The 57,671-nt window shown below is 33.7% G+C and carries 71 protein-coding genes and 1 pseudogene (1 of these 72 cut by a window edge); 10 read left to right on the top strand and 62 right to left on the bottom strand.

The features are described from left to right. The 4 genes from sdrM to JVV30_RS08680 all read right to left on the bottom strand — a co-directional run. Positions 1–512: the 5' portion of a multidrug efflux MFS transporter SdrM gene (gene sdrM / locus JVV30_RS08695; protein WP_070855249.1), read on the bottom strand. 817 nt of this gene lie to the left of the window's left edge; only the first 512 of its 1,329 coding nucleotides appear in the window; it begins with the start codon at positions 510–512; its stop codon lies beyond the left edge, outside the window. A 141-nt stretch (positions 513–653) separates the two neighbouring features. Continuing rightward, the gene (gene trhA, locus JVV30_RS08690) at positions 654–1,337 is read right to left on the bottom strand and encodes a PAQR family membrane homeostasis protein TrhA (protein ID WP_053028519.1); all 684 of its coding nucleotides are present in this window, start codon (positions 1,335–1,337) and stop codon (positions 654–656) included. 16 nt (positions 1,338–1,353) lie between these two features. Continuing rightward, complete coding sequence (locus JVV30_RS08685) at positions 1,354–2,541, bottom strand: UTP--glucose-1-phosphate uridylyltransferase (RefSeq protein ID WP_070855250.1); 1,188 nt, start codon at positions 2,539–2,541, stop codon at positions 1,354–1,356. Between the two features lie 55 nt (positions 2,542–2,596). Then, on the bottom strand, positions 2,597–3,115 hold the full coding sequence (locus JVV30_RS08680) for a metal-dependent hydrolase (protein WP_070855251.1): 519 nt from the start codon (positions 3,113–3,115) through the stop codon (positions 2,597–2,599). Positions 3,116–3,289: 174 nt separating this feature from the next. Here JVV30_RS08680 and JVV30_RS08675 point away from each other — a divergent pair, with 174 nt between their 5' ends. Both JVV30_RS08675 and JVV30_RS08670 read left to right on the top strand, forming a co-directional pair. Next, positions 3,290–3,550 carry a SunI/YnzG family protein gene (locus tag JVV30_RS08675; protein WP_053028522.1) on the top strand — a complete coding sequence of 87 codons (261 nt, stop codon included), beginning with the start codon at positions 3,290–3,292 and terminating at the stop codon, positions 3,548–3,550. Positions 3,551–3,711: 161 nt separating this feature from the next. After that, positions 3,712–4,026, top strand: coding sequence for a heme oxygenase (locus JVV30_RS08670; RefSeq protein ID WP_070855252.1), 315 nt, complete (start codon positions 3,712–3,714; stop codon positions 4,024–4,026). Between the two features lie 75 nt (positions 4,027–4,101). Here the strand turns inward: JVV30_RS08670 and JVV30_RS08665 are convergent, their stop codons facing one another. From JVV30_RS08665 to JVV30_RS08635, 7 genes are all read right to left on the bottom strand, one after another. Further along, entirely contained in the window at positions 4,102–5,475 is a 1,374-nt protein-coding gene (locus JVV30_RS08665) for a YjiH family protein (RefSeq protein WP_239469349.1), read from the bottom strand. A 213-nt stretch (positions 5,476–5,688) separates the two neighbouring features. After that, the gene (locus tag JVV30_RS08660) at positions 5,689–6,654 is read right to left on the bottom strand and encodes a FecCD family ABC transporter permease (RefSeq protein ID WP_053028524.1); all 966 of its coding nucleotides are present in this window, start codon (positions 6,652–6,654) and stop codon (positions 5,689–5,691) included. Then, on the bottom strand, positions 6,651–7,682 hold the full coding sequence (locus tag JVV30_RS08655) for a FecCD family ABC transporter permease (RefSeq protein ID WP_070855253.1): 1,032 nt from the start codon (positions 7,680–7,682) through the stop codon (positions 6,651–6,653). The genes JVV30_RS08660 and JVV30_RS08655 overlap by 4 nt, the downstream gene beginning before the upstream one ends. 12 nt (positions 7,683–7,694) lie before the next feature. Next, a complete protein-coding gene (locus tag JVV30_RS08650; RefSeq protein WP_070855254.1) occupies positions 7,695–8,693 on the bottom strand; it encodes an ABC transporter substrate-binding protein in 999 nt (332 codons plus the stop codon). 249 nt (positions 8,694–8,942) lie between these two features. After that, positions 8,943–10,004 carry an alanine/ornithine racemase family PLP-dependent enzyme gene (locus JVV30_RS08645; RefSeq protein ID WP_070855255.1) on the bottom strand — a complete coding sequence of 354 codons (1,062 nt, stop codon included), beginning with the start codon at positions 10,002–10,004 and terminating at the stop codon, positions 8,943–8,945. Positions 10,005–10,007: 3 nt separating this feature from the next. Next, positions 10,008–11,765, bottom strand: a complete 1,758-nt coding sequence (locus tag JVV30_RS08640; protein WP_070855256.1) for an IucA/IucC family protein — start codon at positions 11,763–11,765, stop codon at positions 10,008–10,010. A 3-nt stretch (positions 11,766–11,768) separates the two neighbouring features. Then, a complete protein-coding gene (locus JVV30_RS08635) occupies positions 11,769–12,938 on the bottom strand; it encodes an MFS transporter (RefSeq protein WP_204193982.1) in 1,170 nt (389 codons plus the stop codon). Positions 12,939–13,052: 114 nt separating this feature from the next. On the opposite strand from JVV30_RS08635, the gene JVV30_RS08630 reads away from it, so the two are divergent. Beyond that, on the top strand, positions 13,053–15,002 hold the full coding sequence (locus tag JVV30_RS08630) for an IucA/IucC family protein (protein ID WP_204193981.1): 1,950 nt from the start codon (positions 13,053–13,055) through the stop codon (positions 15,000–15,002). A gap of 82 nt (positions 15,003–15,084) precedes the next feature. Here the strand turns inward: JVV30_RS08630 and JVV30_RS08625 are convergent, their stop codons facing one another. The 5 genes from JVV30_RS08625 to JVV30_RS08605 form a co-directional block, all read right to left on the bottom strand. Then, complete coding sequence (locus JVV30_RS08625; RefSeq protein WP_053028531.1) at positions 15,085–15,618, bottom strand: Asp23/Gls24 family envelope stress response protein; 534 nt, start codon at positions 15,616–15,618, stop codon at positions 15,085–15,087. A 67-nt stretch (positions 15,619–15,685) separates the two neighbouring features. After that, positions 15,686–15,925 carry a DUF2273 domain-containing protein gene (locus JVV30_RS08620; protein ID WP_053028532.1) on the bottom strand — a complete coding sequence of 80 codons (240 nt, stop codon included), beginning with the start codon at positions 15,923–15,925 and terminating at the stop codon, positions 15,686–15,688. A 12-nt stretch (positions 15,926–15,937) separates the two neighbouring features. Next, the gene (gene amaP / locus JVV30_RS08615; protein WP_053028533.1) at positions 15,938–16,474 is read right to left on the bottom strand and encodes an alkaline shock response membrane anchor protein AmaP; all 537 of its coding nucleotides are present in this window, start codon (positions 16,472–16,474) and stop codon (positions 15,938–15,940) included. Positions 16,475–16,650: 176 nt separating this feature from the next. Beyond that, positions 16,651–18,201 (bottom strand): BCCT family transporter, encoded by a 1,551-nt coding sequence (locus JVV30_RS08610; RefSeq protein ID WP_070855259.1) that lies wholly within the window; start codon positions 18,199–18,201, stop codon positions 16,651–16,653. A 138-nt stretch (positions 18,202–18,339) separates the two neighbouring features. Then, positions 18,340–19,353, bottom strand: a complete 1,014-nt coding sequence (locus tag JVV30_RS08605; protein ID WP_070855260.1) for a zinc-binding alcohol dehydrogenase family protein — start codon at positions 19,351–19,353, stop codon at positions 18,340–18,342. Between the two features lie 146 nt (positions 19,354–19,499). Here JVV30_RS08605 and JVV30_RS08600 point away from each other — a divergent pair, with 146 nt between their 5' ends. After that, positions 19,500–20,501 carry an LLM class flavin-dependent oxidoreductase gene (locus tag JVV30_RS08600; protein ID WP_204193980.1) on the top strand — a complete coding sequence of 334 codons (1,002 nt, stop codon included), beginning with the start codon at positions 19,500–19,502 and terminating at the stop codon, positions 20,499–20,501. Between the two features lie 198 nt (positions 20,502–20,699). Here JVV30_RS08600 and JVV30_RS08595 read toward each other — a convergent pair whose 3' ends face one another. The 9 genes from JVV30_RS08595 to JVV30_RS08555 form a co-directional block, all read right to left on the bottom strand. Then, entirely contained in the window at positions 20,700–21,533 is an 834-nt protein-coding gene (locus JVV30_RS08595) for an alpha/beta hydrolase (protein WP_204193979.1), read from the bottom strand. A 258-nt stretch (positions 21,534–21,791) separates the two neighbouring features. Next, the gene (gene lacG / locus JVV30_RS08590) at positions 21,792–23,204 is read right to left on the bottom strand and encodes a 6-phospho-beta-galactosidase (protein WP_204193985.1); all 1,413 of its coding nucleotides are present in this window, start codon (positions 23,202–23,204) and stop codon (positions 21,792–21,794) included. A gap of 15 nt (positions 23,205–23,219) precedes the next feature. Beyond that, positions 23,220–24,971 (bottom strand): lactose-specific PTS transporter subunit EIIC, encoded by a 1,752-nt coding sequence (locus JVV30_RS08585; RefSeq protein ID WP_053028539.1) that lies wholly within the window; start codon positions 24,969–24,971, stop codon positions 23,220–23,222. 5 nt (positions 24,972–24,976) lie between these two features. Further along, positions 24,977–25,291, bottom strand: a complete 315-nt coding sequence (locus JVV30_RS08580) for a PTS lactose/cellobiose transporter subunit IIA (protein ID WP_053028540.1) — start codon at positions 25,289–25,291, stop codon at positions 24,977–24,979. A gap of 24 nt (positions 25,292–25,315) precedes the next feature. Beyond that, positions 25,316–26,293 carry a tagatose-bisphosphate aldolase gene (gene lacD / locus JVV30_RS08575; protein WP_070855263.1) on the bottom strand — a complete coding sequence of 326 codons (978 nt, stop codon included), beginning with the start codon at positions 26,291–26,293 and terminating at the stop codon, positions 25,316–25,318. Positions 26,294–26,296: 3 nt separating this feature from the next. Then, positions 26,297–27,229 (bottom strand): tagatose-6-phosphate kinase, encoded by a 933-nt coding sequence (locus JVV30_RS08570; protein WP_070855264.1) that lies wholly within the window; start codon positions 27,227–27,229, stop codon positions 26,297–26,299. A 12-nt stretch (positions 27,230–27,241) separates the two neighbouring features. Continuing rightward, positions 27,242–27,757: a galactose-6-phosphate isomerase subunit LacB gene (lacB, locus tag JVV30_RS08565; RefSeq protein WP_053028542.1), complete on the bottom strand. Its 516-nt coding sequence runs from the start codon at positions 27,755–27,757 to the stop codon at positions 27,242–27,244. 16 nt (positions 27,758–27,773) lie between these two features. Then, positions 27,774–28,202, bottom strand: coding sequence for a galactose-6-phosphate isomerase subunit LacA (gene lacA, locus JVV30_RS08560; protein ID WP_070855266.1), 429 nt, complete (start codon positions 28,200–28,202; stop codon positions 27,774–27,776). A gap of 249 nt (positions 28,203–28,451) precedes the next feature. Beyond that, a complete protein-coding gene (locus tag JVV30_RS08555; protein WP_053028544.1) occupies positions 28,452–29,207 on the bottom strand; it encodes a DeoR/GlpR family DNA-binding transcription regulator in 756 nt (251 codons plus the stop codon). A 268-nt stretch (positions 29,208–29,475) separates the two neighbouring features. Between JVV30_RS08555 and JVV30_RS08550 the strand changes: the two genes are divergently transcribed. Then, positions 29,476–30,207, top strand: a complete 732-nt coding sequence (locus JVV30_RS08550) for an NAD-dependent protein deacylase (RefSeq protein ID WP_204193978.1) — start codon at positions 29,476–29,478, stop codon at positions 30,205–30,207. Between the two features lie 407 nt (positions 30,208–30,614). Here JVV30_RS08550 and rpsI read toward each other — a convergent pair whose 3' ends face one another. The 35 genes from rpsI to rpsJ all read right to left on the bottom strand — a co-directional run bounded on the left by rpsI (position 30,615) and on the right by rpsJ (position 49,386). Next, positions 30,615–31,007, bottom strand: a complete 393-nt coding sequence (gene rpsI, locus JVV30_RS08545) for a 30S ribosomal protein S9 (RefSeq protein WP_011275150.1) — start codon at positions 31,005–31,007, stop codon at positions 30,615–30,617. 19 nt (positions 31,008–31,026) lie between these two features. After that, positions 31,027–31,464, bottom strand: coding sequence for a 50S ribosomal protein L13 (gene rplM / locus JVV30_RS08540; RefSeq protein ID WP_204193977.1), 438 nt, complete (start codon positions 31,462–31,464; stop codon positions 31,027–31,029). Positions 31,465–31,715: 251 nt separating this feature from the next. Further along, entirely contained in the window at positions 31,716–32,519 is an 804-nt protein-coding gene (gene truA, locus JVV30_RS08535) for a tRNA pseudouridine(38-40) synthase TruA (RefSeq protein WP_070855268.1), read from the bottom strand. Between the two features lie 4 nt (positions 32,520–32,523). Then, complete coding sequence (locus JVV30_RS08530; protein WP_053028547.1) at positions 32,524–33,330, bottom strand: energy-coupling factor transporter transmembrane component T family protein; 807 nt, start codon at positions 33,328–33,330, stop codon at positions 32,524–32,526. Further along, positions 33,320–34,183 (bottom strand): energy-coupling factor transporter ATPase, encoded by an 864-nt coding sequence (locus JVV30_RS08525; RefSeq protein WP_204193976.1) that lies wholly within the window; start codon positions 34,181–34,183, stop codon positions 33,320–33,322. The genes JVV30_RS08530 and JVV30_RS08525 overlap by 11 nt, the downstream gene beginning before the upstream one ends. After that, positions 34,180–34,992: an energy-coupling factor transporter ATPase gene (locus JVV30_RS08520; RefSeq protein ID WP_070855270.1), complete on the bottom strand. Its 813-nt coding sequence runs from the start codon at positions 34,990–34,992 to the stop codon at positions 34,180–34,182. Before JVV30_RS08520 ends, JVV30_RS08525 begins: the two co-directional genes overlap by 4 nt. Before the next feature lie 437 nt (positions 34,993–35,429). Continuing rightward, positions 35,430–35,801: a 50S ribosomal protein L17 gene (gene rplQ, locus JVV30_RS08515; protein WP_011275144.1), complete on the bottom strand. Its 372-nt coding sequence runs from the start codon at positions 35,799–35,801 to the stop codon at positions 35,430–35,432. Positions 35,802–35,822: 21 nt separating this feature from the next. Then, complete coding sequence (locus JVV30_RS08510) at positions 35,823–36,767, bottom strand: DNA-directed RNA polymerase subunit alpha (RefSeq protein ID WP_011275143.1); 945 nt, start codon at positions 36,765–36,767, stop codon at positions 35,823–35,825. A gap of 83 nt (positions 36,768–36,850) precedes the next feature. After that, entirely contained in the window at positions 36,851–37,240 is a 390-nt protein-coding gene (rpsK, locus tag JVV30_RS08505) for a 30S ribosomal protein S11 (RefSeq protein ID WP_000101625.1), read from the bottom strand. A 23-nt stretch (positions 37,241–37,263) separates the two neighbouring features. Next, positions 37,264–37,629: a 30S ribosomal protein S13 gene (rpsM, locus tag JVV30_RS08500; RefSeq protein WP_011275142.1), complete on the bottom strand. Its 366-nt coding sequence runs from the start codon at positions 37,627–37,629 to the stop codon at positions 37,264–37,266. A 22-nt stretch (positions 37,630–37,651) separates the two neighbouring features. Then, positions 37,652–37,765 (bottom strand): 50S ribosomal protein L36, encoded by a 114-nt coding sequence (rpmJ, locus tag JVV30_RS08495; protein ID WP_001829709.1) that lies wholly within the window; start codon positions 37,763–37,765, stop codon positions 37,652–37,654. 31 nt (positions 37,766–37,796) lie between these two features. Further along, the gene (gene infA / locus JVV30_RS08490) at positions 37,797–38,015 is read right to left on the bottom strand and encodes a translation initiation factor IF-1 (protein WP_001829792.1); all 219 of its coding nucleotides are present in this window, start codon (positions 38,013–38,015) and stop codon (positions 37,797–37,799) included. 197 nt (positions 38,016–38,212) lie between these two features. Next, positions 38,213–38,863 carry an adenylate kinase gene (locus JVV30_RS08485; protein ID WP_070855271.1) on the bottom strand — a complete coding sequence of 217 codons (651 nt, stop codon included), beginning with the start codon at positions 38,861–38,863 and terminating at the stop codon, positions 38,213–38,215. 18 nt (positions 38,864–38,881) lie between these two features. After that, positions 38,882–40,174 (bottom strand): preprotein translocase subunit SecY, encoded by a 1,293-nt coding sequence (gene secY / locus JVV30_RS08480; protein ID WP_053028551.1) that lies wholly within the window; start codon positions 40,172–40,174, stop codon positions 38,882–38,884. Further along, the gene (gene rplO / locus JVV30_RS08475) at positions 40,174–40,614 is read right to left on the bottom strand and encodes a 50S ribosomal protein L15 (protein WP_053028552.1); all 441 of its coding nucleotides are present in this window, start codon (positions 40,612–40,614) and stop codon (positions 40,174–40,176) included. Before rplO ends, secY begins: the two co-directional genes overlap by 1 nt. Positions 40,615–40,633: 19 nt before the next feature. After that, positions 40,634–40,813, bottom strand: coding sequence for a 50S ribosomal protein L30 (gene rpmD / locus JVV30_RS08470; RefSeq protein WP_011275138.1), 180 nt, complete (start codon positions 40,811–40,813; stop codon positions 40,634–40,636). A gap of 16 nt (positions 40,814–40,829) precedes the next feature. Further along, positions 40,830–41,330 (bottom strand): 30S ribosomal protein S5, encoded by a 501-nt coding sequence (gene rpsE, locus JVV30_RS08465; RefSeq protein WP_011275137.1) that lies wholly within the window; start codon positions 41,328–41,330, stop codon positions 40,830–40,832. Between the two features lie 20 nt (positions 41,331–41,350). Next, positions 41,351–41,713, bottom strand: a complete 363-nt coding sequence (gene rplR, locus JVV30_RS08460) for a 50S ribosomal protein L18 (RefSeq protein WP_070855272.1) — start codon at positions 41,711–41,713, stop codon at positions 41,351–41,353. Positions 41,714–41,744: 31 nt separating this feature from the next. Continuing rightward, positions 41,745–42,281 carry a 50S ribosomal protein L6 gene (gene rplF, locus JVV30_RS08455; protein WP_011275135.1) on the bottom strand — a complete coding sequence of 179 codons (537 nt, stop codon included), beginning with the start codon at positions 42,279–42,281 and terminating at the stop codon, positions 41,745–41,747. Positions 42,282–42,305: 24 nt separating this feature from the next. Next, positions 42,306–42,704, bottom strand: a complete 399-nt coding sequence (gene rpsH, locus JVV30_RS08450; RefSeq protein ID WP_011275134.1) for a 30S ribosomal protein S8 — start codon at positions 42,702–42,704, stop codon at positions 42,306–42,308. A 31-nt stretch (positions 42,705–42,735) separates the two neighbouring features. After that, positions 42,736–42,921, bottom strand: a complete 186-nt coding sequence (locus JVV30_RS08445) for a type Z 30S ribosomal protein S14 (protein ID WP_001140799.1) — start codon at positions 42,919–42,921, stop codon at positions 42,736–42,738. A 23-nt stretch (positions 42,922–42,944) separates the two neighbouring features. Next, entirely contained in the window at positions 42,945–43,484 is a 540-nt protein-coding gene (gene rplE / locus JVV30_RS08440; protein ID WP_011275133.1) for a 50S ribosomal protein L5, read from the bottom strand. A 25-nt stretch (positions 43,485–43,509) separates the two neighbouring features. Further along, complete coding sequence (gene rplX, locus JVV30_RS08435; RefSeq protein WP_002448459.1) at positions 43,510–43,827, bottom strand: 50S ribosomal protein L24; 318 nt, start codon at positions 43,825–43,827, stop codon at positions 43,510–43,512. A gap of 35 nt (positions 43,828–43,862) precedes the next feature. Continuing rightward, entirely contained in the window at positions 43,863–44,231 is a 369-nt protein-coding gene (gene rplN / locus JVV30_RS08430) for a 50S ribosomal protein L14 (protein ID WP_002466492.1), read from the bottom strand. Positions 44,232–44,262: 31 nt separating this feature from the next. Beyond that, a complete protein-coding gene (gene rpsQ, locus JVV30_RS08425; protein WP_011275131.1) occupies positions 44,263–44,526 on the bottom strand; it encodes a 30S ribosomal protein S17 in 264 nt (87 codons plus the stop codon). A gap of 26 nt (positions 44,527–44,552) precedes the next feature. Beyond that, positions 44,553–44,762, bottom strand: coding sequence for a 50S ribosomal protein L29 (rpmC, locus tag JVV30_RS08420; RefSeq protein WP_011275130.1), 210 nt, complete (start codon positions 44,760–44,762; stop codon positions 44,553–44,555). Further along, positions 44,752–45,186, bottom strand: coding sequence for a 50S ribosomal protein L16 (gene rplP, locus JVV30_RS08415; protein ID WP_002432945.1), 435 nt, complete (start codon positions 45,184–45,186; stop codon positions 44,752–44,754). The genes rpmC and rplP overlap by 11 nt, the downstream gene beginning before the upstream one ends. A gap of 2 nt (positions 45,187–45,188) precedes the next feature. Next, positions 45,189–45,842, bottom strand: coding sequence for a 30S ribosomal protein S3 (gene rpsC / locus JVV30_RS08410; protein WP_011275129.1), 654 nt, complete (start codon positions 45,840–45,842; stop codon positions 45,189–45,191). A gap of 23 nt (positions 45,843–45,865) precedes the next feature. Then, on the bottom strand, positions 45,866–46,219 hold the full coding sequence (gene rplV / locus JVV30_RS08405; RefSeq protein ID WP_001829734.1) for a 50S ribosomal protein L22: 354 nt from the start codon (positions 46,217–46,219) through the stop codon (positions 45,866–45,868). 27 nt (positions 46,220–46,246) lie between these two features. Next, positions 46,247–46,525: a 30S ribosomal protein S19 gene (gene rpsS, locus JVV30_RS08400; protein ID WP_001829710.1), complete on the bottom strand. Its 279-nt coding sequence runs from the start codon at positions 46,523–46,525 to the stop codon at positions 46,247–46,249. 64 nt (positions 46,526–46,589) lie between these two features. Then, on the bottom strand, positions 46,590–47,423 hold the full coding sequence (gene rplB, locus JVV30_RS08395; RefSeq protein ID WP_053028554.1) for a 50S ribosomal protein L2: 834 nt from the start codon (positions 47,421–47,423) through the stop codon (positions 46,590–46,592). A gap of 39 nt (positions 47,424–47,462) precedes the next feature. After that, positions 47,463–47,738 carry a 50S ribosomal protein L23 gene (gene rplW / locus JVV30_RS08390; protein WP_011275127.1) on the bottom strand — a complete coding sequence of 92 codons (276 nt, stop codon included), beginning with the start codon at positions 47,736–47,738 and terminating at the stop codon, positions 47,463–47,465. Then, positions 47,738–48,361, bottom strand: a complete 624-nt coding sequence (gene rplD, locus JVV30_RS08385; protein WP_011275126.1) for a 50S ribosomal protein L4 — start codon at positions 48,359–48,361, stop codon at positions 47,738–47,740. The genes rplW and rplD overlap by 1 nt, the downstream gene beginning before the upstream one ends. A gap of 26 nt (positions 48,362–48,387) precedes the next feature. Then, positions 48,388–49,050 (bottom strand): 50S ribosomal protein L3, encoded by a 663-nt coding sequence (gene rplC / locus JVV30_RS08380; protein WP_053028556.1) that lies wholly within the window; start codon positions 49,048–49,050, stop codon positions 48,388–48,390. A gap of 27 nt (positions 49,051–49,077) precedes the next feature. Beyond that, positions 49,078–49,386: a 30S ribosomal protein S10 gene (gene rpsJ, locus JVV30_RS08375; protein ID WP_015900978.1), complete on the bottom strand. Its 309-nt coding sequence runs from the start codon at positions 49,384–49,386 to the stop codon at positions 49,078–49,080. 376 nt (positions 49,387–49,762) lie between these two features. Between rpsJ and JVV30_RS08370 the strand changes: the two genes are divergently transcribed. Both JVV30_RS08370 and JVV30_RS08365 read left to right on the top strand, forming a co-directional pair. After that, positions 49,763–50,155, top strand: a complete 393-nt coding sequence (locus JVV30_RS08370) for a hypothetical protein (protein ID WP_204193975.1) — start codon at positions 49,763–49,765, stop codon at positions 50,153–50,155. A 72-nt stretch (positions 50,156–50,227) separates the two neighbouring features. Further along, positions 50,228–50,491 (top strand): annotated as a pseudogene (locus JVV30_RS08365) (transposase); the annotation flags it as partial. A 501-nt stretch (positions 50,492–50,992) separates the two neighbouring features. Here the strand turns inward: JVV30_RS08365 and JVV30_RS08360 are convergent. Next, complete coding sequence (locus JVV30_RS08360) at positions 50,993–52,327, bottom strand: NCS2 family permease (protein WP_053028558.1); 1,335 nt, start codon at positions 52,325–52,327, stop codon at positions 50,993–50,995. 113 nt (positions 52,328–52,440) lie between these two features. After that, on the bottom strand, positions 52,441–54,576 hold the full coding sequence (locus JVV30_RS08355; RefSeq protein WP_204193973.1) for a DNA topoisomerase III: 2,136 nt from the start codon (positions 54,574–54,576) through the stop codon (positions 52,441–52,443). A gap of 148 nt (positions 54,577–54,724) precedes the next feature. Between JVV30_RS08355 and JVV30_RS08350 the strand changes: the two genes are divergently transcribed. From JVV30_RS08350 to JVV30_RS08340, 3 genes are all read left to right on the top strand, one after another. Beyond that, positions 54,725–55,597: a GNAT family N-acetyltransferase gene (locus JVV30_RS08350; RefSeq protein WP_070855275.1), complete on the top strand. Its 873-nt coding sequence runs from the start codon at positions 54,725–54,727 to the stop codon at positions 55,595–55,597. A 192-nt stretch (positions 55,598–55,789) separates the two neighbouring features. Further along, on the top strand, positions 55,790–56,653 hold the full coding sequence (locus JVV30_RS08345) for a GRP family sugar transporter (RefSeq protein ID WP_053028561.1): 864 nt from the start codon (positions 55,790–55,792) through the stop codon (positions 56,651–56,653). A gap of 27 nt (positions 56,654–56,680) precedes the next feature. Continuing rightward, entirely contained in the window at positions 56,681–57,472 is a 792-nt protein-coding gene (locus JVV30_RS08340) for a glucose 1-dehydrogenase (RefSeq protein ID WP_070855276.1), read from the top strand. Positions 57,473–57,671 lie beyond the last annotated feature (199 nt).

The following is a 57,671-nucleotide window of genomic DNA, read 5'->3' as shown; positions in this document are numbered from 1 at the left end:
ACCGCTATCGGGATATTTATGAAAAATAGCCAGTGCCATGTTGCAAACTCTAAAATAGCTCCACCTAGCAATGGTCCGATAATGCTAGATATCCCCCATACACTTCCAACTATACCCATAATTTTGTATCTAAATGGTATTTCAAAAGCTAATTTAGGAACAATTTGAGTTAACGACATCATAACCCCCGCTCCTAATCCTTGGACGATTCTTGAGATGATGAGCATAACAAATGTGCTACTCATTCCTGACATTAAACTACCTATACCAAATAATAATAAACCTACCATTGCAATATAAAGAATTTTAAAACGTGTTAATAATTCACCAACAATCGGATTAGCTACTACCAACGCAATAAAATAAACTGTAAATACTAATGATATTGATGCTCCAGCATTTAAATCTGTTCTTATTGTAGGCATGGCTAATGAAATAATTGAACTTTCAATTGCAGCCATAAACATAGTTAAAACCAATGTAACAACAATACCTATAGATTTTAAGTTCATGAACAATTTTCCTCCTTTTTATCTTTTTAGATTCTTTAATAGAATAATCGTTAGAATTATTCAGACGCAATATAATAATCACTTTAAAATAAAAATAAGACTGATGACCGATAAAATCATCAACCTTATTTTTTAGTTTCTCTATATAAAATAAAGTATTGCAATAAAGTGGAACATTGAAGCGATAACGATAAATATATGCCAAATCATATGGAAATAAGGACGATTTTTTTGCGCATAAAACCAAGCCCCAATCGTATATGATAAACCGCCTAAAACTATAAATAAAATGAACATCCATGACGTACGCATAATGATAATAGGAAGAAAAATAATACCAACCCATCCCATCACAAGATATACAATTAAACTTAACTTTGGATTCACTTTTTCAGAGATGGATTTATATAATATACCCCAAATTGTGGTACCCCATAATAATATAAACACTAACCAACCTATCCATCCGCCTACAACAGTTAATAGAACGGGCGTATACGTCCCAGAAATTGCAACATAAATCATACTATGATCTATAATTCTCAATATGTATTTATGTGCAGTATTGTTCTTCATTGAATGATATATTGTAGATGAGATAAACATCATAAAAATGCTAATTACAAATATTGAAACACTGATTGAGCTCAACGTTCCATGGGCTATATAACTATGTACTGCCGCATAAGGAAGTAAAAAAAGTGTAATCAACGCAGCAACACCATGTGATACTGCATTACCTATTTCTTCACCAAAAGATAGCGGGATGATGTCTTTAAAAGATTCAACAACAGCACTTTTTGTATTCTTAGATGAGTTAGACATCTAACACCACCACCCTTTAAATTAAATTCATACGTTCTAAATCTGATGTAGCAGTTTCAACACTATCTTTACCTTCTTTATTTTTAAGTGGAGAGAATTCATCTTCTCTATTAACTTGTAACGTGTTAAAACTAGTTGCATATCTAAAAATATCAAAATAGAACAGTTCAAATTTTAAAGTTGGTTTTTCAACAACACCAAAATCTTCATCTAATTGTTTTAGATTTTTCACTGCTAAATGATATGGTAAGTCATTATTTACCACTTGTTTAATAAATCCAACTTTAAAGGCATGAATACCAATATTTGCATTATTAAACGTATTTGCTACTTCTTCATCTAATTCAGAGTATTCAAGTACTGTATCTTTACTATTTTGATTTACTAAACGTCCAACACTTTCACCATCTTTAGGTTGAATTGATTTAGATGTTACATCACAATCATGTACTACTGTAAATCCTGCAAATAGTGGATCTAAAACTTTAACTAATACATTGTCAATATTATTTAAGAAAATATATTTCACACCATCAGTTGCCATTTTATCTAAAAAGCCATTCTTATCTAATGATTTAAATACACCGCCATTACCATTTGGCGTCTCCATAATATAACCTTGTTCATTCAGAATAAGACGTCCTTCTTCACTTAACGCAACCATATTATCTTGTTTGAAGAAATGTATATTATCAGGATTATAGCCAAAATAATCGTGTTGTTCAAAATACGTTAACGTTTCTTCATGATTAATATCACTAGTCATGATATACCAATTAATTAAATGACCCGTTTCTTTTTTAAGTTTAAGTAATTGTTGTGCTTGTAGTTCAAATAAACTAATACCTTTTATTTCAAAAGAACCTTTAGGTCCTTTATAACCTAATCGAGTACCTTGACCGCCAGCCATCAAAAGTACTGCAAATTCACCGTTTCTTATTGCTTCTAATCCTTTATGTTCATATTTAGCTACTTCTTGATCCGTCAAGTCTGACTTGCGCTGATATTTCACTTCTGAAACTGTTGATACGTCTGAAATCGATTGACGATTTATATATAAATCTTTAAATAATTGCTGAATACTTTCTAAATCTAAATCATTCACTTTAGCTTCTAATTTTTCTTTTTCATTACTACTCATTAGCTTTTCATATTCACTCAAATGCTCTTGATTATATTTCTTTAATTGATTTTGATCTAACATTTTAACTCTCCTTGTGATGAATTCAATATGTATTCATACCCATAAAAATTTAGTATTACCCTAAAATGGACTGGCTTATATATTGTAATAAATCATTAATAAACGTTTGGAATAATATGTATAATGCGCCAATACTTAATGCAGTAGCCAGTGATACATCAACTAAGCCGCCTGTTTTAAAGGTGAATGGGAACTTAATAGTTAGAGGAATCGGATAAAGTAACTTTACTCCTCTTGGCGTTAACATATCTAGTATAACATGAGACGCCATACCACCGATAATGGAAACCAAATAGTATATAGGAGTTTGAATTAAATTAAGGAGAAATCCAATGATACCAATAAATAATAATGAGTGAGTGAATGTCCTGTGACCAAATAAAAGCCTAATGATTATGCTTAGCAACTTTAATTTCCTACCAATCTTACTTCCAGTATGACAAATATCTGGAAGCAAACTTGAAACCACTGCTAAACATAACACAGTAACAGTAGAGAACAAATCAGTTTGAAAGTGTTCGGTTGTTAATGCACCCACTAGCAAACCAGCAGATACGTGAGTTTTGCCTGTCATATACCTTCTCCTTTATAGAGAACATTCTAACACAAAACGCGCTAAAATACGAACATATTTTCGGTTGAAGTAAATAGTGTATCACAAAATAAAAAAGTATAGCATTAATACTTGAAAACGATTACATAATGATATATGATATAGACATAAATAACATAAAGGATGTGTTCTTTAATGGCAATGACTGTAAAGAAAGATAATAATGAAGTTAGAATTCAATGGAGAGTAGCAGATATTAAAATCCCTACTAGTGACATTAAAAATATCTCACAAGACCAAGAAATTCATGCCGTTCCAGATTTAGACTCTAAAAATATTTCACGTATTGGTTCTACTTTTGGTAAAACGAATAGAGTGATTATTGATACAGATGATCATGAATACATTATTTATACGCACAATGACCAAAAAGTTTATAATGAATTAACTAAGTAATGATATAATACAATTTCTTTCGCAAAGTTATATGTAATATTTCACTGTCAACGCATTAAATGTAGTTGGCAGTTTTTATATACCTAGACATTTAATACTTAATTACTTTTTATTTTCCGAGTTATTAATTACACTATGCTTAAGAATAAGGAGGTTAAAAAATGTTTGTAGTAACAAATAGAATTACTGTAAAAAAAGGATTCGCTGAAAAAATGGCACCAAGATTTACTAAAGGTGGAAAAATTGAAGCATTACAAGGTTTTCATAAAATTGAAGTTTGGAAAGTTGAACGAGACAAAGACAGTGAAGATATGTATGTCAATACGTGGTGGGAAACTGAAAAAGATTTCGAAGCATGGACTAAAAGTGATGCATTTAAAGAAGCACATCAAAATAGAGGTAAAACATCGGCCGAAACATCTCCAGTTATAAATAGTGAAATTGTCAAAGCTGATGTATTAGCTACCTTAAATTAAAAAGAAGGCAATGAAGTTATGTTGGTTGAATAGGATCAATATTCCCAACATAAATCTTCATTGCCTAAATTGTGGTTATAACAATAAGTGGGCCATCAATGCAATAATCGGTAAAGTGATAGCAGTTCTGATTAAGAAAATCATAAATAGTTTACCTAAGCTAACTGGTATTTTAGAACCAAGTATTACACCACCAACTTCTGATAAGTATATTAATTGAGAAATACTTAATGCACCTATAACAAATCTCGTAATTTCACTATGTGCATCAGCGATGAGTATGGAAGGTAAGAACATATCCGCAAAACCAATTAATAAAGTTTCAGAAGCTTTAGCTGCCTCCGGTATTTGCAATAATTCAAGAATCGGAATAAATGGTTGTCCAATAATTGAGAATACCGGTGTATAGTTAGCAATCATCGTTGCAAGTGTTCCTATACTCATAACAACTGGAAGGATAACAAACCACATATCTATGACCGTTTTTAAACCTGATTTCCAAAATTCTTTAAATCCCGGTGCTTTCAAACCAACAATTGTCGCCTCTTCAAAACCATAGCCTATCGCCGTTTTACCTTCAGGTAATTTTTCTAATCTAGTATTTTCAGAAACTTCTTTCGTAAATTCATCGGGTATTTGGTTCAATGGCCAAATACGAGGCATAATCATAGCTGCTACAAAACATGAAACGATTACTGTTAAGTAAAAAGCAAAAAACTTATGTTGAAGTCCAACCGTTTCTGCGATAACAATTGCAAAAGTGATAGAAACTACACTAAATGTAGTCGAAATCACTATTGATTCTCTTCTAGAGTAAATACCTCTTTCATATTGTCGACTTGTAATCAGCACACCTACAGTTCCATCGCCTATAAATGAAGCAAGATTGTCTACTGTCGAACGTCCAGGTAATGTAAATAAAGGTCTCATAATTGGTCTAAATAAAGGCCCTAAAAATTCCAACAACCCATATTCCATTAAGAACGGTAAAAATAGTGCAGCGAATAAAAATACTGCAACTAAGGTTGGTAATAGGTCGTTAAACACTAATCCACCTGTATCTTCTGAATAAATCACTTTTGACCCTAACTTAAAATAAGTCATCCAGACAAAGACAACTGCCAATAATCTTAATATCATCCAAACTGGGCCGACTTTAAATGCACTATCTAATAGTCCACCAGGCTTAACCTTACTTCTAAATAGAGTGGAATATAAAAGTGTTAATATTGCAGATAATGTAATAATAGTAATGATGATGATAGGCATTGCATCTCCAAGTAGACCTTTTAACCAATTAGCTAAAAACGCTACAGGCAATGTCGTTTGTTTTTCACCATCTTGCGTAACCGGAATAGGAATTAAGAAAAGTATAATTCCAATAATAGACATTGTTATAAACTTCGCTCTACCTTTAGCAATTTGTTGCTTCGTATATCCTTCCACCATTTATAACCTCTTTCTCTCTCATAATTGATGTTTTTATATTCATTAATTATGTATTTATATTACTAACAGACTTATAATTATATATAAATATAAGAATATATGCATTTTTATGAATAATATGTTTAATACTATATCTTATTTTTAATAGAGATGCAATATGAAAAGAGCTAAATCTCCACGTTTAATTAGAAGAAAATTAGCTCTTTAACTTCATTATATTCTTCTTAATAAAAATAAGAAATAAGGAACACCAATGATGGCAATGATAACACCAACAGGTATATCTAATGGTGGGTGAATACCTCTAGCCAATCCATCACTGAATAAAATTAAAATCGCACCTATCAAACCAGACATGATTACAACATGAAAATATCGCTGTCCTACAATTGATCGAGCAATATGGGGTGCAATTAAACCTAGGAAGCTAATTCCACCAACAACTGAGATAGAAGCACCCGCTAACATTACGGATAAAATAAGTAAAATCATCTTAAGTCTTTGTACCCTTGCACCAAGTGCTGTAGCAATATGTTCGCCTAAATTTAAAATATCTAATTGATAACTCAAACCTAATACGAATGGTAAAGTAATAATAAACCAAGGTAGGATTGAATAAAAATTATCAATGGTATGACCGTATAAACTACCTGTTAACCAAACTAAAGCATTATTAGCATCCATAGGATTTCTAATAAGTAAAAATTGAACCACAGCTGTACATATCGCACCGATAGCTAAACCTATCAAAGCTAATGTTGATCCTTTAATATTATATTTAGAAATCAAAAATGACAAAATTAAACTGATTAATAATGCACCTATAAACGAACCAATTGGTAATACTAATAGTGGTGCAGAAGGAAATAACATAATTACAATAATTGCTGCTAAACTTGCACCTTTAGTTATTCCGATTACATCCGGAGATGCAAGTGGATTTCTAACTACACCTTGTATCACTGCTCCAGAAATAGCCAGACTACTTCCTACAACTAACCCCAATAACGTTCTTGGAATACGGTATTCATTAAGTATAAAATCATCCAAACTTAAAACACTGTGAAGTGCTTTTAACGGGCTATACATTGTTGAACCAACACATAAACTTACAAAGACACTTGCAATTAAACAAGTAATTACAATGGCATAACGAATAGATAATTGTCGTTTTGTCATATTCGTTTCACCCCTTTTAAAGTTATTAATAAGAAATAGATTGCTCCAACAAATGATGTAACAATACCAACTGGTGATTCATAAGGGAATGTTATAAGTCGACTTAACATATCTGATAGCAATAATAAATCTGCACCAATTAGAAATGTTAATGGCACCATTAAGAAGTAATCTTTGCTTATATAGCGTTTAACTATATGAGGGACAATTAAGCCAATGAATCCAATGGGCCCTGCTATTGAAACAGACGCGCCTGCTAGTACGATGACAAGTAGGCCAACTATAATTCTGATAAGCTGAGTCTTCTGGCCTAATCCTTTCGCTATATCGTCTCCTAATTCCATTATGGTTAATTGACGGCCTAATAACATCGTTATGATAAGCGCTAATATGAGCCAAGGCATAACTGACAAGACTGCAGTCCATTTCAATCCATTCAATGAACCTACTAACCAGAACATAACGGTAGTATTAGAATCTTCATTTAATATGATGATGCCTTGCGTTAAACTACTGAAAAATAAATGAATTGCCATTCCTGCAAGGGCCAATTTTATTGGTGTTATTTTTTTCGTAGATCCGGATAATACATAGACAGTTAATCCTCCAATAAATGCACCTATAAATGCTAAGTACGTAGCATAATTTCCTAATGCAGGTATTAATATGGTAATTAGTACTATGACAAACGATGCGCCAGAATTAACTCCAAATATTTGAGGCGATGCGAGTGGATTTCTAGTGATTGCCTGCATTAATAGACCTGCTAAAGCCAATGCACCACCAATCAATAAACCACCAATCATTCTAGGCATTCTTACATTATGAATAAGAAATGTTTGTTTATTATCCATAGACGTAAAAAAGTATTCGAAAATATGTTTTGCATGAATTTCAGAAGAGCCAATCGCTAAATTAAAATATGCAAAAATAAAAAGAAAGCACCCACTCACAATAAATGTGAGTGTAGTGCGTCTCTTATTTGCTTTATCTATAGCAGATTGACTATCAGTTGATCTAATAGTCATCGCTTAGCCACCTTACTTTTCTTTGTCTTTTTTAGAAATTTCAACAAGTTCTTTAGCCATTTCTTCAGAAGATATCAAACCACGAGCTCTAGCCCAAGTATCTCGGCTAACAATACTTACACGATTATGTTTAACCGCATCTAATGTATCCCAAACTGGATCTTTTTTCATTTCTTGATAAGACGGTTCTTTAGGACTTGCACCATCAGTCATTATAAACATACGTTCTGGATTAACATCTTTTAACGTTTCAGCATTGAGTTGTAAATAAGGTCCTTGTAAATATTTACTTAAACCTTTAGTAACATCTTTATTTAATGCTTCTTTAAAGCCAAGTTGAGTTAGGAATTGACCTACATAAGATTCACTTGGATGCGCTAATAATCCAGACTTAGACGCTACTGCTGGTAACACTTTTTCATTTTTATCAAATTGAATCTCATCTTTGCATTTAGCTAATTTTTCTTTATGTTCTTCTAAACGTTTTTTACCTTCATCTTCTTTATTTAAAGCTTTAGCGACCGTTTTAAACGCTTCTATATTATCGTTATAGTCACCATCAAAACTTTTTAATTCTATTGTCGGTGCAATTTTACTTAATTCTTTGTAAATACCTTTATGTCGGTTACTATCCGCAATAATTAAATCGGGTTTTAATTTACTGATTTCTTCCAAATTAGGTTGTTTACGTGTACCAACTGATTTGTAATCACCAATTCTATCTTTTAATGGCTTGATAATACGATTTGGTTTATTATCATCAGCAACCCCTACTGGTTTAACATTAAGTGCTGCCAATGCATCTACGAATGAAAATTCCAAAGCTACTACACGCTTAGCATCTTTAGGAACTTCTGTAGTACCTAATTCATGTTTAATTTTAATTGCGTCTTTAGATGACGATTTACTATTTGAATCGTCTGATCCATTATTACTAACATTACCACATGCAGTAACTAATACTAATGCAAATAGTAATGCAACTATCCCTGCAAACTTAAAGCCTTTCATGAATTCCACTCCTTAATATGTATAGGTTTACAATACATAGTTTATTGATAACGATTATCAATGTCAATATCGTTTGGGATATTTTTTAATTTTTTTATAAAAAATTATCGGAATTTTAATTAACAATAGAATATAGGTATATAAGCATAAATTAAAAAGCCATTAATCAGAAATATAATTCTAAATTAAAGGCTAATTAATCTATTACATAATGTTTCGATATCAATTTAATTCAAATAATAAATTAAATTATTTATGTGTCAGTATTGGAGAATGATTCATTTGATTATTCAAAGAATGAATATAATGATCCTTTAAATAGTTCTTTGTCATACGATTATGGTACATGACTTGAGAAAGTGCCTCATATTCCAATGAGAATTCAATAACATCACCAATTTTATAATAATCTTGATTATTTAAGTTAATCATAAGATGGTCACTTGATGCGCCGACAATATCAACATCATTTTTTATCGGTTTAATTTTGTCAATATCTGTATCAACATAGCCTATATCTACTATAGCTTGTAGATAGCATTGGTTATTGTCTGATAATCGTGGCTTAATCTCCAATATTTCCGCTTCTAATGTAATGGCATTTTGAAATAACATCGGAATAGATTGATAAGTTGTCGTATCAACACCTCTAAACAGGGCTTCACCTATCCTCAATTCGTTAATTCTACCCAAATCGTTATACATTAATTGAGGAATCATGCTTGAGTTACCGCCGGATATAACTTTCAATCTAAATCCTAAATTATTTTCAATAGCATCAACGAATTGATTTATTTTAAATATATCGTCCTCAGTTGGTGCGGATGATTTAAAACACATAAAATTAAAAGCGATACCTACTAACTGAATTTGAGTCATTTTTATAATTTCTTCTATATAGTTTAGTACATCGTAGGTAATTACGCCTTCACGTCTATCTTTCCAATCTATCATTAGCATAATTTGATGTTTTTTATTTAAACTTTTAGCGATGTCATTGATTTCTCTAATCGTTTCAATTTCTGTTTGCATACTTATTTTTATTGTTTCGACAAGTTGTGTATAGTGTTTCTTAGATGTTGGTCTTAAAAGTAGATAATTGCATTGATCCTTGAAGTTTTCATTTATATTCTCAAGTCTGGATTCTGCAAAATGCGTAATTCCTGATTGAATTAATGCTTCAATAATGCGACTGTCACCGGCAATGCATTTGATGACTGGAGTTAAATGTATATCATTCTCTTCTAATAATGTTCTCAACGCTTCTGCATTATATTCAATTTTAGATAAATTTATATTGATTTGAGCCACTTATTACACCTCTTTTCGAATTGGGTTCTCAAGTTGTATATTTAAATATTTTTTCACTCTATTGGTCATGCGCATACGCAATAAAGCTTTTACAGTAATCGTTGGACCAAACAGCACATCTCTTAATGCTTGGGCATGTGGCTTATGATCATTAATAGCGACTTCGACTTCTTTTCGGACTATATGAAACAATTCCGCTTCTGTTATATTTTCTTTTTTTGAAAAATGATATATTAATTCAGCTAACTGATTTTGTATAACCGCATGCTGAAATTTAGCAATGACTTCCTCAATTGTTTGGGCTAATAAACTTTGATTTGTTATTTGTATATTATTCATTTTATGTGTAAGTGTGTTTAAGTCTATACGAGAGCCACCTAAATCTCGTACAATAAAATTCATTTGAAAATTCGGGCCCAAATTTACTATCGTATTTTGCATATGTGCTTCTAATGCTATGCCATAGTCTTGTATTAAATTGAGTAAAGGTGTAATAAGTTGTCGACTATAATTTTCCATAAACGTTATGATGCCACTTTTATTTACTTCACCATTAACCCACTCAATATAACTATCAACTGTGATGTGTTGATCAATTGGATTTGGGTTAACCAATGCACCAGTAACAATTGTCACACCATTATTTGCTATGTAAGGTTTTTCTCTTATGATACATGCCAATTGTCTCGCGTCATCGTCATTTGTTTTAGCACACAATCCATATGGCTCGATGGCAACGTTTAGTTGTGAATATTGGTTTAAGACATTGTGTAGAGACTTACTCAATTTTGGTCCATCTACTGTTGTTACACTTGAAACGGTTCTGACAGCACTTGTCGCTTGTACATTTACAGGTAGTTTTACGTGATAAGGTTTATTAATTAAAGACATTGTTCTAAATGATAATGTGGCTTTAGAATCGACTTCGAATGGTGTCGTGACTAATAATTTGTGCGCTATCCAATTTGAAAACTTGTCATAAATGGTATGGTTGTATTGCCACGGATGTACCAATATGACGTAATAGTCTTCTAATGAAATTTGTATCGATTGTGCATATTTTCTTAGCCTTAATTGATATTCTGGAATAACTTCTCTTAATATAAAGTCTTCAGTACCATCAATACTTGTCGCTTGAGCGCAGTCTTTCTGTAATAACATTATTTTTAATGGAATGACTTTTTCAAATTCAGGCGAATACATTTTAACTTCATCCATTGTTAATGGCAGTTTGGTTTTAGTAAGTGGATGCGTTGGATGTCCTTCCAATACTAAACTTTCCGAATATAATAAATCATTAATCTCATTGGAATCACTTAAATGCTGTAACCATGCAAAGAAATTTAATGTGGTCGGCATACAAGAGAACTGCATACTTGATTGCACGTTATGTTGCCGTTGATCGAATTGCTTATAAATCTCAACAAAGTTATCCCTGCTATGTATAATTTCATTAATAAGTTGTTGTTGTATATCAATATCAAAGTGATGTTTTAAAATACTTAATAATTTCTCTACCTCAGTGATTGTTTTATTTTCATTACCACATTGGTATGTAATTGGACCTTTAAAGTCATATCGTGACATCATACTTTTACGATTAAAATGAGTAAATAGTATACACCCATGATATTGTATAGTTAATTGATGATTTTGAGTTGTTATTATGGTTTGTTCAGGCCAAATGCTTTCTTTGATCAATGCATTTAAAATGCGATATTGAATGTTGGTGTCCGCATTTTGCCATGCGTTTTGAATCATATGTTACTCCTCCACTTTAATTGGTCTTTGCATCATATATGCTATGAATGCAATTATAAAAGTAAATACGCCCATTACGATGAATGTATTAATAGCACCCATAACTTCTGATAAAGTTGTTAATAGTAAACTTCCTAATGGTATCATTCCTCTGTCCATCATTACGATACTTAATATTTTTCCACGATGCTCAGGTGTTATATCCTCTTGAAAGTAAATTCGATTTGACGTTCTCGCGAATTGACTAAATAAACCTACAAGTGCCATACAAATGAACATGACTATAATCTGATGTATGATGACGCCTAATAGTGCTATGCCAAATAGACAGGAACTTAAATAATACATATGAACGGTATTTAACTTTTTCAAAATCATAGGTAGTAAAAGTGTTGCTAGCATACCACCTATGGCACAAAAAGTCATTGATACGCCAAATATTTCTGAAAGACCTGGAAATATATCATGTACTAATACTGGGACTAATGTCGTATATGAAAAACCTGTAGCCATTATGATTAATGAAGTAATGAATATTCTTGAAGCTTGCATATTATTCTTAAAGTATTCCCAAACAACATTAAAAGAAAACGCCTTGCCCGCTTTACTTATCTCACTTTCATTCTTGAACGTTAATGGTAAACATAAAAGTGTCGCAATGCAGTAACACGCCGTTTGAGCAAGAAAAGTAGCCGGTGCATGGTAAATAGATAAAATAAGTCCTGCAACCGCTGGACCGATTGAACGACAAATGTTGATGATGAAAGAATGATATGAAACAGCTTGACTCGTATTTAACCGACTAGATAAATCAGGTAATACAGCCTGTCTTATTGGTGTTTCTGTCGCATTAATCATACCTCTAAGCGTCGCATAAATCAGAATGATACTAATTGGTACTTTAGCTAATAGAAAAGTACAAGCATATAGTATGCCTGTCACTATAAATGAGGATGAAATAGTTATTTTAAGTAATTTCCCTCTGTCAAACTTGTCAGCAATAGCGCCAGCCCAGACACTTAATAACAAAATCGGTACGAGTCGGCAAAAATTAACCAATCCTAAATAGACTGCGTTATGATAACTAGTAAGCACATACCAATTCAAGCCAATTTGTCCTATCCAATTCCCTAGAAATAATAAAAAGGAACTAGAGAAGAAAAATTTCGCCACAGTATTCCACCTACTTATTTATAATAATATTTATAATTGATAATGAATATCATTATCGATATTATGGATTATACAAATGTTTTAGATTTTTGTAAAATGAATTTGAGGTGCCATATGAATAATTTAATTTCAATACATAATAAAAACATACAGTTAACTGAGGAAGAATTAGGCGCGTTAAACTATTTAGAACAAGCGTTACCTCACTTAGTTAGCTACTTTAAAAATGAGTTACTCATTGCACGAGATAAAATCTCACAACGTTTAATTACATCACTCTACAGAGAGAATTTAGTTAACGCTCAATCAAATAGTATCATCATGTGGTCCAATGATATCGAAGACTGTCCCATCGATGGACAACACCAAATGATGCGCGTGTATTTTCCACAAGAGGATAAATATATCTTTGCACGTATTACTGGTAAGCATGCTTTTGGACGTGTGGATGTTGAAGGCCCGTTTTATTATCGCGCTAAACATAGTAACCAATTTTGTCGTATATTGCATCCAAATGAAATATTAGCTAGCATTTTAAAAGAAAAACCAGCGTTAGATAATGAAGCAAGTTCACAATTTAAGGATGATATGGAGAATAGTGTTGCAAATATGGCGTTAGCACTTGCTTATCAAGCTTATGAGATGCAACATGCAAACGAACCATTATTGGACATTATTTTTAATGAACAAGATAGTTATTTACGTTCGGAGCAGGCTGTTATTGAAGGTCATCCGCTTCATCCTGGTGCTAAATTACGTAAAGGGCTAAATGCTAATGAAAATATTAAATATAGTTCTGAATATAATAAAGAAATTAATTTAAAATGTGTACTTATTCATCAAAGTATTGCTAAAACAAAAACGTTATCGCTTACGTATAATGATGAACTAAAATCCCACTTTCCAGAACTCTATCAACGCATTGAAAATGAATGTACTGGTTTTAGTAATCTAGATAATTATGAATTGATGATTGTCCACCCGTGGCAGTTTCATAACATATTACTACATCAATACGAAGAAGAATTAAAGCATCATTTAATGATTCCATTAAACGTAGAACTGCCATATTATGCTGGATTATCATTCAGAACATTAATACCAAAATATCCTGTAACTTTGCCACATATCAAATTATCTACTAATGTCCATATTACTGGTGAAATTAGAACTTTATCTGAACAGACCACACACAATGGTCCTTTAGTGACTCGTATTTTAAATGACATTCTAGAACAAGATGCAGATTTCACATACTATAGAACTGGTATTTTAAATGAATTTGCTGGCATTCACTTTTATAATTCAAATGACGCTGAGGCTATACAAACAGATCGTAGTGAACAATTAGGAACCCTTTTTAGAGATAATATTTATAATCTAATAGACAATGATAGTGTGCCTATTATTCCATCGAGTTTAGTGGCTACTTATAAAAATAATGAAGAACCGCCGATAATAAGTTTAATTCAGCGCTATAAAACGAATTATGTAAAGGATAGTTTAGACGTTGCAGCACACGAATGGTTAACCGACTATATTTCTCAACTGTTGGGTATCGTCATGCCTTTATATGTGAAATATGGTATTGCATTAGAAGCACATTTACAAAATTCAATTGCAACATTTAATACTGATGGCCGATTGCGTACCATATATATTCGTGACTTTGAAGGTTTACGAATCGATGAACAACAATTAAATGAAGCTGGTTATGTGACTGAGCATTTTCACGAAAAATCTAGAATACTAACCGATTCTAAAACTACAGTATTTAATAAAGTATTTTACTCGACTGTTCAAAATCATATAGGTGAACTTATATTGACCGTTTCTAAGTTTATCGATGACGACAAGTTTGAAGCTACATTATGGAATAGTGTTGGAAATATCATTCATCATATTCTAAATCAATTAACAAACGTTAACACAGATCGCATATCTCAAATTAAAAAAGTCATATTTGATGAAGTAATAGATTATAAATGCGTGACTACAATGCGTTTAGAGGATGAAGCACATCACTATACTTACATTAAAGTAAGTAATCCATTGCATAAATAAAATGACAAATCGTTTGAACAAATAAAATTGATACAAAAAACCCTTTAGGCTGTGCACACAACCTAAAGGGTTAAATTTATACTTATTGTAATCCTGATCTTTCAGAATTGTTATTGTTGTTGTTATTATTTTTTTCGTTTTTTTGTTGCCATTCTTTTTTAGTCATCACATCATCTACTTGCATGTTTACTTCTACTACTTCTAAGCCAGTGATGTATTTAACTTGTTCTTTAACTAAGTCAGTAACTTTACGGAAGATTTTTGGTGCAGATTCACCGTATTCTAAAATTACTTTTAAGTCAATTGCTGCTTGTTTTTCGCCAACTTCAACAGAAACACCTGTTGTTACGTTGTTACCACTTGAAAATGCATTAGTGAAGTTATCAGCGAAACCGCCTTTCATATCTAAGATACCTTTAACTTCACGAGCTGCGATGCCTGCGATTTTTTCAACAACTTCATCTGAAAATGTTAATTTGTTTTCGAATTGTTGTTGTTCATTTTGTTGTCTGTATTGTTCTGCTTGTTTTTGTTGTTCTTCTCTTTCTTTTTCATTAACTCCTGTTTGATTGTTATACGCTTGTTTAGCTTTGTTATTATTGTTTTCTACTGACATATTACATTCTCCTTTTATCTATATATTATTTTTTAGTCTTTTAATAATGTGTTCTCAAATAAATAGGTTAACTCCATCTATTTAAAAAATTCATGAAATCCTGTGTACGGTCTTTAATATACCCAACACCGATTCCGATTAAACATAATACGATAACTAAAATTGTTTTCCAAAATCCTAAAGTTAGGAATAAGATTGCTATAATTAAAAATGCAAAGAAACCAATGATTCGCCATTTGTAAGATTTAATAAAGTCAATGATTTGTTGACTTCCATCTTGTCCATTTTGATTATTATTATCAGCCATGTTATCCCTCCCTTACAGAACGCGTTGGCCAGCTGTTTTTTGATCTCTGACATTCACTTCAAGTTTTCTAACTGGTAATTCAGTAAAATGCTCAACATTATGTTTAATGTCTGAACGAATACTTTCAGTTAAAGACTTAACTTGTACATCATTAGGTACTAAGAAGTCAGCCTTAATATCGATATAAGATTTATTTTTCTTATTATAAAGTTTCGCAACGACGTTAGGTTGTCTTACTTGATCGTATTTAGTAATTGTATCGTAAGCTGATTTTTCGACTGCTTTACGAGATACATAAATATGACCATCATCATAATCTTTGTATAATCCTGGTTTTCTATATGTTGGTTTAAATATGCTGAATACTAATATTAAGCCTATCAATATAAGTAATGCAGCCAAACCAATTAATAGTGGTTGGAACCAATTGAATTGTAGGAAATAGTCTTGATATTTTGTTATTCGACTATCTTTTATGTACATAAACAATAGGAATCCAACAATAGCAACTATTAATAGGCCGAGGATAAAGTTTTTTAGTCTTTTCACCTCGTACGCACCTCCTAAGTTATTGTTGAATTATTGTATACGAATTAATACCCTATAAATATTATTCAAAACATTAATTCAAAATTATTAATATAATTATTTAAATATTTATTAATTTTTTACTTTCTACAAAGAGTATTCCCAAATTTAGCACAGTGAAAACATATATTTCATTCTTATTTTTTTATATCTTTTTGCTTCGACGTTTTATACTGTAATATATTTGGAAATTTGTTAGACGTTCTTGGATGATCTATACTTAACGATTTAAATAATGACCAAATCATTAATATTATGACAACTGAAAATGGTAAAGCTGCTATAATAAGTAAGTTTTGAATTGCTTGCGTACCACCGGTATAAATCATAATCATGGCAAATAATGCTAGTATTATACCCCAACTTACTTTGACAAAAGAAGCTGGATTAATATCACCTTTTGAACTTAACATGCCTAATACATACGTTGCTGAATCTGCTGACGTCACAAAGAAAATCATAATCACGACTAAAGTGACAATACTTAAAATAAATCCAAGTGGATAATGTTCTAAAGTAGCGAAGGTTGCTGTTTCTGTTGCTTCTTTTGCAATATTAGCAATACCTTTATCTTGTAAATACACCGCTGATGCACCGAAAACTGCAAAGAAAAAGAAACATACAAGTGCTGGAACAAATAATACACCGAGAATAAATTCTTTAATCGTACGTCCTCTTGAAACTCTTGCTATAAAGATACCGACGAAAGGTGCCCACGATACCCACCAGGCCCAATAGAAAATAGTCCAGTTTTGAAGCCATTGGAATTTTTCTCCACCATTCATTGGAATACGTAAGCTCATATTAAAGAAATTAAAGATATAATTACCTAATCCATTTGTAAATGTGTTTAGGATATAAAGTGTTGGCCCCACTATAAATAATCCTATTAATACAATAAATGCTAATAGCATATTTACGTTGCTGAGTGTTTTAATGCCTTTATCTATACCAGACCACGCTGACCAAGTAAACAAAGCTGTCGCAATAATAATTAATATAACCTGAGTGCCAAAATTATTAGGGATATTAAACAAGAAATTTAAGCCTTCATTGATTTGAAGTGCGCCAAATCCAAGTGTTGCTGCAACGCCAGTAACTGTTGCAATAACTGCTAACACATCAATTGCGCCCCCTAAAGGTCCCTTCATAGATTTTTCACCAAATATAGGGACTAATGTTGCACTTACTAAGCCAGGATATCCTTTATGGAAACTAAAGTATGCAAAGACTAAAGCCACAATTCCATATACAGCCCATGCATGTACACCCCAATGGAAGAATGCAAATTGAAAGGCATCATTAATAGCCGTCTGACTACCTGCTTTATGTATAGGCGTTAATGTAAACGCATGACTGATCGGTTCAGCAGTAGTCCAAAATACCAATCCAATGCCCATACCAGCACTAAATAACATAGCAAACCATGATGGAAGAGAGAATTCTGGATCTTCACCTTCTTCACCAAGTGTAATCGACGCATATCTTGAAAATAATAAATACACGCAGACAAAGAATATAAGTAAAACTAGCAATAAGTAGTACCATGAGAAATGCTTCGCTATAAATGTAGTAATGTTTTGGGTTCCTATCTCTAATTGTTTAGGAAAAATAGCACCGTATATAACAAATAGTGTACAAATAGCTAATGCTGTCCAAAACACTAAACTAATCGACTTTTTTCGCATCATATACTCCTTTCAACAAATATTGTTAATTCAATTTTGGTCAAAATAAAATGACGTTTATACCTATTGCCTTTTTCAACAGGAATAAACGCCAATTATTCATATTTCTATTACAATTAAATTATTTATATATTTAAGTTATTGCGTTAAACGAATAACTAATTTACCAATCATTGAATTCGATTCTAATATTTGATGTGCTTGATATAGATTATCAGCCGTTAAGCCCTCTATTACTCTCGTTGTAGTTGGTTTATATACATGTTGCTCAATTTTCTTAGTAATATCTTCTAAGTATTCATGATGTCTAATCATATCATCCGTTTGATTCAATGGTCTTGCAAACATAAATTCATGTGAGAAAGTTAAACTTTTAGGTTTCAAAGCATTTAAATCTTGTTTATTTTGAAATGCTACTATCGTTGCAATATGACCTCTTGGCTTCACTAATTCAATCATTGTGTCATAATACATATCTGTATCGAATGTACAAAAGACGTAATCTACTAATTCAATGCCTTGCGCTTTAAATTGCTTAACTAAATCTTCTTTGTGATTGAGGACAATGTCAGCACCCATGTCCTTAGTCCAATGAATGGTTTCGTCACGTGATGCAGTCGTTATAACGTGTAGACCATAAGCCTTAGCAATTTGTGTCGCAATACTACCTACACCTCCTGCCCCATTAATGATTAACAATGATTTCCCTTTATTTTCTTCAGGATTATGTGAAATGCCAAATACATCAAACAATGTCTCAGATGCAGTTATACCAGTCAATGGTAAACTTGCAGCTTGCTCGAAGCTAATATTTTGAGGCGCCTTAGCAACTAATCTTTCATCAATGATTTGATATGTTGCGTTTGATCCATTTTGATCGGGTGAGCCAGAATAATATACAATGTCACCTTCCTCAAACATACGAACGTCGCTTCCAATAGATTCAACATAACCGACTGCGTCAAAACCTAATACACGAGGTACTTTTGATACCTCCGTCAAACGTTGTTTCGTATCTACTGGATTAACACTGATAGATTGTATTTTAACTAATAATTCATGTGCCTTTGGTTTTGGAATATCTAACGCGTACGTTTTAAATAAATTGCCTTCTGATAAATGAAATGGTTGTTCAAATCCAATTACTTTCATTGATTTAACGCCACCTTTAACTATGCTAATGTTTTAACTAAGTATAATATTATAAACAAATAGATAGCAATATAGATGGCTTCATTTTACAATACTAATACAATTTATCTAACTTATTATTACTGTTGAAAGGGGCATATTTATAATTGAAATTAAGCATTTTAGACTATGTTCCAATTTTTGAAAATAGCAATGCCCATGATGCATTTAAGCATAGTATAACGTTAGCTCAAACTGCTGAGAAATTAGGTTATACACGATTTTGGGTTGCTGAACATCATAATGTTTTTTCGGTCGCATCTAGTGCACCAGAAATTGTAATGATGATGTTACTAGAACATACGCAAACGATAAAGATTGGTAGTGGTGGCGTAATGTTACCTCATTATAGTGCTTATAAAGTGGCTGAACAATTTAAAATAATGGCAGCATGTCACCCTCACAGAATAGATATGGGTTTAGGTCGTTCACCAAGTTTTAAGCAAGTAAATGAAGCGCTTAATGAGTATAAAAACAAAAAGCCTACTCTAGACAATCAAATAGATGATTTGCGACACTACTTTAGTAACCAATATAATGAACCGCATCGATATATGTCTATATATGCAACACCTCAAATTGATGACTCACCTGATATGTTTATTTTAGGAATGAGCGAACGCAGTGCAGAATTAGCTGCGCAAAAAGGGTTACCTTTTGTAATTGCATATATGGGACAACCACAAGATAAGCTAAATCATCTTATCAGCTATTATCGACATCGATACAATCAATTGAATGACATATCAGAATCAAAGAAGCCTTATGTTATTCTGTCTACATTTGTAGTTACAGCTCAAACGTCTAATAAAGTTGCTGATTTATTAGATGCCCTACATTTATGGCTTTTGCGTATCAATTATCTCAATCAACCAAAATCTTACCCATCAATTATTACTGCGCAACACCGTCATTATACTTCGAGTGAATTAAAAAAAATTGAACAAAACAAGCGTCGTGTTATTAGTGGCCTACCTAATGAAGTACGATTAAAATTAACTCAATTAATAGAAACGTATCATGTAGATGAAATCATGATTATGCCTCATGTGTTTGGAGAAGAAGCTAGACTAGAATTAATTCAACTCATCGCTAACACCTCACAATAAAATCATCGTGTCTGGCATTACAATTTGACAATTATTATTTTGACACTTTATTCCCACAAAAATTTTATGATTTCATCTGATACTTCTCTATTATGATGTACAGTCTGGGACATAAATAATATAATAATGCTATCTAGCAATTTCGCAGTAGCTGACTGAACTGAGAAGGCGCTTAAATCAAGCTTTTCTCAGTTCTAGTCATCCTTGCGGGGGTGAGACGACGAATTTAAAAGAATTCTGTCCCACTCCCTCTTTTCCTGTATATTTAGATTCTCTATAAGTTTTAGGGCTATCACCTAACAAATATTTTAAGGAGCGTGACGAACTATTTGATACACTTCCATCTGAATGTGTACCATCTTGTAAGTCACCATAAATATTTAACACTTCTATATTTTTATGATTATAACTATTTTTAAGACCTAATAATTCTTTATAATTTGCGTTCATTTTACTCGGTTTACCATTTTTATCAACAGATATTTCATTTACTTTTTCATTTAAATTTAAAACACCATTATATGTACTAGCTATGTTTACTTCTTTTTGAAGTTGAGGCAATTCATTGTCATTCCCATAATATTTCATAAAGTAAGCAAATGATAAATTCCCCATTGAATGTGCTACGAAATTATAATGCTCTATATGATATTTGTCTTTCATTTGAGTGAGTACATTTTTAATATTTTTGGCATTTTGTGCTACATCCCCATTTTTATTATCTTCAAATAATATTTTGATAATTGGATTGTTTGACCTCTTCGAGATATTGCCTCTAAACTGAACTTCTCCATTGGTTGAAACATTTGCTGTAACAACATCCTTAGTCACACCTTTAGTTACTGCTTGATTGACCATATATTTTTCGGAATGATTCGTTCCTCCATACCCATGCATAAACAATGTTGCAACCTGCTTTTGATTATTATTCTGATAATTAGATGAATGATTACGATTTGTTTGACAACCAACTATCGTAAATATCAATATGCTTATAATTAAACTAAAAATAATGGTTTTAAAAGTGCTCATAATATCATACTCCAATAGGTTTTCTATAAGTATAAATGATATTGTTATAAATATGAAAATTAAGTTAGTTAGTAAATTTAAATACGCATGTTAATGAACTAAATATAAATTGCTAATTTATTGTAGTAATAGGATTAAACTATTAATAAAGAAATAGGACAGAGATCAGCTTGATATAAGCATTTTCTCTGCCCTAATTGATTGAATATAATAGTTTTGAGGCGGAACAACGAATTTATTTTAATTTCTGTCCGGCTCTTATTTAATTTCCTTACTTTCCGCTAGTTCTTTGTACCAATATGCACTCTTCTTAGGATAACGTTCTTGTGTTTCAAAGTCGACATAAAATAGACCATATCGTTTTTCATAACCATTTGACCATGAGAAGACGTCCATTAATGACCATAGGAAGTAACCTTTTACATTGGCACCATCACGAATAGCATCAGAAATGACTTCAAGATGTTTTTTCACATAATCTATACGAGCGTCATCATCTACCGCTTTACGTTCTTCATCAAATTGGTCTTTGTATCCAAGTCCATTCTCAGTAATGTAGATTTTATGATAATTTGGATAATCTTTAACTACACGCATGATGTGATCATATAATCCTTTTGGATAAATCATCCAGTCCCAATCAGTACGGGGTACGTCAACATCAAATTCACGTTGACCTACACCTTTGAGTTGATATTTAGAACCACCTTTATCACCTGTGGCATTATGCGTAATTTCAGATTCACCTTCATAACCTCTCATCCAATCACTCATGTAGTAATTGATACCTAAGAAGTCATTTAAATCTTTGGCCGCATCCAATACTTTATAATCTTCTTCTGGTATATCTAATTTACCACCATTAACAGATAAAATGTGTTGAACGCCTTCCATAGTTTCACGAGAATATTTACCAAGATAAGTTGCATCTAAGATAAATTTATTGTGAATGATATCTTCTAATTCAGCTGCTCTAACATCTTCTGGATTTGTTGGATCATAAGGGTATTTAGTTGGCAATGCGTGTACGACTCCAATTTCACCACTATAGCCATTATCCTTAAATAACTTCACAGCTTTTGCATGTGCGACCATCATGTTGTGGTGTGATTGAAACACTTTAGCAAAGTCATACTTAATTCCTGGTGGAAATTTACCCACTAAATATTGACCATCACCAATAGGCCCAATTTCATTAAATGTAGTCCAATAATTAACTTCTTCAAATTCTTCGAAACAGAATTTTGCATACTCTACAAAGTAATCGATTGTTTTACGATTTAAAAAGTCGCCATCACTATGCAATGTTTCTGGAGTATCAAAGTGGTGCAATGTTACAAATGGCTCTACATGTCTTTTATGACATTCTTTAAATAAATTATGATAGTATTCTACACCTTTAGGATTAACTTCACCATATCCTTTAGGGAATATGCGTGACCATGCAATCGAAATACGAATACCATTCACACCAAATTTTTCACTTAATTCTAAATCAATAGGATATTTATTGTAAAAATCACTTGCTGGTTCAGCTGTATACCAATAGTTTTCTTCAAGATAAGTGTCCCATGCTACACGACCTTTTCCATCTGTTTTAGTCGCGCCTTCTGCTTGATAAGCCGCTGTCGCACCACCGAATATAAAATCTTCTGGTAATTTTTTCATTATACTTTCATCTCCTAATTATTTTTCAAATTGTTGTTGAACGAAGTCTAATGCTGCTTTGCCATCTCGAGTTAAATTAATATATTCAACACCCTGTGTTTTAGCTAATTTAATACCTAGTCGATCTGTATCTTGCTTAATGTCTTCATAATTTGAAGCAACTTGAGGCGCTAAAATAATTAATTGATAATCTTTCATAATATCCATATGCGCACCATAACCGCCTGCTGCTGCTTTAACAGGAACATTATAGTCTTCAGCTGCTTTATTTAAAGCGTTAGCTAATAAACCGCTAGTTCCTCCACCAGCACATAGAACAAGTACATTGGTTTGTTCTGTGATGTTACTTTGTTGCGTTTCATTCTTATTGAATGCTTCATCTTGACCTGTTTGAGAATGACTTGTATCAGTCGCACCAGCTGATGCTAGGATGGCATCTGCTTTTTTAGTATCAAAGTTTGCTGCTACTTTGTTTTGCAACTCATTATTAGCAGTTTTATTTCCTAATTCTTCTTCTAAAATTTGTTCATCATACACTTTTACAAATGGGTAGTAAATAATTACATCTACTACAATTAAGACGATAGCAAGTACAAATGACCAAAATGCAAAACCAGTACCCATCACGATACCTAATGGACCTGGTGTAGTCCATGGTAAGAAGATACTAAAACTGTTCATTCCTAATACATCTACGAAGAACTTAAAGATCCATACGTTTGCAATTGGGGCAAAGATAAACGGAATAAAGAACACTGGGTTTAACACTAATGGTGCACCAAATAAAATTGGTTCATTGACACCAAAGAATGTAGGTACTACAGATGCTCTACCAATCGCTTTATTACGTTTCGATTTAGTTAGCCACATAAACATAAATGGCACGACTAACGTTGCACCAGTTCCCCCCATAGTAACAACGAACATTTGAGTACCTGGTGTAATAACGTTATTAGCATGTTCTCCAGCTTGAATTAAATGTAAGTTCGCTTCTAAGTTAGCATACGTGATAGCTGCTATAGCTGGTTCTACGATTGACGGACCGTGAATACCAACGAACCAGAAGAATGCAAAGGCACCAAAGATAATAGTTACACCAACCCAACCATCTGCTGCAGTAAACAATGGTTCAAATAATTTTAATACACCATTGGCTACATTCGTATGTACAGTAGCTCTCACAATTAAATCTAACGCATATAAAATAATGATTACTGCTGATAGAGGAAATATATCTTTGAACACTTGCGAAATGTTAGGTGGAACTTCTTTCGGCATTTTGATTGTAATATCACGTTTGATAAAGAAGTTATATACAATCACAGTAATAAATGCTGATAGAAATGCTGTTAATAAACCTTTCGTTCCCATAAATCCACTTAAGAATCCACCATCTTTTGCAGGATCCGCTGCTAGGAATAAAAAGCCACACATTGCTGCCATCATAGTTGAGATAAAGTTAATTTGATTTGTTTTATCCAATTTCCGGTTAAACGAATCAGTCAATGATTTAGCAGTCGTACCTGCTACTATAAAACCAACAATGCCCATCGTATAGTTGTATGGTTTCATAAGAATTCCTTCCATTGTTTTACTCCATGTGAAACCAAACACGTTAGGAACATAGGTAACTAAAATAAAGATACTAGAGAATAAGATAATTGGGATTGCTGCGATAAATCCATCACGAATAGCTCTTAAATAAATATTACGAGATATTTTTTCAAAGAACGGTTTTCCTTTCTCAATCCAAGCAATTAATTTGTTCATAGCATTCAACTCTCTCTTCTATATAATTCTAATAGATGTTTCATTAAATCTTTTAATAGTAGTGTTGTCATTAAATGGTCTTGACCGTGCATCATTGTAACGCTATATGCGATATCTTCGCCTTGTGCTTCCTTAGCTAACAAACTTGTTTGCGCTTTATGTGCATTTGCAATACATTCGTTTGCTTCTTCAGTTAATTGGTCTGCTTTATCTAACTCACCATTTTTAGCTGCAGTTAATGCCTCTAATAATTTTGAACGTGCATCTCCAGCATATGCTACAATTTCAAACCCTAGTAATTGCACTTCTTCTCTATTCATTATGATGTGCCCCCTTTAAATGATTTATTTTGATTTCCATGATGTTGCAGTTGATTCTAATACTTTATTAAGATCATCAATATTTTTGAATCCAGTAGTGCGTAACCATTTACGTGCAGCTGCTTCGCCTTCTTCGATATACACTTTTACTGCACCTGACCAAGTAGCACGTCCACAAAGTACACCATTAAATTTCGCACCAGCTTCATGTGCAAATTTCAATGTTTCTTGGAATAATTCTGCAGAAACACCAGCACTTAAATAGATATATGGTAAATGTGTTGAACCTTCTTGATCACGGAAATGTTGCGCCGCTTCTTCTTTGCTATAAACAACTTCACCTTCTGTAAATCCTTCTACAAAGTTCATATTTACCGGTACTTCAACTTTAAGTACATCTACATTAAATCGTTCTTCGGAAAATAATTTCATAGCTTCATTGACTTTACGAGGTTTTACTTTCGCGAATTCAGCACTTTTATTATCCGGAATATTATCATCATAAGTAAGTACTTCTAGGAAGAATGGGATATCTTCTGCTACACACTCAGATCCGATTCTTTCAATATATGCTTTCTTTTGAATATTAATGTCTTCTGAATCATCAACATCATAGTAAAGTAAAAATTTAACCGCATTAGCGCCTTGTTCTTTTAAACGTTTTGCTGACCATTCAACTAGGCAGTCTGGTAAACGTCCTTTAGCATTTACGTCATAACCTGTTTTTTCGTAGGCTAATAATAATCCACAGTCTTTGTTACGCGCTTCAGATGCTGGAAGACCATATTCAGGGTCTAATAAAATTGACGAAGCATATTGTGTTAATTCTTCAGATACTAATACTTTTAGTTGTTCAATTTGTTCAACAGTTGGTTCTTCTGTTTGATGCTCAGCCATCATTCTTTTCAAAGCACCACGTTGGTCAAACGCTAAAGCTGAGATAACGCCTTCTTGATTACTCAATTGCTCTATTGATGCTAATTTTTGTTGTGATTTAGTCATTAATTACACCTCTATAACTTCAATTTGTTGGAAAATTTCGTCAAATTTATGTACATCAATATGTCCAGTTTGACTTTCCATTGCATTTAATATTCCAAATGCATTGGCTTTTTTTAATAGTACGTCATCCTCATCTTGATGAATTAAACCTGATGCAATACCTGCTACAGTTGAATCACCTGATCCAACAGGATTCACCACATCTATGCGAGGAATATTTACTTTATAGTAGTTGTTATGATGTTTGGCGAATGCACCTTCGCTTCCTAGTGAAACGATAATCCACGCTATACCATCAAATATGGGTTGATTAACTGCATCTTTTAGGCACTCAATTTCTGAGGTTACTTTCGTTTGTAACAATTGTGCCAACTCATCGATGTTAGGTTTGATTACAGTTGGTTTATAATCACTTAGCAAAACATCTAACAAAGATTGACCTGAACTATCTAAGATAGTAAATTTCTGATGCTGTTCGGCTAACTGAATTAAATCGGCATAATAATCCGACTTCAATCCTCTTGGTAAACTACCAGACATCGCAATGACGTTAGCTTTTGTTAATAATCTGGCCAAATGCGTTTTAAATTCTGACGCTTCTAGCTCAGTGATTGAAGGTCCTTGTTCAAGAATCTCAGTCTGTTGTCCCTCATGAAGAATAGCAATACAATTTCGTGTTTCTTCATTAATCTTAAAAAAGTGATGATTAATTTGATTGGCGTTCAATTGCTGCTCTATAAATTCGCCCAACTTGCCACCTAAGAAACCACTTGCTATCACATCTTCACCATATTCTGATAAAACACGAGTTACATTTAACCCTTTGCCCCCCGCAGTTTTTATCGTGTTATTAACACGATTCACTGTATCAAGACTAAAATGGTCTAGAGAATATGAAATATCTATCGAAGGATTTAGTGTTAACGTTAGAATCATAGATTGTCACCCTTAATCGTGATATTCACCTTTGTCCCATTTTTCTAAAAATTCATCGAAGAAATGAGGATCAGCTTGTTTATCATTATGTGCTTCTAAATGCTCAATTTTAGCTATTAATTTTTTATTCTCTTCGCTTGGTTTATATTCCGCTTTGATGAAAGCATCTACAATATCAAAAATGAATAATTCACCTACGATTTTTCCACCAAAACTAACAACATTCGCATTTAATTCCTCTTTTGAATAAAGCGCTGTTGTCATATCACGAACTAAAGCAGTACGTACGCCTGGTACTTTGTTAGCAGCGTTACTAATACCAACACCTGTTCCACAAATACATACACCTAAATCCGCTTCACCGCTTGTTACAGCTTCACCCACTTTTTTACCAAAAATTGGATAGTGTGTTCTTGTAAAATCATATGTTCCTACATCAATTACTTCATGTCCTTGTTCTTTTAAATGTTTTGAAACTGCCATTTTTGTGTCTGTTACAATATGATCGCAACCAATAGCTATTTTCATTTTAAAGTCCTCCTATTTAGCACATTTTATTTAACATATCTACACGGATTTGATGACGACCACCGTCATAGTGTCCATTGACAAATTCTTTAGCAACATGCTTAGCAAGCATATCTCCAACAATTTCTGACCCCATCGTAATCATGCGTGCATTATTATGACCACGTGTCATATAAGCAGATCTTTCATCTGAAACTTCTGCTGCAACCATTCCTTTGATTTTCGTAGCGACCATGAAACTTCCTGCGCCATAAGCATCAATTGCAATGCCTAAATTCTCATCATTCTTTCGAACTTCTTGCGCAACGGCTAGTGTTGAATCAACAAAGTCAACATCTTTACCTTCTGTTACATCTAATACTTCATGATTATTCTCTTTTAAAAATGCTTTGACTACTTCTTTGAGTCGTTTACCGTCTACATCTGAACCAATAATAACTGTCATAACCATTCTCCTTTAATAAATTGATTCACATATATGTGTCTATCTTTATATTGTGAAAAAGCGCTTTCAACTCTTTATGTTTAAATTATAAACATAAACAAACAAATAATCAACATTAAATGTTTGAATATTGTTTGATAATTAGTTGTTTTAAACAAAAATGTTTTGTTTTATGTTTATTTATCTTTTTGAAATATAAAAAAGCCTAATATTGTTTAATTTCAAACAATATCAGGCTTAAAGTGTAATTTACTCAATCACTTCAGTATGTAATTTTAATTTCTCTATGTTATCAACATCGACCTTATCAATTATGACTGCAGTTAAATCGTCTAACCTACACAATTGGGTAAAGTCTTCTTTCCCTAATTTTGATGAGTCTATTAGTAAGTACTTTTCAACTGATCGCTCTAAAGCCAATTGTTGGGTATACGCTTCATCGACTGTTGATGTAAGAACATCTGCATCTTTAATGCCATTACAACTAAAAAACATTTTGCTAAAACGTTTTGTTTTAAGCAGTGCATTGGCCATTTCACCTACAAATGACTCAGTTAACGCCCTCATTTCCCCACCAAGTAAATAAACTTTAAAATCAATTGATCTTTTTTCAAACAATATTTTGAACACTGGGAAACAATTTGTAATAACTGTTAGTGATTTTAACTCCATGATTTCGGCTAAACATTCTATTGTCGTACCAGGTCCAAGAAAAATCGTATCGTTTTCTTCGATTAAATGAATGGCTTTTCGTGCAACGTTTCGTTTTTCTTCTATATTGTGTGTGTGTTTCTCTTGATGTGACTTCTCTTTAAATTGAAACATAGCATTACTTCTTGCGCCCCCATGAATTTTGGTAAGTAATCCTTTTTCTTCAAGTTCAGCTAAATCACGTCTTACTGTCATATCCGATACATTTAATTCTTCTACAATCTCATTAGTTCTAACAGTGCCTCTTTGATTTACGAGTTTAGTTATTTCATCTAAACGATCGTATTTATTCATTCAACTCTTCACTTCCCACATCACATTTTCAAGTAAATGATATACATTGGATACTTGAATTTATTAAAATTAATTCGCACATATTAATTTTATACTATAAATCAAGTGAACTCTAACATTTTTATCAATGCGCTTACATTTAAATCTTATATTTAGAAAGCAATTTCTAGAAAGTATATCTGATAGTATGTTGTAATAAGTATATAAGTAATATTAAATATAATTCTATCAAAAGTTAGAATCAATTTGTGTATATGGAGTGTTTTGAATGAGTAATAAGATCGAAAAGTTAAAAGAAATTGTAGATAAATCAAATCATATTGTCTTCTTCACTGGCGCTGGTGTTTCTGTTGCAAGTGGAATTCCAGATTTTCGCTCAATGGGTGGATTATTTGATGAAATATCCAAAGACGGCTATTCTCCAGAATATTTATTAAGTATTGACCATCTTAATGATAATAAAGAAAGCTTTATTGATTTTTATCATAAGCGTTTACTTGTAGCTGATAAAAAACCTAATATTGTTCATGAATGGATTGCAGAGTTAGAAAAAGAAGGTAAATCTTTGGGTGTCATCACTCAAAACATTGATGGCTTACATGAAGATGCAGGAAGTCAACATATCGATGAAATTCATGGCACACTCAATCGATTCTATTGTATTAAGTGTGGTGAGGAATACACAAAATCTTATGTCATGGATCATGAATTAAGATATTGTGAATCATGTGGTGACGTTATTCGACCAGACATTGTCTTATATGGTGAAATGTTGGATCAACCAACTGTTTTTCGTGCGCTTGATAAAATCCAAAAGGCTGACACTGTCATCGTATTAGGTTCATCACTTGTAGTACAACCAGCAGCTGGATTCATCTCAAACTTTACTGGTGATCATTTAGTTATCATTAATCGAGATAAAACACCATACGATAGAAAAGCAGACTTAGTCATTCATAATGATATGACAGAAGTTGTTGAGGAAGTATTTAAAAATTAAAAAGATAATTCAAAGAGGCTGGGACATAAATAATATAATGAAGCTATTTTTGCAAATTCGCAGTAGCTGACTGAACTTAGAAGGCGCTTAAATCAAGCTTTTCTCAGTTCTAGTCATCCTTGCCGGCGGGGCCCCAACACAAAAAATCACGAAAGTGATTTTACAAGCTAAGCAAGTTGGGGTTCGGGGCCCCAACAAAGAGAATTTCTTAAAGAAATTCTACAAGCAAAGCAAGTTGGGAGAGGGACAACGAATTTAAAAAGAATTCTATCCCACTCCCTTTTATGCATATAAAAAAGCACTTCTCAAAATTGAGAAGTGCTTTACTCGTTCTATTGGAACACAACTTGCTGACGCAATTTGCGTACCAAATCTGTAAGCGAATAAATTCGCAACAGCTTTGGCAATTAACGTTTTGAGAATTGTGGAGAACGACGTGCTTTTTTAAGACCTGGTTTTTTACGTTCTTTCATACGTGGGTCACGAGTTAATAGACCTGCGCGTTTTAATGAACCTCTGTATTCAGGATCTGCTTCTAATAATGCACGTGCGATTCCGTGACGGATAGCTTGTGCTTGTCCAGTGAAACCACCACCGTGTACGTTAACTAATACATCATAGTTACCTTTAGTTTCTGTAACATCAAATGGTTGGTTTAAGTCTAAGATTAATGATTCGAATGGTAAGTACTCACGTACGTCACGTTCGTTAACTGTAATATTACCTTCACCTGGTACTAAACGTACACGTGCTACTGAGTTTTTACGACGGCCTGTGCCTCTATATTCAACTTGTGCCAATGTCATTTCCTCCTTCTAATTAACCACGTAACTCGTAGTTTTCTGGTTGTTGTGCAGCGTGTGGATGTTCAGCGCCACCATATACAAATAATTTTTTACCTTGTTTTTCACCTAAACGTGAACTTGGTAACATACCTTTGATTGATGTTTCAAGTAAACGTTCTGGGTTATTACGTTTTAATTCACCAGCAGTAACTGATTTGATACCACCTGGGTGATTTGAGTGACGGTAATAGATTTTATCTGATTCTTTTTTACCAGTTAATTCGATTTTAGCAGCGTTGATGATGATGACATAATCACCTGTGTCAACGTGTGGTGTGTAAGTTACTTTATTTTTACCGCATAAGATAGATGCTACTTCAGATGATAAACGACCTAATGTTTGGCCTTCAGCATCAATAACATACCATTTGCGCTCAATGTTTGATTCATTTGCCATAAATGTTTGACGCATAATAATTGTCCTCCTAAAAATAAATGCTTCGTTTTAGATTACAGGTACGTATCGCAGTCGAACCTACGAACGAGGCCTGCAATCTATTCATTCTGTTACGATTTCAAAGCGTAAATGTTCATTTATTTTATTCCTGTATAATTTGCTTATATATCTTGTAACACAATAAGTTTCCGGGGCTTATCATGGGGTGGATATAAAACAATACCGTTAACTATGTTATATTTTATAGCTCCGTTTGTCAATGCAATTTAATCATTTTGTAGTGATTTTTTACGATGAATTTTAATATTATCTCCAAAGTCTGTTGTTAAGCCTTTCTCTGAGAGATATATCTTCTCTAAATAAAGCCCTTCTGCCGGAGCAGTAAATGGTACATTATCTCTATTTTTTTCATTTAATAATGTCGGTACTTCATTAGGGTTACGCTTACCTTTTCCAACTTCAATTAAAAACGCTACTAACACGCGAACCATATTATATAAGAAACCGGATCCAGTCACTACATAATCAAAGCCCTCATCGGTTATGATGATTTCACTTTGATACAACGTTCGCACTTTACTTTCAACTTCAGTCTTTTGAGAACAAAATCCTGTAAAATCGTGTGTTCCAATAAAATGCTTCGCAGCTTCGTTCATTTTAGAATAATCTAAATCTTCTTTGATAAATGTCTTTAGCCCACTTTCAAAAGGATTACGATGAGATCCTTGATAGACTCTATAACGATATCGTTTACCAACACAGTCGTAACGACAATGAAATTGATCATCGACGTGTTGGACATCATTCACATATATATCGTCTGGTAACGCACGATTCATTGCATACTTCCATTGCTTAGGTTCAATGTTTAATTCAGTATCAAAGTGAAAAAACTGTTCATAAGCATGCACACCTCTGTCAGTGCGACTAGAAGGATGAATTCGGACATGGCGGCGATGCATACGCTTTAATATTTTTTCGAATTGTTGCTGGACCGTTCTTCCTTGTTGCTGAATTTGGAAGCCCAGAAATTGACTTCCTTGATAAGAAATATTAACGAGTATACGCACTGTATTACACTCCAATGTATTTTAATACGAATAATACGACAGCTATGGGAATGAAACTGATTAAGCACATCGTATCAGCCATTCGCCATTGTAATTTTCTATAACTTGTTCGCTTTACATTTGCATCATAACCACGCACTTCCATAGCAATGGCTAACTCCTCAGCCCTTTGAAAAGCTGAAATAAATAACGGAATCATTAAAGGTATAAATGCTTTAATACGTGTCATTAGTCCACCTGAACTCAACTCAGAACCACGTGATTTTTGAGCTAATATAATTTTATCTAATTCATCCATTAATGTTGGAATAAATCTTAATGCGATTGACATAATCATACTTAGTTGATGTACAGGTATCTTAAACCATTTTAATGGAGTTAATAATTTTTCAAAAGCATCTGTCAAATCAATCGGACTTGTAGATAAAGTCATTATCGTTGCAACCATCACGATAGTAATCAGACGTAATGATATAAATATACCTTCTAGTATGCCGGCACTATCAATTTTTATGATTCCGTAATCTACTAGTCGCGTGCCACCATGTGTGAAAAAGATATGCATTGCAAATGTAAATAACGTAAAGATAAATATCGGTGTCAAACCTTTAATTAGGAACCAAAATTTAATCTTCGCTAAAAACATAAATACTAATATTAATAATATAATCCAACCAAACGTTGCAAATGAATGTGCAAAAAAGATTAGAATAATAAACATAAATACAAATAAGACCTTAGCCCGTGGATCTAGATGGTGAATAACTGAGTTATTAGGCAAGTATCTACCTATAATTAATTTATTCTTCATGTTGTAGCCACTCCTGATACATCTTTACAAATTCATCTTCAGATAATGCGATTGTCTTAAATTCAATGCCGTGTTTGATTTCAATATCACGTTGTAATTGGACGACATCTGGTAATGCTATATGCCATTCTTCTAATCGGTTCACTTGTCTGAACAGTTCCTTAGGTGTCACTTGTTCAACAATATTGCCATCATTCATCACGATAATCTCTTCAGCGTATTTTGCAACTTCATTCATATCATGAGACACAAGGATGATTGTTTTACTTTGCTTTATTTGTATTTCTTTAAATAACGCCATCACTTGTTGACGACTTTTTGGATCTAAACCAGCTGTAGGCTCATCTAACACAATCACATCTGGGTCCATAGCTAAAATTGAAACAATTGCAATTTTACGCATCTGTCCCCCCGACATTTGAAAGGGTGACAGTGACATAACATTTCTTGGAAAACCTAACTCTAATAATAAATCAAACGCTCTTTCCTTCACTTCTTCAACATTCATGCCAAAGTTCTTAGGTCCAAACTCGATTTCTCTTTCAATATTGTCCTCAAACAATTGTGATTCAGGAAATTGAAACACTAGGCCAACTTTTTGTCGTATAGGCCTAATCCACTTATCTTTAGTCTTTGCTGTAATTGTCAGTTGATCATGCTCTATATAACCGTTTGTTGGTTTTAGTAACCCATTAAAATGTTGAATTAAGGTTGATTTTCCACTTCCAGTTTGTCCTACAATAGCGTAGTACTTTCCTTGTTCAATCGTTAAATTAATATGTTCTAATGCATTATACTCATAAGGTGTGCCTCGTTGATAGGTATAAGCAACATCATTAAACTTAATTATCATAGCTTTTCTACCAACCCTTCATATGTTATGAACTGATCATCAAATCCTAGCAATTGATTCATTTTCATTGAAAAAGGTAAATCTAGACCAAGTTCTTGTAACATATGTATATCTTTGAAAATTGCTTTAGGGCTACCTTCTTTATAAACTGTTCCGTGATTCATCACAATCACATGATCTCCTTCAAGTGCTTCAGTTAAATCATGTGTAATAGATATAATTGTCACATCTTTCGTTGCTTTGACATCTTGAATCAAGCTTAATAATGATTTTTTAGCTTGAGGATCCAACATAGACGTCGCTTCATCTAAAATAATCACGGTTGGGCTTAATGCTAACACGCCTGCAATAGCGACACGTTGTTTTTGACCACCTGATAGTGAATGTGGCTCATAGTTAGCATAATCAGTCATACCAACATCACTAATCGCCCGAGCAACGATGACTTTCATTTTTTCTGTGGGAACAGAATGATTTTCCAAACCGAAGGCAACATCATATTTAACAATTGAACCTACAAATTGGTTCTCAGGGTTTTGAAAGACAATACCTATGTGTTCACGTATATTTTTAAACTCCTCGTTAATAATCGGTGATTGATTAAAATATACCGTACCATTCGTAGCCGTTTCAATACCAACAATGAGTTTAGCAATTGTAGATTTGCCAGAGCCATTGTGACCAACTATAGAAGTCCATTTATTTTTAGGGATTTGAAAGGATACATCGTTCAGTGTGAAGGCTGCATCGCCTTGATATTGAAAATCGATATGCTTAAGTTCAATAATATTTGTATGATTTGCCTCCACTAGAATCCCTCCTAAAAATTTGTACTCTTATAGTTTACATGAATATGATTATCATGTATATGAAACTTTGTTTCATTTCTGAATATAAAAAGAGGACCGGATATAATTCTTATTGAATTCAATATCCCGCCTCTCTAAGGTTGACTATAGTCATTAGCATTTAATTGAGCCATCTCAATTTAGTCACCTACTGTGAATTTGCAGTCAAATATTAAAAGTTCGTATCTCATCATATAAGAACATTTTAAATCATTGGTTGCTGATATGCGCTATTAAAATAAAAAAGCGCGCACCCCATCATATTTTAGTTGAGTTCACGCTTTGAAATTTATTTAATTGATGGGGCACTCTGAGCTAGACAATATTTGTATGTGGCAAACATTATCGTTGCACTCATTTGCTTTACATATAAGTAGTTAGTGTATTTATATCTTGAATTAATCTACTAATTCGATGATAACTGATTCAGCACCGTCTCCGCGACGAGGACCTACTTTAAGAATACGAGTGTAACCACCTTGACGTTCTGTATAACGTTCAGCAATTTCACCGAATAATTTTTGAAGTGCAGTTTGTGTCGTTTCATCTTCGTTTAAGATTTCAACATTACGTAATGTTTTAGCAGCATTACGACGAGAAGCTAAATCTCCTTTTTTACCTAAAGTGATTAATTTCTCAACAACACTACGAACTTCTTTTGCACGAGCTTCTGTAGTTTCAATACGTTCACTAACGATAAGTGAAGTAGCTAAGTCACGTAACATAGCTTTACGTTGATCAGAAGTACGACCTAATTTTCTGTAACCCATGAGTTGACCTCCTTTAACTTATTAATCTTCTTTTCTTAATCCTAATCCTAAATCTTCTAATTTATATTTAACTTCTTCTAGAGATTTACGACCTAAATTACGAACTTTCATCATATCAGCTTCAGATTTATCAGCTAACTCTTGAACTGAATTGATTCCTGCACGTTTTAAACAGTTGTATGAACGTACTGATAAGTCTAATTCTTCAATAGACATTTCAAGTACTTTTTCTTTTTGATCTTCTTCTTTTTCAATCATGATTTCAGCATTTTGTGCTTCATCTGTAAGACCTACAAAAATATTTAAATGTTCAGTCAAAATCTTAGCAGCTAATGATACTGACTCTTGTGGAGTGATTGAACCATTAGTCCAAACATCTAAAGTTAATTTATCAAAATCACTACTTTGACCGACACGTGTATTTTCAACTGTATAGTTAACACGTTCAACTGGTGAGTATAGTGAATCAACAGGAATTACACCGATTGGTAAATCACTAGTATTATTTTGTTCTGCTAATGCGTAACCTCTACCCTTGTTAGCAACAAGACGAATTTTTAAATGTCCACCTTTAGACACTGTTGCGATTTTAAGTTCTGGATTTAGAACTTCCACATCACTATCATGAGTAATGTCACTTGCAGTAACTTCGCCTTCATCTCGAACATCGATTTCTAATGTTTTATCTTCTTCAGAATAGATTTTAAGTGCTAATTTTTTGATGTTCATAATGATAGTAGAAACATCTTCAACAACATTATCTATAGCTGAGAACTCGTGTAAAACACCTTCAATTTCAATGTACTTAACGGCTGCACCTGGTAATGAAGATAGTAGGATACGACGTAAGGAGTTTCCTAGTGTAGTACCGTAGCCACGTTCTAGTGGTTCAACAACGAACTTACCGAATTTAGCATCTTCACTAATTTCAATTGTCTCAATTCTAGGTTTTTCAATTTCTATCATTTACAAAAATCCTCCTTAATTACGTCGACTTAATTTTAAACTGATTCGCTCAGTGACCTGTAACAATAACAATCTATTAAAAATTAGACGCGACGACGTTTTGGTGGACGACAACCGTTATGTGGTACTGGAGTAACGTCTCTGATTGCAGTTACTTCTAGACCAGCTGATTGTAATGCACGGATAGCTGATTCACGACCTGGTCCAGGTCCTTTTACTGTTACTTCAACAGTTTTTAAACCATGTTCCATTGCTGATTTTGATGCAGTTTCAGAAGCCATTTGCGCTGCGAATGGAGTTGATTTTTTAGATCCTTTGAAACCTAATGCACCAGCTGATGACCAAGATAAAGCATTACCAAATTCATCAGTGATAGTTACGATTGTATTATTGAATGTTGAACGGATGTGAGCCACACCATTTTCAATATTCTTTTTAACTCTACGTTTACGAGATACTTGTTTACGTGCCATTTATATTTTGCCTCCTTTACCTATTATTTTTTCTTGTTAGCTACAGTTTTAACTGGGCCTTTACGCGTACGTGCGTTGTTTTTAGTTTTTTGACCGCGAACTGGTAAACCACGACGGTGACGGATACCACGGTATGATGAAATTTCCATTAAACGTTTAATGTTTAAGTTTTGTTCACGACGTAAGTCACCTTCAACTTTATAACTGTCAACAACTTCACGAATACGACCTAATTCGTCATCTGTTAAATCTTTTACACGTGTGTCTGCTGATACGTTAGCTTCTTCAACGATTTTTTTAGCTGTTGAAGTACCAATACCATATACATATGTTAATGAAATAACGATACGTTTTTCACGTGGAATATCTACTCCTGCAATACGTGCCATATATATTTACACCTCTCTTTTATTAACCTTGTCTTTGTTTGTGCTTAGGATTGTCACAAATTACCATTACTTTACCTTTACGTTTAATGACTTTACATTTTTCGCAAATTGGTTTAACTGATGGTCTTACTTTCATTTTTATACCTCCCTATATTATGGAGTGACGATTATTTATAACGATAAGTAATTCTACCGCGTGATAAATCATACGGAGACATTTCTACAGTTACTTTGTCGCCAGGTAGAATACGAATATAATTCATTCTAATTTTACCACTCACGTGCGCTAAAATTTCATGACCATTTTCTAATTCTACTTTAAACATAGCATTTGGTAAAGTATCTAATACTGTACCTTCTAATTCAATTACATCTTGTTTCGCCATTGATTAACTTCCCCCTTTTTACAATAGTAAGGTAATCGTCAATAGACAACTTCAACGATACGAATCTAATATAGTGACTAGTTATAATAAGTTTAACAAAATGCGGGAATTATTATCGTCATTCGACACTCAGAAAATTAATTCTTGCCAGAGAAACCTAATCAAATTCACATAAACCTAGACCGTATTAAGTTGATCTATTTTAATTGATCTAAGATATCAATGACATCTTTGGTTACATCGTCAATATCTTTCGCGCCATCAATGTTTTTAAGCACATCTTTTTCATTATAGTACTCTAAAATAGGCTTAGACTGCTTAACATTAACGTTTAAACGATTAGATACTGTTTCAGGATTATCATCTTCACGTTGATAAAGTTTTCCACCATCGATATCACAAATACCATCAACCTTTGGAGGATTAAATACAAGATGATAAGTCGTACCACATTTCTCACAGATACGACGACCTGTAAGACGATTCATCAATTCTTCCTCAGGAACTTCGATGTTTATAACCGCATCAATGTTTCTACCAAGCTCAGACATAATTTCATTTAATGCCTCAGCTTGATCGATTGTTCTTGGGAAGCCATCTAATAAGAATCCTTTTTTTGCATCGTCTTCAGATATTCTTTCTTTAACGATACCTACAGTAACTTCATCAGGGACTAATTCTCCACGATCCATGTAAGATTTAGCTTCTTTTCCTAAATCTGTTTCATCTTTAATCGCTTTTCTGAACATGTCACCAGTAGATATATGTGGTATTGGGAATTTCTTAACAATTTCACTCGCTTGAGTACCTTTACCTGCGCCAGGTAAACCCATTAAAATGATATTCATAAATTGCCCTCCTACAAATTATCTACCACCAAAGCCTTTATATTCTTTTTGACTCACTTGAGCTTCAAGTGATTTCATAGTTTCAATTGCTACACCAATTACGATTAATAAGCTTGTACCACCAATTTGAATCGATTGAGGTAAACTCATAAACTTAGTTGCTAGAATTGGTAATATCGCAATGACTGCTAAGAAAATAGAGCCGACAAAAGTTAAGCGATAAAGTACTTTAGTAATATATTTTTTAGTTTGATCGCCAGGTCTGATACCTGGAACGTAACTACCTTGTTTCTTCAAGTTGTCAGCCATTTTTTCAGGATTAACTTGAACAAAGGCATAGAAATACGTAAATGCAATAATTAGAATTACATAAACAATCATGCCGTAAGTGTTTGAAGGGTTAGCATATTCAGATATAGTTTGCGCCCAATCAGCTTTAGGGAAGAACAGTGTTAATGTTCTTGGCAATAAGAAAAATGCCATCGCAAAGATTACTGGAATTACCCCTGCAGAGTTAACTTTTAAAGGTAGATATGTTGCTTGGGATCCTAATCTTTGTGCAGATTGTTTTTTAGCGTATTGGATAGGAATTTTACGTTTTGCTTCTAGTACATAAATCGCACCAATTGTAAGTAAAACTAATCCTACAATTAAGCCAATCACTTTCAACCATGCCAACGTTGTATCATCATTACCAACAAATGCTTGTTGCACAAATTGGATAATTGATGACGGCAATGTTGATAAGATACCTGCAAAGATAATGATAGAAATACCATTACCCACACCAAATTGAGTGATTTGGTCACCAAGCCAAATTAGAAATGCTGTTCCTGCTGTTAAAACAACGGCAATCAATAAATAACTCATTACAGATTGGTGAATAATTAATTTACCACCTAAATAGTTATTAAATTGGAATGCCATACCAATTGACTGTATAAAAGCCAAAATGATAGCGAAATAACGTGTTACATTGCTAAGCTTTCTTTTACCTACTTCACCTTGTTTCGCCCATTCAGAGAATTTTGGAACAATATCCATTTGTAATAATTGCATTACGATAGATGCAGTGATGTAGGGCATAATGCCCATAGCAAATATTGAAAAGTTCTTTAAAGCTCCGCCACCAAACGTATTAAGAAGAGCGGCGACTCCTTGATCAGAACCTTGTTGTTCAAAAGGCTCAGGGTTAACACCTGGAGCCGGAATGTAAGTTCCTATTTTGAATATAATTAACATTGCTAAGGTAAAGAAAATCTTGTTTCGAACTTCTTTAGTTTTAAAGAAGCTCACAAGCGTTTGAAACATTAGATCACCTCGTGTGCTCCACCTTTTGCATCAATTGCTTCTGCTGCTGAAGCTGAGAATTTGTGAGCTTTCACTGTCAATTTTTTATCAAGTGAGCCGTTACCTAGTACTTTAATACCAGATTTTTCATTCTTAACTACACCAGTTTCAACTAATAAAGCTGGAGTTACTTCAGTACCATCTTCAAATTTATTAAGTTGGTCTAAGTTAACAATAGCATATTCTTTACGATTAATGTTAGTGAAACCACGTTTTGGTAAACGACGGAATAAAGGTAATTGTCCACCTTCAAATCCTGGTCTTACGCCACCACCTGAACGTGCTTTTTGACCTTTTTGTCCGCGACCACTAGTTTTACCATTACCAGAACCAGCACCACGGCCAACACGGTTACGTACACGACGTGAACCTTCAGCTGCTTTTAACTCATGTAATTTCATTATATAGGCACCTCCTTAATTATTTTTCTTCTACTGTCAATAAGTGTCTAACTTTGTTGATTTGCCCACGGATTGCAGGGTTATCTTCAACTACTACTGAACTATTAGTCTTTTTAAGACCTAAAGCTTCAACAGTTTTACGTTGTGTTTCAGGACGACCAATAACACTACGAGTGAGGGTAATTTGTAATTTAGCCATTATCTATTTTCCCCCCTTAATTATATAATTCTTCTACTGATTTGCCGCGTAATTTAGCAACATCTTCAGCATTTTTAAGGTTTTGTAAACCATTGATAGTAGCACGAACCATATTGATTGGTGTGTTAGATCCTAATGATTTACTTAAGATATCAGTGATACCTGCTAATTCTAATACGGCACGAACTGGACCACCAGCGATTACCCCTGTACCAGGTGCAGCTGGTTTCATGAATACGCTACCTGAACCGTAACGACCAGTGATAGTGTGAGGAGTAGTTCCTTCAACACGTGGAACAACTACTAAATCTTTTTTAGCTGCTTCGACAGCTTTTTTGATAGCTTCTGGTACCTCTTGAGCTTTACCAGTACCGAAACCTACACGACCATTTTTGTCTCCAACTACTACTAATGCAGTGAAACGGAAACGACGTCCACCTTTAACAACTTTAGCAACACGATTGATTGTTACAACGCGTTCTTCAAATTCTTTCGTTTCTTCTTCTCTACGAGCCATGTATTTGTCCCTCCTTTAAATTAAAATTCTAATCCGCTTTCTCTAGCAGCATCTGCTAAAGCTTTTACACGACCATGGTATAAATAACCGCCACGATCAAATACGATTTCTTTAATGCCTTTTTCTGATGCTTTTTTAGCAATTGCTTCGCCTACTTTTGTAGATAAATCTACTTTAGAAGCTGATTCGCTTGCGATATCTTTATCTTTTGATGAAGCTTGAGCTAAAGTTACGCCTTTAACATCATCGATAATTTGTGCATAAATGTGTTTGTTTGAACGATATACATTTAAACGTGGTTTTTCAGCTGTACCTGATAATTTAGTACGCACACGAGCATGTCTTTTCAAACGCACTTTGTTTTTATCAATTTTACTGATCATTGTATTACTCCTTTCTTAAGAGAGTTATCTATTATTTACCTGTTTTACCTTCTTTACGGCGAACGTATTCACCTTGGTAACGGATACCTTTTCCTTTGTAAGGTTCTGGAGGTCTTACTGAACGGATGTTAGATGCGATTGCACCAACTTGTTCTTTAGATACACCAGATACTCTAACAGTTGTGTTTTTCTCTACTGCGAAAGTAATGCCATCTTCAGCTTTAATTTCAACAGGGTGAGAGTAACCAACGTTTAATACTAAGTCACTACCTTGCATTTGAGCACGGTAACCTACACCAACAAGCTCAAGTGTTTTTTCGAAACCTTGAGAAACACCTTGTACCATATTATTTAATAAAGCACGAGTTGTACCATGAACTGTTCTATCTTCTTTAGACTCAGTAGGTCTTACAACTTCGATAGTGTTTTCTTCTTGTTTGAAAGTCATTCTTTCGTTAAATGTTCTAGTTAATTCACCTTTAGGACCTTTTACAGTAGCAGTATGACCATCAAAAGTTACTGTAACGTCGCTAGGGATGTCAATAATTTTCTTACCAACACGACTCATGTTATGGCACCTCCTTATTTATTATTACCAAACGTATGCGATAATTTCTCCGCCAACGTTACGTTTTCTTGCTTCTTTGTCAGTGATAACACCTTCAGAAGTTGAAACTAATGCAATACCTAAACCATTTAATACTTTAGGTACTTCGTTTGCTTTAGCATAAACACGTAAACCTGGTTTAGAGATACGTTTTAATCCTGTGATAACACGTTCATTGTTTTGACCATATTTTAAGAATAAACGAATAACACCTTGTTTATCATCTTCAACGTATTCTACGTTTTTAATGAAACCTTCACTTTTTAAGATTTCAGCAATTTGTTTTTTAATGTTAGACGCAGGTAATTCTAATTTCTCGTGACGCACCATGTTTGCGTTTCTTACACGAGTAAGCATATCTGCGATTGGATCTGTCATTGTCATTGATTGTTGCCTCCTTTCAGACTCTTATATATTACCAGCTAGCTTTACGTACGCCAGGGATTTGCCCTTTGTAAGCTAATTCACGGAAACAAATACGGCATAATTTAAATTTACGATATACAGAATGTGGACGACCACAACGTTCACAACGAGTATATTCACGTACTGCATATTTTTGTTTTTTCTGTTGCTTAGCAACCATAGAAGTTTTAGCCACTTAATTAGCCTCCTTTTTAGAGATTATTTACGAAATGGCATACCGAAGTTTGTTAACAATTCACGAGCTTCCTCGTCAGTGTTAGCAGTTGTTACGATAACAATATCCATTCCTCTTACTTTACTTACTTTATCATAGTCGATTTCTGGGAAAATTAATTGTTCTTTAATTCCTAATGTGTAGTTACCACGACCATCGAATGCTGTTTTAGAAACACCTTGGAAGTCACGTACACGAGGTAATGAAACTGCGATTAATTTATCTAAGAATTCATACATTCTTTCTCCGCGAAGTGTAACTTTCGCACCGATTGGCATACCTTCACGTAAACGGAATGTTGCAACTGATTTTTTAGCTTTTGTTACTAATGGTTTTTGACCAGTGATTAATTCTAATTCTTCTACAGCGTTATCTAACACTTTAGAGTTTTGAACTGCATCACCTACACCCATATTTACAACGATTTTTTCGATTTTTGGTACTTCCATTACAGAACTATAGTTGAATTTTTTAACTAAGTTTTCAGTAACTTCAGTATTGTATCTTTCTTTTAAACGGTTCAAAGTGGATCCTCCTTTCAACTAGTTATTAATTATTAGATTTGATTTCTTCGCCAGATTTTTTAGCGATACGAACTTTTTTACCATCAACAAATTTGTAACCGACACGTGTAGGTTCGTTTGTTTTAGGGTCTAATAATTGTACGTTAGAAACATGGATTGCTGCCTCTGTTTCTAAGATTCCACCTTCAGGATTTAATTGAGTTGGTTTTTGGTGTTTTTTAATTACGTTAACACCTTCCACAACGACACGGTCTTTTTTAGGTTCAGTAGCGATTACTTTACCTTCTTTACCTTTGTCTTTACCTGCGATAACTTTTACGTTGTCACCTTTTTTGATATGCATGTGGGCACCTCCTTAAATGATTTGGTTTTTATAAATTAAAGTACTTCTGGTGCTAATGAAACGATTTTCATGAAGTTGCCTTCACGTAATTCACGAGCAACAGGACCAAAGATACGAGTACCACGTGGGCCTTTGTCATCACGAATAATGACACATGCATTTTCATCAAACTTGATATAAGAACCATCATTACGACGAACGCCTGATTTAGTTCTAACGACAACAGCTTTGACTACGTCACCTTTTTTAACAACGCCACCTGGTGTTGCATTTTTAACAGTACATACGATAACATCGCCGATGTTCGCTGTTTTGCGACCAGATCCACCTAATACTTTAATTGTAAGAACTTCACGAGCACCAGAGTTGTCTGCTACTTTTAAACGAGTTTCTTGTTGGATCATTAGTTAAACCTCCCTTATCTCTAATCTTGTATTAAATAATTACTGACTCTTCAACAATTTCTACTAAACGAAAACGTTTTGATGCTGATAAAGGACGAGTTTCTTGAATTTTAACAATGTCTCCTAATTTAGCTGAATTGTTTTCATCATGAGTTTTGTATTTTTTAGAGTATTTTACACGTTTACCGTATAATTTGTGTGTTTTGTAAGTTTCAACTAATACAGTGATAGTTTTGTCCATTTTATCTGAAACAACTTTACCTACATAAACTTTACGATCGTTTCTTTCACTCACTTTTGTAACCTCCTCTTTCGAATGTTTTATTGATTAGCTTTACTTTCTTCGATTTCTCTTTCACGAGCAACAGTTTTTAGACGTGCAATCGTTTTTCTAACTGTACGAATACGTGCAGTTTCCTCTAATTGACCTGTAGCTAACTGAAAGCGTAGGTTAAAAAGCTCTTCTTTTGAAGATTTGATTTGTTCTTCGATTTCTGAAGTGGTTAAGTCTCTAATTTCCTTAGCTTTCATTTGTTTCACCACCCAATTCTTCACGTTTTACAAACTTAGTTTTTACTGGAAGTTTGTGACTTGCTAAACGTAATGCTTCACGAGCAACTTCTTCTGATACGCCTGCAACCTCGAATAAAATTCTACCTGGTTTTACAACAGCGATCCAGCCTTCAACGGCACCTTTACCAGCACCCATACGTACTTCTAAAGGTTTTTTAGTATATGGTGTATGAGGGAAGATTTTAATCCAAACTTTCCCGCCACGTTTCATGTAACGTGTCATAGCAATACGAGCAGATTCGATTTGACGAGAAGTGATCCAAGATGTTGTAGTAGCTTGTAATCCATACTCACCAAATGTTACATAGTTACCGCCTTTAGAACGACCAGTTGTTTTAGGACGATGTTGACGACGATATTTAACACGTTTTGGTAGTAACATTATTATTTTCCTCCTTCACTAGTATTCTTAGTAGGAAGAACTTCACCACGATAAATCCATACTTTAACACCTAATTTACCGTAAGTAGTGTCTGCTTCAGCATGTGCATAATCGATGTCAGCACGTAAAGTATGAAGTGGAACAGTTCCTTCTGAATATTGTTCAGCACGAGCAATGTCAGCTCCGCCTAAACGACCTGATACTTGAGTTTTGATACCTTTAGCACCAAGTTTCATAGCTCTTGAAATAGCTTGTTTTTGTACACGACGGAATGAAGCACGGTTTTCTAATTGACGTGCAATATTCTCAGCAACTAAACGAGCATCGATATCAATTTTCTTGATTTCGATAACGTTGATGTGTACTTTTTTATCAGTTAAGTTGTTTAATTTATTACGAAGTTTTTCAATTTCAGATCCGCCTTTACCAATTACCATACCTGGTTTACCAGTGTGAATGGCAATGTTAATACGGTTAGCAGCACGTTCGATTTCAACGTGAGAAACTGATGCTTCTTTTAATTCGTTATCAATGAATTTACGGATTCTTAAATCTTCGTGTAATAGTGAAGCGAAATCTTTTTCAGCATACCATTTTGCTTCCCAGTCACGGATGATACCGACACGAAGTCCGATAGGATTAATTTTTTGACCCACAGTGTTCCCTCCTTAAATAGTTATTAAGCTTCTTTAGCTTCTTCTTTACCGTCACTTACGACGATTGTAATGTGGCTTGTACGTTTATTGATAGCACTTGCACGACCTTGTGCACGTGGACGGAAACGTTTTAAAGTTGGTCCTTCATTTGCATATGCTTCTTTAACTACTAATTCATCAGTGTTCATGTCATAGTTATGTTCAGCATTTGCTAAAGCGGACATTAATACTTTTTCAATTACTGGTGATGAAGCTTTGTTAGTTAATTTTAAAATAGCAATAGCTTCTCCAGCATTTTTACCTCTAATTAAGTCAAGAACTAATCTTACTTTACGAGGTGCGATTCTGATTGTTCTAGCAACCGCTTTTGCTTCCATTAGGATTTCCTCCTCTACTTCTATTTATTATCTTCTAGTTTTTTTATCGTCTGCAGCATGTCCTTTAAATGTACGAGTTGGAGCAAATTCACCTAATTTGTGACCTACCATATCTTCAGTTACATAAACAGGTACATGTTTACGACCATCGTATACTGCAAAAGTATGACCGATGAAATTTGGGAAAATTGTAGAACGACGAGACCATGTTTTGATTACTTGTTTCTTTTCACTTCCGTCTTGAGCTTCTACTTTTTTCATTAAATGATCATCGACGAAAGGTCCTTTTTTAATACTACGAGCCATTTGGGCGCCTCCCTTCTTATTGTGTGCGTGCAGCAATTAAGCCGCACACCCAAATAAGTTGTTATTATTTTTTCTTACGTCCACGAACGATAAGTTTGTCTGATGATTTTTTACCACGACGAGTTTTCTTACCAAGTGTTGGTTTACCCCATGGTGACATTGGAGATGGTCTACCGATTGGAGCACGACCTTCACCACCACCGTGTGGGTGATCGTTAGGGTTCATTACTGAACCACGAACTGTTGGACGGATACCTTTCCATCTAGAACGTCCAGCTTTACCAACATTAACTAATTCATGTTGTAAGTTACCAACTTGTCCAATTGTAGCACGGCAAGTTGATAAGATCATACGAACTTCACCAGAACGTAATCTGATTAATACGTATTTACCTTCTTTACCAAGTACTTGTGAACTTGCACCCGCTGAACGAGCTAATTGTCCACCTTTACCAGGTTTTAATTCGATATTGTGAATTACAGTACCAACAGGAATGTTTTGTAAAGGTAATGCGTTACCAACTTTAATGTCGGCATCTGCACCACTTTCAACTTCTTGGCCTACTTGTAATCCTTTTGGAGCAATAATATAACGTTTTTCACCATCAGCATATACTAATAAAGCAATGTTAGCTGAACGGTTTGGATCATATTGGATTGAATCAACTTTTGCAGTGATTCCATCTTTGTTACGTTTGAAATCGATAACACGGTATTGACGTTTGTGTCCTCCACCATGGTGACGAACTGTCAATTTACCTTGGTTGTTACGACCCGCTTTTTTCGGTAGCGGTTGTAATAATGACTTTTCAGGAGTTGATTTCGTGATTTCAGCGAAATCTAAACTAGTCATATTACGACGACCATTTGTAATTGGCTTATATTTTTTAAGAGCCATTGTCGCTTACCTCCTTAATGGTAACTTTTATTTTATTGTTTAGTTGAATAAGTCAATTGAACCTTCTTTTAAAGTAACAATCGCTTTTCTTCTTTTGTTTGTATAGCCTTGGTAACGGCCCATACGTTTTTTCTTAGGTTTGTAGTTGATGATGTTTACATTTGCAACTTTAACGTCGAAAATTTCTTCAACTGCAATTTTAACTTGTGTTTTATTAGCACGAGTATCTACGTCAAAAGTGTATTTATCTTCAGCCATTGCTTCAGAAGATTTTTCAGTGATTACGGGGCGCTTAAGAACATCTCTTGCTTCCATTATCCGAGCACCTCCTCAACTTTTTTCGCAGCTGATTCAGTAATAATAACACTGTCAGCGCTAGTGATATCTAATACGTTTAATCCTTGTGCAGTACTAACTTGTACGCCAGGGATGTTACGAGCAGATAATTCAACGTTTACGTCTTCGCTATCAGTAACTACTAACACTTTTTTAGGTTGTTCAAGTGTAGTTAATACGTTTTTGAATTCTTTTGTTTTTGGAGCTTCAAAACCAAAATTATCAACGATAGTGAAGTTGTTTTCTTTCACTTTGAAAGATAATGCAGAACGTAATGCTAAACGACGCATTTTCTTAGGCATTTTGTATGCATAACTTCTTGGTGTTGGACCGAATACGATACCACCACCGCGCCATTGTGGGGCACGAATAGTACCTTGACGTGCACGTCCTGTACCTTTTTGTCTCCATGGTTTACGTCCGCCACCACGTACAGCAGAACGATTTTTAACTGCGTGAGTTCCTTGTCGTAATGAAGCACGTTGTAAATTAATTGCTTCGAAAAGAACACTGTTATTTGGTTCAATAGCGAATACTGAATCGCTTAATTCAACAGAACCTGATTTAGATCCGTCTACTTTTAAAACATCATAATTAGCCATTATGCTTTTCCTCCTTTCGCTACTTATTATTTATTACCTTTTTTAATTGAAGTTTGGATTTCTAAGAAACCTTTTTTAGGTCCAGGTACGTTACCTTTTACTAAAATTACATTGTTATCTGTATCAACTTGAACTACTTCTAAGTTTTGAACAGTAACTGTGTTTCCACCCATACGTCCAGGCATTTTTTGGCCTTTGAATACTCTTGATGCATCTGAAGCCATACCTACTGAACCTGGTGCTCTGTGGAAATGAGAACCGTGAGCCATTGGTCCACGTGCTTGGCCATGACGTTTAATTGCACCTTGGAAACCTTTACCTTTTGAAGTTCCAGTTACATCAATAATGTCTCCTGCTTCAAAAGTATCTACTGTGACTTCTTGACCTACTTCGTATTCATCAACATTAACGTTTCTGAATTCACGAATGAAGCGCTTAGGTGCTGTGCCTGCTTTCTTAGCGTGACCTTCAGCTGGTTTATTTGCATATTTATTTGATTTAGCATCTTTTTTATATGCTTTTTTGTCTTCAAAACCTACTTGGATAGCATTGTAGCCATCTACTTCTTCAGTTTTCTTTTGTAATACTACGTTTTGACTTGCTTCTACTACTGTTACTGGGATTAATTCACCGTTTTCTCCGAATACTTGTGTCATCCCAATTTTTCTTCCTAAGATTCCTTTGGTCATCGAAAGTCCACCTCCTAAAATTTTCTATTATAATTTAATTTCGATGTCTACACCAGATGGTAAGTTTAATCCCATTAGGGCATCAACTGTTTTTGGTGTTGGGTTAACAATATCGATTAAACGTTTATGTGTACGTTGTTCGAATTGTTCACGTGAATCTTTGTACTTATGCACCGCACGGATAATTGTGTAAACTGATTTTTCAGTTGGTAACGGAATTGGTCCAGAAACTTCTGCACCAGAACGTTTTGCAGTTTCAACAATTTTCTCTGCTGATTGATCAATCACACGGTGATCGTAAGCTTTTAATCTGATTCTGATTTTTTGTTTTGCCATAATTTTCCCTCCTTATTCGTCTACATTTAAGTGATAGACTTCTCCACGAAAACTATCTCACACAACGCCATGGCAAAGCGGCCGGGTGTGTCAGTAACCTTTCGCTTCATCGCTTTCATCAAGTCCAACATTAGATATGTTACAGGAAAAACATTGATAAATCAAGGCTTTTCTATAACTTTTTGTACTTTGTCTAACACATACCTAAGTATTGTACTTTAAATAGATGAGGACATCAACCATTTTAGGTAAATTTTTTCCCTTTTTTTGTTTTTACTTTATAATATAGGTAATTGTTGTTATGAATTTTGATTTCTTCTATATAATAGTAGAAATTTGAATTTGTTTCTTTTATTTACATCCGGAGGTGAATGTTTTGAAGAAAGGTACTAAAACTGCGCTTGCAATTATAAGCGTCGTCTTATTAATTTGTGAATTTTTCTATGGTATACCATTTCTAGGTGGAAGCTTTATTTTAGGCTTCGGTTGGCAACCCTTATTAGTCAATGCCTTTTTATATCTTATACTAGCCCTTATTCTATTAATAGATACTCAAAATGCTATTAAGCCAATGTCTATCATTCCTATTATAGGTATTGTTGGTTCTTTTATCGCATTTATTCCTATTATTGGTATGTTTGTCCATTGGATTCTATTCTTCCTAATGGTTTTCTTTATTTTCGTTGTTTTAAACGCACCTAACTACGTTCGTAATAAAGATGCTAAAGTCGTTTACACACAATATAAAGATGATCAATCCAAGAAATAGTAATTTAAAACATACTATACTTAGATTAGCTGTGAAGAGATCTATGACTGTATATTTCTTCACAGCTATTTTTATATAGGTATTGATATCAAACCCTATCAATCTGGTAACACTTATTATAGGGATACTATTAATAAGCGGGGAAATAAAAAAGCTAGACAATCATTATTTTGGATAGTGATGAATATTATCCTAGACCAGCGTAACTACGATAATCATGTCGTCGATTATTATTACAAACTAAAAAAGCAGCCTAATGAGTAATCTCAAAAGACTGCCGTCGTCGCTTGTATAAATCGACTTTTAAAAACGATTCATTATCTGATAATGAATTAAAAATCGTACGATTATTAAATGTCCCCACATTAGCCAAACGTACAATCAAATACAGTTTAACATCTTATTCAAAAAATAAATTAAAACGACTAGTTAAGTAATGCTTAACTAATCGTAGGAAAGAAGTGGGACGGATTCTTTTAATTTCATCGGGAGCGGGACAGAATTCNNCACCCCCGCAAGGATGACTAGAACTGAAAAAAGCTTGATTTAAGCGCATTTTCAGTTCAGTCAGCTACTGCGAATTTGCAAAATAGCTTCATTATATTATTTATGTCCCGGACTCAGGAAAGAAGTGAGACGGATTCTTTTAATTTCATCGTCCGCCCTAGCTTGCTTAACTTGTAGAATTAAATAATGAATTTCTCTTTGCTAGAGTCCCGCTCTCAAGGTTGACTAGAACTGAAAAAGTTTAATTTAAGCGTTTTTCAGTTCAGTCAACTACTACTAATTTGCAAAGTAGCATTATCTTATTATTTTGTTAAAGCCCTTTATGACAATTTAGCCGTGTACAAAGATGAAGTATAGAATGAATAGTACCATTAAGAAATACATAATTGGATGTACTTCTTTATGTTTTTTTGTAATGATCATTGTAATTGGATAGAATATGAATCCACAAGCAATACCAGTTGCAATTGAATATGATAGTGGCATCATAATAATTGTTATAAATGCTGGCACTGCGACTTCAAATTTCTTCCAGTTAATTTCTGCAAAATTCGCAGCCATTAAAATACCAACCACTACTAATGCAGGTGTTGTTACTGCACTTGTAACAATTTCAATTAACGGACTGAAGAATAATGCTAACAAGAAACAGAATCCAGTTACTATACTTGCAAACCCTGTTCTTGCTCCAACCGCTACACCTGACGTTGATTCGATGTAAGACGTTGTAGTTGTTGTACCAAAGATCGCGCCCACAATAGTTGCGAGTGAATCGGCAAATAACGCTCTACCTGCTCTAGGTAATTTGTTTTCCTTCATAATACCCGCTTGAGTTGCTACAGCCACCAATGTTCCTGCTGTATCAAAAAAGTCTATAAAGAAGAATGTTAAAATAACAATTAAAAATTGAATCGTAAATAATTGGCCTGGATCTTTAAATGCTTCAAAGGCTGCACCAAATGTTGGTGTAATGCTAGGTATTTTACCTACTATGCCTGAAGGTGTATGTATTAATCCTGTTATCATTCCAACGATAGCAGTTATAATCATACCAATAAAAATTGAGCCTGGTACTTTTCTAGCGTATAAAATAATTGTTATCGCGATACCAAAGATTGCTAATAATACAGGACCTTTAGTTAAATGTCCTAATGTAACTAATGTAGAATCATTTTTTACAATAATACCAGCACTTTGTAAACCTACAAAAGTAATAAATAATCCAATCCCAGCAGATACTGCCATTTTCATTTGATACGGAATAGCATTAATAATTATTTCTCGAAGACCGGTTGCAGTTAGAATTGCAAAGAATATTCCTGAGAATAGTACCCCTGTTAAACCTATTTGCCAAGGAATACCCATCGTTAATACTACCGTAAATGCGAAGAATGCATTAAGTCCCATCCCTGGTGCAAGTGCAATCGGATATTTCGCAATCAGTCCCATAAATAAAGAACCCACAAATGCTGCTAAAGCTGTTGCCACAAAAATAGCACCTTGATCCATTTTCATGTCGCCTGATACACCTTTAACACCTGCTAAACTTAATACTTGAGGATTTACAGCTAAAATGTATGCCATTGATAAGAAAGTTGTGATACCACCGATGATCTCTTTCTTATAGTTAGTATCATACTCGTCGAATTGAAAGTATTTTTTCACGGCTTTAAACTCCTTTAATTGAAATACTTTAATATTTTAATATTACTTGCCGAAAAACACAATACTAAAAACGAACTTTTCCGATATTTAACTTAATTAAGTTCGATTTTAAACTATAATTTTAGATTTTTCAGTGCATCTTTAAACGGGTTATTCTCAAGTGACTCCTCTTTATTCATATATTTTTTCATTTCTTTTTTAGATACTTTGCCACTCGTTTTATTTTTGAACCTTTTATCCATTTGTTCTTGCGTTTCTGTATGACCACAAACACATCGATATACTGCATCCTTCCCTCTACCAAATAATGTCATTTTCTTTTTACAATTTGGACAACGTGCATTGGTTTTGCGTTGTACGTTCTTTTTAGTTTTGCAAGCAGGATCTTGGCACACTAACATTTGTCCATTTTTAGTTTTAACTTTAATCATAAATTTCCCACAGGTAGGACATTCTGTTGTCGTTAAATTATCATGCTTGTATTTTTGCTCACTGCTTTTAATATTATTTACAATAGCTTGCGTAAATGACTTCATTTCGTCAATAAAGCGTCGTGAATTGTACTTACCTTTTTCAATTTGCATTAACTTCTCTTCCCACTCAGCCGTCAACAATGGAGATGTTAATTCTTGTGGCGCAAGCTCTAGAATTTGTTTTCCTTTAGGTGTAACTTTAATCTTGCCATCTCTAGATTCAATGGCATTGATATTAAATAGCTTCTCGATGATATCAGCACGCGTCGCAACTGTGCCAATCCCACCAGTTTGCTTCAATGTATTAGCGTGTTTCTTCTCTTTAAGTTGAATATAGTTTTGCGGATTCTCCATCGCTTTTAACAGTGAACCTTCATTAAAGTATTCTGGAGGCGTTGTTTCATGTTCATTAACCTTGATATTGTTAAGATAATAACTTTCTCCCTTTTTAAAAGAAGCACCCTTAACCACATCATTATTACTCATTTTAAGTGCTTTGTAGCCTAATTGACGTGTAATCTTTTCATTTAAAACGAATGTATGTTTACCAACGCTAACATTTACTTTAATTGCTTCATATTCATGTGGCGACATTAACGATTCCAAGAATCTTTCAGCCACCATCATATATATCTTGCTTTCTCTATTGCTTAAACGTTCCATATCAGGACGCACTTCTGTTGGAATAATCGCGTGATGATCTGACACCTTTTGATTATTAAAAATGCGCATTTTACGTGAGTATGATTGTCCTATTAGGGGTCTTACTTGTGCTTTATAATCAGTAGCTAGTAATGCTTGTAATCGTTCTTTAATCGTATCAACCATATCATCAGTTAAATAATTAGAATCTGTACGTGGATATGTGAGTACTTTATGACGCTCATATAAATTTTGAATGGTATTAAGTGTTTCTTTAGGTCCCATTTTGTATCGTTGATATGCTTCTTGTTGCAAATCCGTTAAATTATAAAGTGGTTTAGGATAGCTTTTTTTGAGTTTCTTATCAACGCTATCAACGCTACCTTCTGCATGTTTAACTTCATTTGCAATTTGCATGACATCTTCTTTAGTCATATGGTGACGATCCGTTGCTAATTGGAAGGTTAATCCAGCTATTTCACTAGACAACGTATAATATTTCTTGGGCTTAAAATGATTAATTGCTTGTTGTCTAGCATTGACCAATTGTATCGTTGGCGTTTGAACGCGGCCTAATGATAATTGCGCATCATATTTTGTTGTGAGCGCACGTGTAGCATTGATACCTACAATCCAATCCGCTTCACTTCTAGCTAATGCTGCTTCATAAAGATGTTGAAATTGTCGACCATCTTTCAAATTTTTAAAACCATCACGTATGGCTTTCTTAGTTACAGAACTAATCCACAAACGTTTAATTGGCTTTTTATTATGAACTTTATCTAATATAAGACGTGCTACAAGTTCCCCTTCTCTTCCAGCATCAGTTGCGATGACAATCTCTTTAACATTCTTATCTAATATAAGTGATTTCACAGTTTTAAATTGTTTACTCGTCTTACCAATGACGACCGTATGCATTTGTTTAGGAATAATAGGTAAATCTTCAAGTTTCCATTCTTTAAATGCTTTATCATAATGTTCAGGTTGCGCGTTAGTAACTAAATGTCCTAACGCCCATGTAACAATATAATGCTCATTTTCAATATAACCATTGCGCTTTCCTTTTATATTCATAGCTTCAGCAATATCTCTAGCTACGGATGGCTTCTCAGCTAAAATTAATGATTTCATAGAACTTTCCTTTCGATAAAAGATCTCTCAGTTAATGTTTTTGATAATAATACAATTGTAACACGATAGACAATAGTCCAAACTTTCAATTACTAATAAATAAATTTATAATTAATTTAACAAATTGATATTGAAATGGAGGTACGCTATGGACATTATTAAAGTAAGCAACCTGAACCAAATCATATCTTTTATTAATGCATCATCAGACAAAATTGCGTCTTATATATATAAACTTCATTCGTCTAATGATGATGTAGAACAGTTGCTCAATGCATCTATCAATACGACAGGTGTTTTCTGTTTAATAGAAGATGACTCAATTGTCGCACTCATCACTGGAATATTATATGAAGAAGATAAGTACAAAGTTATTGGACCATTCGTTAAAACAGATTTTGATTTTACAGAGGCACATTTTATTTCTTTATTTTCGGCATTAAGAGATGAACAATCTGCTAATGCAACATTTAACTTCTCTTATAATGATTGCACACAAAATTCAAAACCTTTAATGAAGACGATTCATGCAAATTATAACTTTACGGATTATTACTTAAACGTCTATCAATCACTTAATGAACCAGATGCTGAAATGAACATCATTGAATATCAGCCGGGATTTCAACGTGCTTTTAGTAAATTACATGCGCAGACATTTAGGCATAATGCTTTAACACCAAAAGAAATTGTAAATACTTTAGATGAATATAATCGTTTATTCCTATTTGTAAGTGAAGGCTTACTTAAAGGTTATCTTTATTTACAAATCGATAGTCCATCTTCGCTAGCTGAAATAAGATATTTTAGTTCACATACTGATTATCGTCTAAAAGGAATCGCATTTGATTTACTATCGTACGCAATACATTATGCCTTTGAACACTATGCAGTGAATAAAGTTTATTTTAAAATACGAAGTAAAAATGCTGCCTTAGTTGAACGATTTAATGAATTAGGATTTGAAATTGAAAGTGAATATACTAAATATAAAATTGATCCAAGTCAATTACATCATTAAGCTTATATGAAAGCGTAAGAAAGAACGAAATTTCTAAATGAAATCACTGTTCCTTTCCTATGCTTTTCTATTTTCAATACGATTGTATTTGAGCGTTTACATTTTAAAATGAATATTTTTCAGATAAAATGTTCACGAGTGTTATAGGAAGGAAGCACTTTTAAGTAATTAAATAAGGAGAGTGTCAGTATAATGCAGTTTATAGATATACTTATCGCATTATTACCAGCCCTATTTTGGGGGAGTGTTGTTTTAATTAATGTCTATGTAGGTGGCGGACCCTACAACCAAATTAGAGGTACGACATTAGGTGCACTAATTGTCGGTTTCATATTACTCTTAATTGGTAAAGCAGAATTTGATAATTTAACAGTCATTATCGTTGGCTTAATTTCAGGTGCGTTATGGGCATTTGGACAAGGTAATCAATTACGTTCAATCAGTTTAATCGGTGTTTCTAAAACAATGCCAATATCAACTGGTATGCAATTAGTTGGTACGACATTATTTAGTGCTATTTTTCTTGGTGAATGGAGTACCGGTGTTCAAGTCACGCTAGGAATTATCGCAATGATTCTATTAGTTACAGGTATCGCATTAACCTCATTACGTGGTAAGAACGAAGGTCAATCTAATGATCCAGAATTTAAGAAAGCAATGTTAATACTTATCATTTCAACAGTGGGTTATGTTGGATATGTCGTAATTGCCGATATCTTTGGTGTCAGTGGTACGGATGCATTATTCTTCCAATCAATTGGTATGGCTATTGGTGGTTTCTTACTATCAATGAAACATGAAACCAATATTAAATCTACTGCGCTTAACTTAATCCCTGGTGTTGTATGGGCTGTAGGTAACTTATTCATGTTCTATTCACAACCTAAAGTTGGTGTTGCAACAAGTTTCTCATTATCACAATTACTTGTTATCGTATCAACATTAGGCGGTATTTTCTTATTAGGCGAGAAAAAAGACAAACGTCAAATGATTGGTATTTGGTCTGGTATCGTTCTAATTGTCATTGCCGCATTTATACTAGGAAATCTTAAATAGTTTGATTAATACTAAGGAGGAGTCAGATTGTTTTCAGATTTAGAAGGCAAAGTTATTATTATAACTGGTGCCGGAAGTGGCATTGGTAAATCGTTTGCTGAGAATTTTGGTAAAGCAAAAGCAAAAGTCATTTTAAATTATCGCTCAGATCGTCATTTAGACGAAATTGAAGCAGTCAAGCATATCATTCATGATGCTGGTGGACAAGCCATTGCAGTTCAAGCGGATGTAGCCGTTGAAGAAGAGGTACAACAATTAGTACAAGCTGCGGTTAATGAATTTGGTACGTTAGACATTATGATTAATAATGCTGGCTTTGAAAAACCAATTCCATCACATAAAATGTCTGTTGAAGAATGGCAAAAAGTGATAGACATTAATTTGACTGGGGCCTTTATAGGATCCAGAGAAGCTGTTAATCAGTTCTTAAAAGAAGATAAAAAAGGCATTATCATCAATACATCAAGTGTACATGATACTATACCTTGGCCTAACTATGTTAACTATGCTGCTAGTAAAGGCGGTTTGAAATTAATGATGGAAACAATGTCGATGGAATATGCACAACACGGTATTCGTATCAATAATATTTCTCCAGGTGCAATCGTTACTGAACATACTAAGGAAAAATTTTCTGATCCAGATACACGCGCAGAAACATTGGAAATGATTCCAGCTAAAGAAATAGGTGAAGCACAAGATGTTGCTAATGTTGCTTTATTCTTAGCTTCAGATTTAGCTAAATATATACATGGTACTACAATTTACGTTGATGGTGGTATGACGAACTACCCTGCCTTCATGGGTGGTAAAGGGTAAGTTTTATATGCTAATCATAAAAAGAGGCTGGGACATAAATAATATAATGAAGCTAGTTTGCAAATTCGCAGTAGCTGACTGAACTGAGAAGGCGCTTAAATCAAGCTTTTNNTCATCCTTGCGGGCGGGGCCCCAACAAAGAGAATTTCATTAAGAAATTCTACAAGCAAAGCAAGTTGGGAGTGGGACGACGAATTCA

Origin of the sequence: Staphylococcus sp. GDY8P47P (assembly GCF_016892225.1) — a bacterium.
Classification (GTDB): Bacteria; Bacillota; Bacilli; order Staphylococcales; family Staphylococcaceae; genus Staphylococcus; species Staphylococcus borealis.
Note: the sequence above shows the minus strand (reverse complement) of the source record. Positions and strands in the feature narration are given on the sequence as shown.

Coding starts and splice junctions, on each gene's coding strand:
- trhA (WP_053028519.1), bottom strand. CDS start 1,337: ATGTCTAACTCATCTAAGAATACAAAAAGTGCTGTTGTTGAATCTTTT.
- JVV30_RS08685 (WP_070855250.1), bottom strand. CDS start 2,541: ATGTTAGATCAAAATCAATTAAAGAAATATAATCAAGAGCATTTGAGT.
- JVV30_RS08680 (WP_070855251.1), bottom strand. CDS start 3,115: ATGACAGGCAAAACTCACGTATCTGCTGGTTTGCTAGTGGGTGCATTA.
- JVV30_RS08675 (WP_053028522.1), top strand. CDS start 3,290: ATGGCAATGACTGTAAAGAAAGATAATAATGAAGTTAGAATTCAATGG.
- JVV30_RS08670 (WP_070855252.1), top strand. CDS start 3,712: ATGTTTGTAGTAACAAATAGAATTACTGTAAAAAAAGGATTCGCTGAA.
- JVV30_RS08665 (WP_239469349.1), bottom strand. CDS start 5,475: ATGGTGGAAGGATATACGAAGCAACAAATTGCTAAAGGTAGAGCGAAG.
- JVV30_RS08660 (WP_053028524.1), bottom strand. CDS start 6,654: ATGACAAAACGACAATTATCTATTCGTTATGCCATTGTAATTACTTGT.
- JVV30_RS08655 (WP_070855253.1), bottom strand. CDS start 7,682: ATGACTATTAGATCAACTGATAGTCAATCTGCTATAGATAAAGCAAAT.
- JVV30_RS08650 (WP_070855254.1), bottom strand. CDS start 8,693: ATGAAAGGCTTTAAGTTTGCAGGGATAGTTGCATTACTATTTGCATTA.
- JVV30_RS08640 (WP_070855256.1), bottom strand. CDS start 11,765: ATGATTCAAAACGCATGGCAAAATGCGGACACCAACATTCAATATCGC.
- JVV30_RS08630 (WP_204193981.1), top strand. CDS start 13,053: ATGAATAATTTAATTTCAATACATAATAAAAACATACAGTTAACTGAG.
- JVV30_RS08625 (WP_053028531.1), bottom strand. CDS start 15,618: ATGTCAGTAGAAAACAATAATAACAAAGCTAAACAAGCGTATAACAAT.
- JVV30_RS08620 (WP_053028532.1), bottom strand. CDS start 15,925: ATGGCTGATAATAATAATCAAAATGGACAAGATGGAAGTCAACAAATC.
- JVV30_RS08610 (WP_070855259.1), bottom strand. CDS start 18,201: ATGCGAAAAAAGTCGATTAGTTTAGTGTTTTGGACAGCATTAGCTATT.
- JVV30_RS08605 (WP_070855260.1), bottom strand. CDS start 19,353: ATGAAAGTAATTGGATTTGAACAACCATTTCATTTATCAGAAGGCAAT.
- JVV30_RS08595 (WP_204193979.1), bottom strand. CDS start 21,533: ATGAGCACTTTTAAAACCATTATTTTTAGTTTAATTATAAGCATATTG.
- JVV30_RS08585 (WP_053028539.1), bottom strand. CDS start 24,971: ATGAACAAATTAATTGCTTGGATTGAGAAAGGAAAACCGTTCTTTGAA.
- JVV30_RS08580 (WP_053028540.1), bottom strand. CDS start 25,291: ATGAATAGAGAAGAAGTGCAATTACTAGGGTTTGAAATTGTAGCATAT.
- lacD (WP_070855263.1), bottom strand. CDS start 26,293: ATGACTAAATCACAACAAAAATTAGCATCAATAGAGCAATTGAGTAAT.
- JVV30_RS08570 (WP_070855264.1), bottom strand. CDS start 27,229: ATGATTCTAACGTTAACACTAAATCCTTCGATAGATATTTCATATTCT.
- lacB (WP_053028542.1), bottom strand. CDS start 27,757: ATGAAAATAGCTATTGGTTGCGATCATATTGTAACAGACACAAAAATG.
- lacA (WP_070855266.1), bottom strand. CDS start 28,202: ATGACAGTTATTATTGGTTCAGATGTAGACGGTAAACGACTCAAAGAA.
- JVV30_RS08555 (WP_053028544.1), bottom strand. CDS start 29,207: ATGAATAAATACGATCGTTTAGATGAAATAACTAAACTCGTAAATCAA.
- JVV30_RS08550 (WP_204193978.1), top strand. CDS start 29,476: ATGAGTAATAAGATCGAAAAGTTAAAAGAAATTGTAGATAAATCAAAT.
- rplM (WP_204193977.1), bottom strand. CDS start 31,464: ATGCGTCAAACATTTATGGCAAATGAATCAAACATTGAGCGCAAATGG.
- JVV30_RS08530 (WP_053028547.1), bottom strand. CDS start 33,330: ATGAAGAATAAATTAATTATAGGTAGATACTTGCCTAATAACTCAGTT.
- JVV30_RS08525 (WP_204193976.1), bottom strand. CDS start 34,183: ATGATAATTAAGTTTAATGATGTTGCTTATACCTATCAACGAGGCACA.
- rplQ (WP_011275144.1), bottom strand. CDS start 35,801: ATGGGTTACAGAAAATTAGGTCGTACTTCTGATCAACGTAAAGCTATG.
- JVV30_RS08510 (WP_011275143.1), bottom strand. CDS start 36,767: ATGATAGAAATTGAAAAACCTAGAATTGAGACAATTGAAATTAGTGAA.
- rpsK (WP_000101625.1), bottom strand. CDS start 37,240: ATGGCACGTAAACAAGTATCTCGTAAACGTAGAGTTAAAAAGAATATT.
- rpsM (WP_011275142.1), bottom strand. CDS start 37,629: ATGGCACGTATTGCAGGAGTAGATATTCCACGTGAAAAACGTATCGTT.
- rpmJ (WP_001829709.1), bottom strand. CDS start 37,765: ATGAAAGTAAGACCATCAGTTAAACCAATTTGCGAAAAATGTAAAGTC.
- infA (WP_001829792.1), bottom strand. CDS start 38,015: ATGGCGAAACAAGATGTAATTGAATTAGAAGGTACAGTATTAGATACT.
- JVV30_RS08485 (WP_070855271.1), bottom strand. CDS start 38,863: ATGAATATCATTTTAATGGGTTTACCTGGCGCAGGTAAAGGTACTCAA.
- secY (WP_053028551.1), bottom strand. CDS start 40,174: ATGTTTCAAACGCTTGTGAGCTTCTTTAAAACTAAAGAAGTTCGAAAC.
- rplO (WP_053028552.1), bottom strand. CDS start 40,614: ATGAAATTACATGAGTTAAAAGCAGCTGAAGGTTCACGTCGTGTACGT.
- rpmD (WP_011275138.1), bottom strand. CDS start 40,813: ATGGCTAAATTACAAATTACCCTCACTCGTAGTGTTATTGGTCGTCCT.
- rpsE (WP_011275137.1), bottom strand. CDS start 41,330: ATGGCTCGTAGAGAAGAAGAAACGAAAGAATTTGAAGAACGCGTTGTA.
- rplR (WP_070855272.1), bottom strand. CDS start 41,713: ATGATCAGTAAAATTGATAAAAACAAAGTGCGTTTGAAAAGACATGCT.
- rplF (WP_011275135.1), bottom strand. CDS start 42,281: ATGAGTCGTGTTGGTAAGAAAATTATTGACATCCCTAGCGACGTTACA.
- rpsH (WP_011275134.1), bottom strand. CDS start 42,704: ATGACAATGACAGATCCAATCGCAGATATGCTTACTCGTGTAAGAAAC.
- rplX (WP_002448459.1), bottom strand. CDS start 43,827: ATGCATATCAAAAAAGGTGACAACGTAAAAGTTATCGCAGGTAAAGAC.
- rplN (WP_002466492.1), bottom strand. CDS start 44,231: ATGATCCAACAAGAAACTCGTTTAAAAGTAGCAGACAACTCTGGTGCT.
- rpmC (WP_011275130.1), bottom strand. CDS start 44,762: ATGAAAGCTAAGGAAATTAGAGACTTAACCACTTCAGAAATCGAAGAA.
- rplP (WP_002432945.1), bottom strand. CDS start 45,186: ATGTTACTACCAAAACGTGTTAAATATCGTCGTCAACATCGTCCTAAA.
- rplV (WP_001829734.1), bottom strand. CDS start 46,219: ATGGAAGCAAAAGCGGTTGCTAGAACAATCAGAATCGCACCTCGTAAA.
- rpsS (WP_001829710.1), bottom strand. CDS start 46,525: ATGGCTCGTAGTATTAAAAAAGGACCTTTCGTCGATGATCATTTAATG.
- rplB (WP_053028554.1), bottom strand. CDS start 47,423: ATGGCTCTTAAAAAATATAAGCCAATTACAAATGGTCGTCGTAATATG.
- rplW (WP_011275127.1), bottom strand. CDS start 47,738: ATGGAAGCAAGAGATGTTCTTAAGCGCCCCGTAATCACTGAAAAATCT.
- rplD (WP_011275126.1), bottom strand. CDS start 48,361: ATGGCTAATTATGATGTTTTAAAAGTAGACGGATCTAAATCAGGTTCT.
- rplC (WP_053028556.1), bottom strand. CDS start 49,050: ATGACCAAAGGAATCTTAGGAAGAAAAATTGGGATGACACAAGTATTC.
- rpsJ (WP_015900978.1), bottom strand. CDS start 49,386: ATGGCAAAACAAAAAATCAGAATCAGATTAAAAGCTTACGATCACCGT.
- JVV30_RS08355 (WP_204193973.1), bottom strand. CDS start 54,576: ATGAAATCATTAATTTTAGCTGAGAAGCCATCCGTAGCTAGAGATATT.
- JVV30_RS08350 (WP_070855275.1), top strand. CDS start 54,725: ATGGACATTATTAAAGTAAGCAACCTGAACCAAATCATATCTTTTATT.
- JVV30_RS08345 (WP_053028561.1), top strand. CDS start 55,790: ATGCAGTTTATAGATATACTTATCGCATTATTACCAGCCCTATTTTGG.